The organism is Dorea sp. OM07-5 (assembly GCF_003481355.1).
Classification (GTDB): domain Bacteria; phylum Bacillota; class Clostridia; order Lachnospirales; family Lachnospiraceae; genus Dorea_D; species Dorea_D hominis.
This window is the reverse complement of sequence record NZ_QUKZ01000003.1, coordinates 1-57,671: the sequence shown is the minus strand read 5'-3', so window position 1 is coordinate 57,671 and position 57,671 is coordinate 1. Positions and strand designations below refer to the sequence as shown.

The 57,671-nt window shown below is 40.8% G+C and carries 63 protein-coding genes and 2 pseudogenes (1 of these 65 running past the window's edge); 3 read left to right on the top strand and 62 right to left on the bottom strand.

What is annotated here, in order from left to right:
* Positions 1-18, top strand: the end of a protein-coding gene (locus DXC04_RS03635) for an undecaprenyldiphospho-muramoylpentapeptide beta-N-acetylglucosaminyltransferase (RefSeq protein ID WP_021860440.1). Its footprint begins 1,056 nt before the window's first position; the window shows 18 of its 1,074 coding nt (coding positions 1,057-1,074); its start codon lies beyond the left edge, outside the window; its stop codon occupies positions 16-18.
* 86 nt (positions 19-104) lie between these two features.
* Here the strand turns inward: DXC04_RS03635 and DXC04_RS03630 are convergent, their stop codons facing one another.
* Positions 105-650: an RNA polymerase sigma factor gene (locus DXC04_RS03630; protein WP_118519827.1), complete on the bottom strand. Its 546-nt coding sequence runs from the start codon at positions 648-650 to the stop codon at positions 105-107.
* A 109-nt stretch (positions 651-759) separates the two neighbouring features.
* A complete protein-coding gene (locus DXC04_RS03625) occupies positions 760-1,167 on the bottom strand; it encodes an HIT family protein (protein ID WP_021860442.1) in 408 nt (135 codons plus the stop codon).
* Positions 1,168-1,253: 86 nt separating this feature from the next.
* Between DXC04_RS03625 and DXC04_RS03620 the strand changes: the two genes are divergently transcribed.
* Entirely contained in the window at positions 1,254-2,006 is a 753-nt protein-coding gene (locus DXC04_RS03620; protein WP_118659979.1) for a sensor histidine kinase, read from the top strand.
* On the opposite strand, the gene DXC04_RS03615 is transcribed toward DXC04_RS03620, so the two are convergent.
* The 20 genes and pseudogenes from DXC04_RS03615 to DXC04_RS03520 all read right to left on the bottom strand — a co-directional run bounded on the left by DXC04_RS03615 (position 1,956) and on the right by DXC04_RS03520 (position 23,756).
* A complete protein-coding gene (locus DXC04_RS03615; protein WP_117537454.1) occupies positions 1,956-2,570 on the bottom strand; it encodes a rhomboid family intramembrane serine protease in 615 nt (204 codons plus the stop codon). The two genes, DXC04_RS03620 and DXC04_RS03615, sit on opposite strands and share 51 nt — an antisense overlap.
* Positions 2,571-2,674: 104 nt before the next feature.
* On the bottom strand, positions 2,675-3,442 hold the full coding sequence (locus DXC04_RS03610) for a DUF6382 domain-containing protein (RefSeq protein WP_117537452.1): 768 nt from the start codon (positions 3,440-3,442) through the stop codon (positions 2,675-2,677).
* Positions 3,420-3,845, bottom strand: coding sequence for a TadE family protein (locus DXC04_RS03605; protein WP_226976880.1), 426 nt, complete (start codon positions 3,843-3,845; stop codon positions 3,420-3,422). The genes DXC04_RS03610 and DXC04_RS03605 overlap by 23 nt, the downstream gene beginning before the upstream one ends.
* Before the next feature lie 36 nt (positions 3,846-3,881).
* Positions 3,882-4,355 carry a prepilin peptidase gene (locus DXC04_RS03600; protein WP_243112091.1) on the bottom strand — a complete coding sequence of 158 codons (474 nt, stop codon included), beginning with the start codon at positions 4,353-4,355 and terminating at the stop codon, positions 3,882-3,884.
* The gene (locus DXC04_RS03595; RefSeq protein ID WP_118659977.1) at positions 4,343-5,152 is read right to left on the bottom strand and encodes a TadE/TadG family type IV pilus assembly protein; all 810 of its coding nucleotides are present in this window, start codon (positions 5,150-5,152) and stop codon (positions 4,343-4,345) included. Before DXC04_RS03595 ends, DXC04_RS03600 begins: the two co-directional genes overlap by 13 nt.
* Positions 5,153-5,228: 76 nt before the next feature.
* Positions 5,229-6,611, bottom strand: coding sequence for a DUF5702 domain-containing protein (locus DXC04_RS03590; protein ID WP_243112090.1), 1,383 nt, complete (start codon positions 6,609-6,611; stop codon positions 5,229-5,231).
* Between the two features lie 9 nt (positions 6,612-6,620).
* Positions 6,621-6,722 (bottom strand): annotated as a pseudogene (locus DXC04_RS03585) (Flp1 family type IVb pilin); the annotation flags it as partial.
* A gap of 239 nt (positions 6,723-6,961) precedes the next feature.
* Complete coding sequence (locus DXC04_RS03580) at positions 6,962-7,336, bottom strand: DUF6262 family protein (protein WP_029730553.1); 375 nt, start codon at positions 7,334-7,336, stop codon at positions 6,962-6,964.
* A 39-nt stretch (positions 7,337-7,375) separates the two neighbouring features.
* Complete coding sequence (locus DXC04_RS03575) at positions 7,376-7,801, bottom strand: DUF6262 family protein (RefSeq protein WP_226969289.1); 426 nt, start codon at positions 7,799-7,801, stop codon at positions 7,376-7,378.
* Entirely contained in the window at positions 7,791-9,284 is a 1,494-nt protein-coding gene (locus tag DXC04_RS03570; protein ID WP_118659973.1) for a tyrosine-type recombinase/integrase, read from the bottom strand. Before DXC04_RS03570 ends, DXC04_RS03575 begins: the two co-directional genes overlap by 11 nt.
* The gene (locus DXC04_RS03565; RefSeq protein WP_117739179.1) at positions 9,281-11,257 is read right to left on the bottom strand and encodes a tyrosine-type recombinase/integrase; all 1,977 of its coding nucleotides are present in this window, start codon (positions 11,255-11,257) and stop codon (positions 9,281-9,283) included. The genes DXC04_RS03570 and DXC04_RS03565 overlap by 4 nt, the downstream gene beginning before the upstream one ends.
* A gap of 18 nt (positions 11,258-11,275) precedes the next feature.
* Positions 11,276-12,394: a tyrosine-type recombinase/integrase gene (locus DXC04_RS03560; protein WP_117559407.1), complete on the bottom strand. Its 1,119-nt coding sequence runs from the start codon at positions 12,392-12,394 to the stop codon at positions 11,276-11,278.
* 161 nt (positions 12,395-12,555) lie between these two features.
* Positions 12,556-14,523 (bottom strand): ATP-dependent DNA helicase, encoded by a 1,968-nt coding sequence (locus DXC04_RS03555; RefSeq protein ID WP_118659972.1) that lies wholly within the window; start codon positions 14,521-14,523, stop codon positions 12,556-12,558.
* 536 nt (positions 14,524-15,059) lie between these two features.
* Positions 15,060-15,494 carry a helix-turn-helix transcriptional regulator gene (locus DXC04_RS03550; protein WP_118659970.1) on the bottom strand — a complete coding sequence of 145 codons (435 nt, stop codon included), beginning with the start codon at positions 15,492-15,494 and terminating at the stop codon, positions 15,060-15,062.
* A gap of 502 nt (positions 15,495-15,996) precedes the next feature.
* A complete protein-coding gene (locus DXC04_RS15485) occupies positions 15,997-16,137 on the bottom strand; it encodes a hypothetical protein (protein ID WP_158580426.1) in 141 nt (46 codons plus the stop codon).
* A 53-nt stretch (positions 16,138-16,190) separates the two neighbouring features.
* Positions 16,191-16,883, bottom strand: coding sequence for a winged helix-turn-helix domain-containing protein (locus DXC04_RS03545; protein WP_118659968.1), 693 nt, complete (start codon positions 16,881-16,883; stop codon positions 16,191-16,193).
* A 147-nt stretch (positions 16,884-17,030) separates the two neighbouring features.
* Entirely contained in the window at positions 17,031-17,843 is an 813-nt protein-coding gene (locus DXC04_RS03540; RefSeq protein WP_118659966.1) for an HAD-IIA family hydrolase, read from the bottom strand.
* Positions 17,844-17,999: 156 nt separating this feature from the next.
* Positions 18,000-18,800, bottom strand: coding sequence for an AraC family transcriptional regulator (locus DXC04_RS03535; protein WP_118659964.1), 801 nt, complete (start codon positions 18,798-18,800; stop codon positions 18,000-18,002).
* Positions 18,801-19,152: 352 nt separating this feature from the next.
* Positions 19,153-20,550, bottom strand: coding sequence for an MFS transporter (locus DXC04_RS03525; RefSeq protein ID WP_118659960.1), 1,398 nt, complete (start codon positions 20,548-20,550; stop codon positions 19,153-19,155).
* A gap of 167 nt (positions 20,551-20,717) precedes the next feature.
* Positions 20,718-23,756, bottom strand: a complete 3,039-nt coding sequence (locus DXC04_RS03520; protein WP_118659958.1) for a glycoside hydrolase family 2 TIM barrel-domain containing protein — start codon at positions 23,754-23,756, stop codon at positions 20,718-20,720.
* A 202-nt stretch (positions 23,757-23,958) separates the two neighbouring features.
* On the opposite strand from DXC04_RS03520, the gene DXC04_RS03515 reads away from it, so the two are divergent.
* Positions 23,959-24,822, top strand: a complete 864-nt coding sequence (locus tag DXC04_RS03515) for a helix-turn-helix domain-containing protein (protein ID WP_118659957.1) — start codon at positions 23,959-23,961, stop codon at positions 24,820-24,822.
* A 72-nt stretch (positions 24,823-24,894) separates the two neighbouring features.
* Here the strand turns inward: DXC04_RS03515 and DXC04_RS03510 are convergent, their stop codons facing one another.
* The 40 genes and pseudogenes from DXC04_RS03510 to DXC04_RS03320 all read right to left on the bottom strand — a co-directional run.
* Positions 24,895-25,791 carry a helix-turn-helix domain-containing protein gene (locus DXC04_RS03510; RefSeq protein ID WP_118659955.1) on the bottom strand — a complete coding sequence of 299 codons (897 nt, stop codon included), beginning with the start codon at positions 25,789-25,791 and terminating at the stop codon, positions 24,895-24,897.
* 158 nt (positions 25,792-25,949) lie between these two features.
* Positions 25,950-26,165 (bottom strand): hypothetical protein, encoded by a 216-nt coding sequence (locus DXC04_RS15835; RefSeq protein ID WP_330426426.1) that lies wholly within the window; start codon positions 26,163-26,165, stop codon positions 25,950-25,952.
* Between the two features lie 11 nt (positions 26,166-26,176).
* Positions 26,177-26,674 (bottom strand): Rrf2 family transcriptional regulator, encoded by a 498-nt coding sequence (locus DXC04_RS15830; protein ID WP_243112089.1) that lies wholly within the window; start codon positions 26,672-26,674, stop codon positions 26,177-26,179.
* Between the two features lie 257 nt (positions 26,675-26,931).
* Positions 26,932-29,397 carry an ABC transporter permease gene (locus tag DXC04_RS03500; RefSeq protein ID WP_118659953.1) on the bottom strand — a complete coding sequence of 822 codons (2,466 nt, stop codon included), beginning with the start codon at positions 29,395-29,397 and terminating at the stop codon, positions 26,932-26,934.
* On the bottom strand, positions 29,394-30,065 hold the full coding sequence (locus tag DXC04_RS03495) for an ABC transporter ATP-binding protein (protein ID WP_005341592.1): 672 nt from the start codon (positions 30,063-30,065) through the stop codon (positions 29,394-29,396). The genes DXC04_RS03500 and DXC04_RS03495 overlap by 4 nt, the downstream gene beginning before the upstream one ends.
* Positions 30,066-30,172: 107 nt before the next feature.
* Positions 30,173-31,309, bottom strand: coding sequence for a sensor histidine kinase (locus DXC04_RS03490; protein ID WP_118659951.1), 1,137 nt, complete (start codon positions 31,307-31,309; stop codon positions 30,173-30,175).
* Positions 31,282-31,971 carry a response regulator transcription factor gene (locus tag DXC04_RS03485; RefSeq protein WP_028088187.1) on the bottom strand — a complete coding sequence of 230 codons (690 nt, stop codon included), beginning with the start codon at positions 31,969-31,971 and terminating at the stop codon, positions 31,282-31,284. Before DXC04_RS03485 ends, DXC04_RS03490 begins: the two co-directional genes overlap by 28 nt.
* Positions 31,972-32,235: 264 nt before the next feature.
* Entirely contained in the window at positions 32,236-33,600 is a 1,365-nt protein-coding gene (locus DXC04_RS03480; protein WP_118659949.1) for a sensor histidine kinase, read from the bottom strand.
* The gene (locus tag DXC04_RS03475; RefSeq protein ID WP_117739185.1) at positions 33,591-34,250 is read right to left on the bottom strand and encodes a response regulator transcription factor; all 660 of its coding nucleotides are present in this window, start codon (positions 34,248-34,250) and stop codon (positions 33,591-33,593) included. Before DXC04_RS03475 ends, DXC04_RS03480 begins: the two co-directional genes overlap by 10 nt.
* Positions 34,251-34,311: 61 nt before the next feature.
* Positions 34,312-35,127 carry a NisI/SpaI family lantibiotic immunity lipoprotein gene (locus DXC04_RS03470; RefSeq protein ID WP_118659947.1) on the bottom strand — a complete coding sequence of 272 codons (816 nt, stop codon included), beginning with the start codon at positions 35,125-35,127 and terminating at the stop codon, positions 34,312-34,314.
* Positions 35,120-35,851, bottom strand: a complete 732-nt coding sequence (locus DXC04_RS03465) for a lantibiotic immunity ABC transporter MutG family permease subunit (protein WP_118659945.1) — start codon at positions 35,849-35,851, stop codon at positions 35,120-35,122. Before DXC04_RS03465 ends, DXC04_RS03470 begins: the two co-directional genes overlap by 8 nt.
* Before the next feature lie 6 nt (positions 35,852-35,857).
* On the bottom strand, positions 35,858-36,583 hold the full coding sequence (locus DXC04_RS03460; RefSeq protein WP_118659943.1) for a lantibiotic immunity ABC transporter MutE/EpiE family permease subunit: 726 nt from the start codon (positions 36,581-36,583) through the stop codon (positions 35,858-35,860).
* Between the two features lie 3 nt (positions 36,584-36,586).
* Complete coding sequence (locus DXC04_RS03455; RefSeq protein ID WP_118659941.1) at positions 36,587-37,288, bottom strand: lantibiotic protection ABC transporter ATP-binding protein; 702 nt, start codon at positions 37,286-37,288, stop codon at positions 36,587-36,589.
* A gap of 330 nt (positions 37,289-37,618) precedes the next feature.
* Positions 37,619-37,993: an ATP-binding protein gene (locus DXC04_RS03450; RefSeq protein WP_005347147.1), complete on the bottom strand. Its 375-nt coding sequence runs from the start codon at positions 37,991-37,993 to the stop codon at positions 37,619-37,621.
* A 9-nt stretch (positions 37,994-38,002) separates the two neighbouring features.
* Complete coding sequence (locus tag DXC04_RS03445) at positions 38,003-38,635, bottom strand: SdpI family protein (protein ID WP_118659939.1); 633 nt, start codon at positions 38,633-38,635, stop codon at positions 38,003-38,005.
* The gene (locus tag DXC04_RS03440; protein ID WP_023923479.1) at positions 38,619-38,903 is read right to left on the bottom strand and encodes an autorepressor SdpR family transcription factor; all 285 of its coding nucleotides are present in this window, start codon (positions 38,901-38,903) and stop codon (positions 38,619-38,621) included. Before DXC04_RS03440 ends, DXC04_RS03445 begins: the two co-directional genes overlap by 17 nt.
* A gap of 184 nt (positions 38,904-39,087) precedes the next feature.
* A complete protein-coding gene (locus tag DXC04_RS03435) occupies positions 39,088-40,002 on the bottom strand; it encodes a C39 family peptidase (protein WP_118659937.1) in 915 nt (304 codons plus the stop codon).
* 127 nt (positions 40,003-40,129) lie between these two features.
* Positions 40,130-41,056 carry a hypothetical protein gene (locus tag DXC04_RS03430; protein WP_118659935.1) on the bottom strand — a complete coding sequence of 309 codons (927 nt, stop codon included), beginning with the start codon at positions 41,054-41,056 and terminating at the stop codon, positions 40,130-40,132.
* On the bottom strand, positions 41,037-42,458 hold the full coding sequence (locus tag DXC04_RS03425; RefSeq protein ID WP_118659933.1) for a sensor histidine kinase: 1,422 nt from the start codon (positions 42,456-42,458) through the stop codon (positions 41,037-41,039). The genes DXC04_RS03430 and DXC04_RS03425 overlap by 20 nt, the downstream gene beginning before the upstream one ends.
* Positions 42,455-43,114, bottom strand: a complete 660-nt coding sequence (locus DXC04_RS03420) for a response regulator transcription factor (protein WP_118659931.1) — start codon at positions 43,112-43,114, stop codon at positions 42,455-42,457. Before DXC04_RS03420 ends, DXC04_RS03425 begins: the two co-directional genes overlap by 4 nt.
* 122 nt (positions 43,115-43,236) lie before the next feature.
* Positions 43,237-44,037 carry a CPBP family intramembrane glutamic endopeptidase gene (locus DXC04_RS03415; protein ID WP_118659929.1) on the bottom strand — a complete coding sequence of 267 codons (801 nt, stop codon included), beginning with the start codon at positions 44,035-44,037 and terminating at the stop codon, positions 43,237-43,239.
* Between the two features lie 62 nt (positions 44,038-44,099).
* Positions 44,100-44,282: a hypothetical protein gene (locus tag DXC04_RS03410; RefSeq protein ID WP_118659927.1), complete on the bottom strand. Its 183-nt coding sequence runs from the start codon at positions 44,280-44,282 to the stop codon at positions 44,100-44,102.
* An 84-nt stretch (positions 44,283-44,366) separates the two neighbouring features.
* Entirely contained in the window at positions 44,367-44,762 is a 396-nt protein-coding gene (locus DXC04_RS03405) for a DUF6483 family protein (protein WP_118659925.1), read from the bottom strand.
* 76 nt (positions 44,763-44,838) lie between these two features.
* A complete protein-coding gene (locus DXC04_RS03400) occupies positions 44,839-45,036 on the bottom strand; it encodes a DUF6440 family protein (protein WP_118659923.1) in 198 nt (65 codons plus the stop codon).
* 55 nt (positions 45,037-45,091) lie between these two features.
* Positions 45,092-45,508 (bottom strand): YjdF family protein, encoded by a 417-nt coding sequence (locus DXC04_RS03395; protein ID WP_118659921.1) that lies wholly within the window; start codon positions 45,506-45,508, stop codon positions 45,092-45,094.
* 216 nt (positions 45,509-45,724) lie between these two features.
* On the bottom strand, positions 45,725-46,105 hold the full coding sequence (locus tag DXC04_RS03390) for a hypothetical protein (RefSeq protein ID WP_004614497.1): 381 nt from the start codon (positions 46,103-46,105) through the stop codon (positions 45,725-45,727).
* 75 nt (positions 46,106-46,180) lie between these two features.
* Positions 46,181-46,522, bottom strand: coding sequence for an MmcQ/YjbR family DNA-binding protein (locus tag DXC04_RS03385; RefSeq protein WP_004614498.1), 342 nt, complete (start codon positions 46,520-46,522; stop codon positions 46,181-46,183).
* 92 nt (positions 46,523-46,614) lie between these two features.
* Positions 46,615-48,306, bottom strand: a complete 1,692-nt coding sequence (locus DXC04_RS03380; RefSeq protein ID WP_118659919.1) for a lysozyme family protein — start codon at positions 48,304-48,306, stop codon at positions 46,615-46,617.
* A gap of 29 nt (positions 48,307-48,335) precedes the next feature.
* A complete protein-coding gene (locus DXC04_RS03375) occupies positions 48,336-48,683 on the bottom strand; it encodes a hypothetical protein (protein WP_117542460.1) in 348 nt (115 codons plus the stop codon).
* Entirely contained in the window at positions 48,683-51,013 is a 2,331-nt protein-coding gene (locus tag DXC04_RS03370) for a VirB4-like conjugal transfer ATPase, CD1110 family (RefSeq protein WP_330426413.1), read from the bottom strand. Before DXC04_RS03370 ends, DXC04_RS03375 begins: the two co-directional genes overlap by 1 nt.
* The gene (locus DXC04_RS03365) at positions 51,006-51,446 is read right to left on the bottom strand and encodes a PrgI family protein (RefSeq protein ID WP_117542462.1); all 441 of its coding nucleotides are present in this window, start codon (positions 51,444-51,446) and stop codon (positions 51,006-51,008) included. The genes DXC04_RS03370 and DXC04_RS03365 overlap by 8 nt, the downstream gene beginning before the upstream one ends.
* Before the next feature lie 3 nt (positions 51,447-51,449).
* Complete coding sequence (locus DXC04_RS03360; protein ID WP_118659915.1) at positions 51,450-51,881, bottom strand: DUF4313 domain-containing protein; 432 nt, start codon at positions 51,879-51,881, stop codon at positions 51,450-51,452.
* Positions 51,882-51,885: 4 nt separating this feature from the next.
* Positions 51,886-52,728 carry a hypothetical protein gene (locus DXC04_RS03355; protein ID WP_195480004.1) on the bottom strand — a complete coding sequence of 281 codons (843 nt, stop codon included), beginning with the start codon at positions 52,726-52,728 and terminating at the stop codon, positions 51,886-51,888.
* An 86-nt stretch (positions 52,729-52,814) separates the two neighbouring features.
* Positions 52,815-53,132 carry a glutamyl-tRNA amidotransferase gene (locus DXC04_RS03350; RefSeq protein ID WP_118660171.1) on the bottom strand — a complete coding sequence of 106 codons (318 nt, stop codon included), beginning with the start codon at positions 53,130-53,132 and terminating at the stop codon, positions 52,815-52,817.
* Positions 53,133-53,220: 88 nt separating this feature from the next.
* The gene (locus DXC04_RS03345) at positions 53,221-54,945 is read right to left on the bottom strand and encodes a VirD4-like conjugal transfer protein, CD1115 family (protein ID WP_442873195.1); all 1,725 of its coding nucleotides are present in this window, start codon (positions 54,943-54,945) and stop codon (positions 53,221-53,223) included.
* 23 nt (positions 54,946-54,968) lie between these two features.
* On the bottom strand, positions 54,969-55,247 hold the full coding sequence (locus tag DXC04_RS03340) for a DUF4314 domain-containing protein (RefSeq protein WP_118659911.1): 279 nt from the start codon (positions 55,245-55,247) through the stop codon (positions 54,969-54,971).
* Positions 55,248-55,263: 16 nt separating this feature from the next.
* A complete protein-coding gene (locus tag DXC04_RS03335; protein ID WP_117559088.1) occupies positions 55,264-55,575 on the bottom strand; it encodes a hypothetical protein in 312 nt (103 codons plus the stop codon).
* An 83-nt stretch (positions 55,576-55,658) separates the two neighbouring features.
* Entirely contained in the window at positions 55,659-56,633 is a 975-nt protein-coding gene (locus tag DXC04_RS03330; RefSeq protein WP_199692519.1) for an ArdC family protein, read from the bottom strand.
* A 5-nt stretch (positions 56,634-56,638) separates the two neighbouring features.
* Positions 56,639-57,445, bottom strand: coding sequence for a PcfB family protein (locus DXC04_RS03325; protein WP_117604168.1), 807 nt, complete (start codon positions 57,443-57,445; stop codon positions 56,639-56,641).
* A 2-nt stretch (positions 57,446-57,447) separates the two neighbouring features.
* Positions 57,448-57,671 (bottom strand): annotated as a pseudogene (locus DXC04_RS03320) (relaxase/mobilization nuclease domain-containing protein); the annotation flags it as partial.

Sequence of the window (57,671 nt, the reverse complement as noted above, 5' to 3'; positions counted from 1 at the left end):
AGCCGCAAGCGTAAATAATAAGTATATAAAAAGCAGGTCATACAGGCAAATTCCTGTTGCGACCTGCTTTTCTTATACCTTTTGTCCTATAGCTCTACCTTTTCTTAGGCCTCGTCTAAATAGCGATATCTCTTCTCGTAATTTTTACGAATCCATTTCTTCGCACGATATAGCATGCTGTGTAACACTTCCAGCGAAATGCCCATCTCACGTGCCACTTCTTTCTGTGGCTTTTCAAGCAAATAGACCGCCATTATGGCATCATACCAGCGTTTATTTTCCTCAAATAATCTCAGATAGATTTCATCCGCCAGTTCTTTTCGCTTTGTCCTGTCAAACTCAGTCATATAACATGTTTCCAGACTGTCTCCGACTTCATTATCATACAGAAGTTCATCTATCAGCGTTTCCCGTGCATAATCTCTTTTGTAATTTAATGCCATGTGCTTTGTTGTTATTAAAAGCCACGAATTCACGGACTGCATATTTACGTTATCTATATTATCGTACAACTTGATAAATACACACTGCGTAATCTCTTCAGCCTGATAATGATTTTGGGTGTAATAACACGCTGTACGATACACATATTCAAGATTAGATTCATAAATTGCATCAAACGCTTGTTTCCCAATTGATCGTACGTTCATACACCTCACCCATCTTTCCTTTATAACTATAACTTATCCTTTGTTGCCTGCTTTTTATGATACCTGCAGATTATTCTGTGATGTACACACATTCTCTGCCTCTTGTATCTTATTTTACCTTAGACAAGATGTCTTCCTTGTCCTCATCTGTAAGCTCGCCCATCTTCCAGCCAAGACCTACCTCATCGCCTTTGCTTCTCGGAATCAAATGCATATGGAAATGAAATACTGTCTGTCCGGCAGCTTCTCCGTTATTCTGTACAATGTTGTACCCGTCACATCCAAGAATGTCTGTCATCTTAGTGATCATCTTTTTCGCCAGTACGAGTACTTTTGATGCAACAGAATCATCCAGCTCATACAGATTCGCATAGTGCTGCTTTGGAAGGATCAGTGCATGTCCCTTTGCAGCCGGACTAGCGTCCAGAATCACACGAAAATCTTCGTCCTCATATAAAGTTGCTGTCGGGATCTCCCCATTTGCCAGTTTACAAAAAATACAATTATCGTCTCTCATAATGTCTTCTTCCTTTCTATAAATGTAATTGATTATTTTAACCGCCAATGCTAAACTGAGTAATCAGAAAGGAGGCGGTAAGTATTATGTTTACGCAGACAGACTACGACAAATTACAACAGATCATGGCAGAAAGCCCTGAGAAAAAGGAACTTCTCACCCGACTTCTCTCCCATCACCGTATGGAGATCAGTACCATCAGTCATGAAATCCGCAACCCGCTTACGCTGGTATACAGTAACCTGCAGTTTCTGGAAAATGAATTTCCTGAACTTCTCCCCTCGAAGCACTGGAAGAACATGCACCAGGATGTTGAATATATGAAACAACTTCTGGAGGAACTCTCCGATTTTAATAACGGAGACCGCCTGTCTCTTCAGTCACTCGACACGAATACCTTTCTCCGGAGTGTTGCTCTTTCTTTTGCTACATCCATCCTGGATACCGATATTCAAATGACTTCTAAAATTCCGCCTGCGCTTCCGGTTATTCAGGCTGATCCGGTAAAACTGCGTCAACTGTTACTGAATCTCTTAACAAATGCAAAAGCTGCTGTACTCAGTCCGGCTTTGAAAAACCCGGAACAGCTTCCTTCCATCTTTCTGGAAGCCCGTCTTGCAGAACAGTCTCTTGTAATCGAGATCCGGGACAATGGCTGCGGTATCACATCGGAACAACGTGATAAGATCTTTGAGCCATTCGTCACTTATAAAAAAGATGGAACCGGTCTTGGCCTTGCGCTGGCACGGAGAATTGCCACGTCCCATGGCGGAACACTTACTGTCTCCTCAGTCCCAGGCACTTTCACGGTATTTACGCTTTCTCTTCCAGTACAATAACACTGCAAGAACGAGACCGGATACCAGACCACCAATGTGTGCGAAATTATCCACACCGCCACTGGTAAATCCATAGTATAGACTCAATATGATCATAAATAGAATGCCGCGACCGGTAATCGTTCCAATCCGGCCGCGGTTACGAATTGCTACATATAAAATTGCTCCCACAATCCCGAAGATTGCGCCGGATGCGCCTGCGGATACCGCATAATCACCCGTTTGCATATCCCAGAGTGCTGATAAGATATTCCCACTCAGCCCACTTAAGAAATATATGATCAAAAACTTAATCTTTCCAATCTCACCTTCCAGATTCCATCCTATAACAAGCAACATTACCATATTATTCGCAAGATGATCGAATCCAAAATGCATAAACATGCTCGTAAACAATCGATAGTATTCTCCACGATTTATAATATAAGGAACATACATGGCTCCATGTCCAAGCATAAATTCCGCATCCTCGGTCATTCCTTTTGCTGTCAGTACAAAGAATACAATAATATTTGCCAGAATCAATAAAACTGTACAGGGCGCTTTTTCCTGTTTATATCTCATTTAGTCAGACCACACTTTCAAATTATCTGATATCTTTTCTTGAGTATAGCATATATTACATATAAAAATCAAAATTTCTTTTACAATTCCATCCATAATTGTATCTATAATTCTTCCTCTTCAATATGAAGATCATCCCATTCACCCCAGCGTGGCTTCTTGTGTTTTCTAAGGAAACGCCTTACCGGTGTCCACAGATTCTCCGTCTCTTCCATGATCAGGCTTCCCATCTCCTGCTCTGCGATCCAGTCATGTTCTCTCGTATCATACCGCACTTCCTCTTTTTCCCACAAATTCCTCCTGTTTTGCACCTCCTTTTTCTGTATCTCTCTGTCCTCATTCTCTCTGGTTTCTTTTCGCTCATCCTCCTGATAGAGAATCTTTGTCATAATCTTATCCAGGCTGTAATTTTCTTCCATCGTCTCTCTATGCAGAAAAAAGATCGTCTGTACACTTTCCTCATCCTGATAATCTGCATGTTTGACAAAATACTCCGTCAATTCATGCAGGTCTTTCCATAATTCCGATGTCTTCGGTGGATAATAGCAGAAATAAAACTGCTCCTCCTCATAAAAAATATATTCCGGGTTTAATAATATACAATGAATGTCCAACAGATATTTTTGCACTTCCTCAAGCGCCATACTTAAACATTCCAGAAATATTTTTATGTCTTTCGCACTGATTTCATTTCGCTCATACATTGCCCGCATAGAAATCTTGCCGCTCACATTATAATCATAGCAGCTTCGCCCGTTAAATCCTCTACCTCTCACCGGCAATATTCCTATAATTTCATTACTCATCAGCATACGCATCTGATAATCTTCTTTGTATTCTGTCTCTTCCTCAATTGTTATTTTTCGCTCCATTTGCCAATTCCTCCAGTTTCTTTTTCTCCCGAATCTTCCTTTCCGGTTCTGTAACGGCAGCACATTTTCGGACCGCTACTTTGAATTTTCCTTTTTTCGCAGTTACCGTCACTTCTATTTCTTCTTTTCCGACGGTTACATTTGCTCGACCCGTTGGAAATAAAACGCATTTTTTTCTTATCCGCTCTCTGTATAATGCCTGTAATTTTCCTGTTTCTACGCCATCTTTTTCCCTTGCTTTTGTACTTCCGACCACTGCTGTCTCATATGCTGCCGCACCGAGAATATTTTTATCATGATAGTAAAAAACCGCCAAAATACACCCCATGATCAGAAATAATATCATCGGCATTAAGAAAGACATCTCTACAGTCATGCTTCCTGATAATTTTCTTCTTTTCACACTTCTGCCTCCTCTCAGCTTTGTCTTCTCCCAGCTCTATTTCCAACTGACCAGATACAATATATATCCACATGTCAGAAATGGATAAAAGGGAAGTGCATATTTACGGGATATTCTCTTCATCCCCACAGTTCCTTGCGCCATACCCTTTCCCCGGATACTGTAATAACTAAGTAACACGACCGCAGCCAGTGCGAGAAGAAAAAATGCACCAGAGAGTACAATCAGCAATTTCCAGATTCCCAGATAAATTCCAAGCAACAGAATCATGATGCTGTCTCCATATCCTATTCCTTCACCTGTCAGTCTGCTGATCACAAGGAAGCATAATCCGACTGCAATTCCACCGCCAAGAATCCAGACATTACATTTTCCATAGCATATCTGAAAAATGACTGCTCCAATTCCCACTGCCGCAAGAAGCTCTCCAGACACTTTCCGATATAATAAATCCGTAACAGACATACCTGCCAGAATCCCAAGGCAGACCATCTGACTTATTTTCCACATTTTGAACACACTCCTTTTCCTGCTGCCTCCGACACCGGAATGGCATATACTGTACGCTTTAGTCCACTGCACAAGACAGAACTGTGATACCGGTTTCCATAATTGGTAATAAATACCGATCCTGCATTTGCCGGATGACAGTGCTCGCAAGGATGATACTTTCCACCACTGCTGTTGCGCAGAGTATCCAGTTGTTCATTTGACACACTCTTAATCGTCAGATCCAGATAAGCACAGTGATAATCCCTGTGGTAAACCATTCCTGTTTCTGTGATATATACCGTTTCTTTCTGCTGATTTCCAAATCCTTCTTTTTCATAACCAGTCCACACCTTGATCTTTAATTCCACACCACATGTAATCGTAGGGATGGAAAACATCGGAATTGGAACACGAATCCTGTATTCCGCCTGTAGATTCGCAATTCCTGTCCGTATTGACATCTGCGAATGACTGCAGTCGATTCCTGCACTGCCACCTTCCACAATACTTCTCTCTAACCGCTCAGCACCGATTCCTTCAACCACTTCCTTTTCCAATTGCTTCGTCTGCATAAAAGATTTTATGGCATATTCCTGCGCTGCCCTTTTTCCTGCGTACTGCAGTCCACTTCGCACTGCCGTCTGCACTGCCATCATCTCCATCAAATACAAAAGACAGACTACTGCAAGGAAAAATATCGGCACTGCTATAGCCGCCTCAACTGTGATACTTCCTTTTCGAGAGGTGAAGACAGATACTCTTTCAGACGATGTCCGTTCGATAGGTCTTAAGGGGAGTTTATAATTTTTTATCATGGCACGAATCCTTCTCCTTTCTTCGTTCTATGAAAAGTTTTTCTTTATTTGTCCGAAAGAGCATCTGTCTTCACCCCTAGCGATATCCATAGTAAGTTGGAAACTGATAAGTAATCCCACGCCGCAGTTTACAGGTACTTTTCATTTCTATCTTGCTGATGCACTGGTCTGCACGGAAGAAAACAAGTCCGAACCGCCCCCGCAATGTACCTTCGATCATATCCAGTGCACGAAGTCCTAATTTCTCCTTACTCGTGAGAAATAACAACATGCGCACATAGTCCCGGTATCCCAGTCCTTCTTTGCAGTCTTTTCCATCATTCAAATCTCCGTCTTCACCTAATTTCAACAATCCCGCCAGAGATAACTGCCAGTTTTCATCTGATTTGACAAGCGGTATCTTCCCTCCTCCCAGCAGGCTTCGTATATCTACAAGCGACTCTCCATACGCCCATGCAAGAAGAATTACCTGCGCTGCCGCCTCTGTTACCGCCGGAACTGCAAGAACCGCACAAAGCGATAATGCCATCGCCTTCGCTTCTGCTTTTTTTGCAGCATTTCCCTGCAAATATATATAATTAGGAACAAAACGTAACATCAGCAGTTTCTTTACAACAGCTTCCAGATTCTCCCGGTCGCTTCCTTTTCCTTCCAGAAAATACTCCAACTGGTAATCCAGCAGGTCTCCTTTCTGTCCTGCTTTTGTTGCATCAGGGAAATGTTCCATCAGATATTCTCCCAAAAGCAGATGATCTAATTTTCCAATTCCTTCCGATACATCCGAGAAGTCACCATAACCTTCTCTTTTTCCTCTGTATTCCAGTGTGTCCGCCAGGTTCATCTGCTTGTCAGATACTTCTTTTCCTTTCGGCATCACCAATTCCGGAAGAGACGACTTTTTAAGACCTGCTACATGGGTAATCGGATTATCTTTCTCTGGAAGTTCTCCTTCATTTTCTTCTAATAACTGATCCAGTTCTCCCTGCTGTTTCTTCTCATTTTCTTCGTATTTTCCCGCTTCTTCTTCCTGTGTTTTCCAGTCTGCGCTTTTTCCTGTCAGGTCTTTCACTTTATCCATTCCATACTTCTCTTCCATATAAACCGCCACCTGTTCAAGAAAAGGCTGTCCGCCATGATCCGTCAAAAGGCTGAGCCGTTTCACAGACTGTTCCATTCCTTCAGCCCCATAAAATTCCAGCCGTTTCTTTATATTTCTTTCGCCATACGTCCCTGTTTCATAAGTTGCTTCCAATGCAAAAATCTCATATTCATCCAGAAGTTCTTTTTGATACTCTGCAAATACGGACTCCATTGCCCGGTTCATATCCGCACGCCTGTAATTTTTTGCCATCTGTACGGAGGCACTTTCCATAATGCCCCCGACAAATGATATAAACAGAATAAATATCAGGCTAAGATAGGCTGTCACTTCTCCTTTTTTTGCACCTGACACCATCATTCTATCCTCCTATATTCCCGAACTTTCGCTGGTGATCTTCTCGAAAATCGTCTCTACCAGACTGGTCAGCTGTGATTTGAAAATTAAAACCAGACCGATCAGCACAACGATAAATTTAGCCCCTGTCTTTTTCATGCCTCAAAAGCCTTATAAACACTGGATTTAACCATATAGACCAAAACGTATCATTCGTCTATTTTCTTTGTTTTTTGCACTTTTTGTATGTTGTGTGCATTTTGTAGCCAGTATTTTTATTTATTCATATCTATACAAAACAAGACAGAATGTACTTGCTTTTTACTGTACATTCTGCCTTGAATCATTCAAATTCAAATATTTAATTTTTCCTTTTATACTTTAGATATTTTTCTTACCCTTGCCAATTCTTCTCGCAACTCTGCATTTTCTTTTTCCAATTTTTTTATTTTTAGTTTCAATTCCTGTATAGTCGTTTTTGCATTAACTAAAGTTCTTTCCATAGCCATATCAATAATAATCTGTTTCGGATTATACGTTACGCTCTGTTGATGCATAGCTTCATTTACCACCCTGCGCATTTCTTCATTTCGATAAAAAAATCCTTTAGAAAAGCCTGTTTTTTGAATCAATGCAGCAACTGTTATTTTTTCTTTTGATTCCAACATTTCTTGAATTTCCCGTTTTGCGGTTTCTACCTTCTGTTTGCTACGTTCCAAACTACATTCGACCATTTTATCGTATTTCATAGATTATCGTCCTCTCAAAAAACTTGTACCACACCATTCTCACAATTTTTTTAGAACAGAAATTTCTTTCCTACTGACCCGTTTATTCAATTTCTCTAGTTCTTGCTGCAACAGTTCATTTTTTCTTTTCAATTCCTGATTTTGTTCTGCTAATTTCTCGTTCTCTGCTTTGGCTTTTAACAATTCAATTTTCAACTCAATTACTGAATTTTCAAGTTTTCTGTCCATTGCAACCGGATGTCTATTCTTAAAAATTGCTTCCTGTCTATGTATTGCGTCATCCATTTCTCTTCTGATAAGCTCATTTTTATAAAAAAATCCTCTAGAAAGCCCAGTTCTTTTTACCAGCTCTGCTACGGTAATTCTTTCCATATTTTTAAGCATATCAGATATTGTATTTTTTGCAATATTCATCTTCCTCTGACTCTCAGCCTGCGTAATCGCTACCATCTTATCATATTTCATAATCATCCCATCCTTCTATGATATCTAATAGGATCATGTCCATTTTTTCTCTTGCAGCTCTCGTTTCATCTGCCATCAGTTTATTGCCAATTTTTCGATAATGATGTACCGAATATATGGAGGTATGCCCCAGTAGCTTAGCTATCATCCAGTCATCCACATGCATTTCTGTCAATTTCTTTCCATAACAATGTCGGAAAATATGGGTTCCAAACTTCAGAAACTCTCCATTATCATCCCGGATATCTTCCTGGCGGATCATTGTCATAATCTGATTTTGAATCATGCTATATTGATAAGGCCTAGTTGGATCATCTTTTTTTGCAAAAATGTAAGTTGTTTCTCCATACCGTTCCTTTGTATAATCAATTGCTTTCATAATCAGTTGTGCCACTTCTTCACTGATGGCTTTTTCATAGGTGACTGACTTCACCTGATCAATCCTTATAAAATATCGATTATTCCGCATGCTTAGGCTGTCTGTCTTTAAGGTCAGCGTATCTGAAATCCTCGTTCCCAGTAATTGATGGATAATCAGTGCCCTACATATCTGCTCATCCATTTTGAAAATGTGTTCGTTTAATCTTTTGATTTCCGCATCTGAGTAAAATTTGAATACATGCCTTGGTGTACTTGGGAAATCATTACTCAGAAATAATTCGCTCATGTACTGTCGTTCATATAAATTCCCAACATCTTCTATTACCCTTCGTAGTGCATATAGGTCAGATCTATAATTTTTCCGGTCATGTGCTTCCGTCTGAAGATATATCAGATACTCTTCTATATGCATCCGTTCCAGATCCTGCAGCGATTGAATGTCCAAATATTTTCTTTTAAGAAATTTTGAGAACCGCTTTACTGCAGCTATTTCACTATGAATCGTTCCTAAAGGGGAATATTTTAAATGCATAAAAATTACTTTTTTTACTTCTTCCCGAATATCTGGCTGTACAATTTTAGTAAAGTTAATCGTTTCCGTATTCTTGATTGGATTTCTATAAATAGGAAAATCGAAGTTTTTAAGAGTCCAGATATCTTTTTCCTGCTCATCCCTGCCATCCTCTTCTTCCAGAAACTTCAAGATTTTTTTCATATGCCTTACAATGCTAGGACTTTCAATTCCTATTTTGTCATATGCAGGCCGATATTTTTTGCTTGATAAAGCATATCCTCGTTCCAGCATCCATCCTTTTAACATACGGATGATTTTTTCTTCTTCTCTGGCATCAAGGCTTTGTATTTTCCGATCAATCAGAAATTCCCGAATATTATTATAATAGGTCACTTCACTTGCCATGCTGGACGGTGCGAGCATTTTTCCTCTTTCCCATATAAATTCTTCCAACTTTTCGGCAAGTTCTTCTGATGGCAATCCTTCCAGATTAAAATACCGTTCCGGGCTGATACGCATTCTCTGAATCTGCTCTTCGGATGCTACCTTGTAGCAGTCCAGCTCATATATGTAAATTCTTTTTTTCATTTTCTTTCACCACGCTTCTTAGCTTTAATGGTAGAAGCCAAGTCATTTTCCGGTTTCTTAAAGTAAGTATCACTTGCTTTTTCAATTCTCTTTGGCATGAAGTCTACATACTGTTTTGTCATCTCTTCGGAAAAATGTCCTAAATAATCTCGGATTGTCTGTATAGAAACATCCTCATCATAAAATTGGGTGGCCAGCGTATGCCTATAGTCATGGGTTTTGAAGATATAACTGCCATCTGCAATTCCATTCTTATCACAGTATTGCTGAAACTCTTGTCGGAATGTTGTTCCCCGGTACGCTCCACCATCCTTCCCTTTAAAGATATAATCTTTCGGACGAATGTGTTCACGCTCAATATACTTACGCATGATTCTATACATCACAAGCGGTATTGGTATCATTTTATCTGCCTTCATCTTGATCTGATAGACTTTCAACCATGCATCTTCTCCATCCCAGTAATATGCATCCCCTTTTAACGTACACACTTCGCTGATTCTCAATCCAGTACACCACAAGTGTAAAAATATCAATCTTGGAACTAGCGGAAATGCATACAGCTTATGCAGGATTTCCATATAAACTTTTTCTTCCACCGTTCTGTCATGATGCTCTGGATATGTCTTTTTCAGGTAATACTCCGGTTTAAAGGGTATCTCCTTCATATATCCTCGGACATTTAAAAACTGATAAAATTTTATATAATGCACAATTCTTTTATTGAATGTATCATCTTTGGTATCCTTTTCTTCCAGTTTCCTAAAATAGTCATCCAATTGATTTTCATCTACCTGACAAATGGATTCTTCTTCCTTAAAATATTCCAGAAGTCTTTTTACCTCATATAGTTGTCCTCGGATATTTGCTATCGTCAGTCCACCAATTCCAACATGATATTTGGCATATTCCTGTAACAATTCTCGATTCTTTTTGTTAGTCACTTCTATAAAACTCAATCGCTGTACTGGATTGCTTGGGTTAAGCCGATCTTCTGACAGGTGAAAGCGTTCCATATACCACACATTGGCATGCCAATGAATTTCTGGTGCTGTTAAAAATAAGATTTTCCGACTATTGTCAATAATCTGCATAGAGTTTTTCACATTGACCACTTTCTGTTCCACGATTTTCTCAAATCGTTGGATCTGTTCTAATTCCAATCCTTCCAGATCATCAATCTCTTCCTCCACACAAAAATCATATAACCAGTGTAATGGCAATAAATAGCGAACTCTTCTCTCTTTGGGATCGTCTCGATACAAATTATCTAGAATATAATTCAATAGTAGAAAAACCTGCTTTTTTAATTTTTCAGATGCTCTTCTAAAAAAATCCCACACCAGTTCCTGTTTATCTCGGACATATTCAAAATCCTTAACCAACTCCAAATCTGGTAAGTATGGCAGGAATACAACCTGTGCTTGATATTTCCTCCGGTGTTCGATTCTTCCCGGCAGACTTTCTATTTCTTTTTGGATACTATACTGCTTGATATGATCGAAAACCTTTAAATATCTCATCACACTCGCTTCATCCCACATTTTTTTCAGTTCTGCTTCATAACGGCTTCGTACCGTATAATCAATCTCTTTGATATGATGTATTCCCTGCCGGATTAGAAACCGTTTGATGTTTCCCTTCAATGCCTCATCTGACACTTGGCTTTCTCGGATTTCTAAGAGTAGCTCTCCATATTCTGTTTCTATCCAATACTTCTGTATCTTCCGTAATGCGGATGACTGCTCTTTCACCTGCTTTTTCGTATAATTCCCACTATCCAACAAAGTTTGTTTGTATTCCCGCAAATCTTGTTCTTCTGCTAAAATCACATCATAGATTTCTCTTTGGATAAGGAATTTCTCTGCTTCTTCCCATAATTCTCTCTGCAATATTCCGCCTGACATAAACTGCCTGTGAAGATGCTGTATCTCTTCCTTGCGTTCTGCTTGCAGCAATCGAATTGCAGACACTTGATCGCCTCCTCTTTTTTATAACAAATTCTGAACACCATACATTGCTTGATGCCTGTTATAAAAAGCATCACTGACTTCTATTAGTTCATCCTCTGTTATATTCAGATATTTCATAGTCGTTTCGATATTCCGATGCCCGAGTGCTTGACTAATCATTTCTAATTTCCATCCATCTTTTCGTCTTGCATTTGCAAAATAATGCCGGAGCATATGTGGAGATGCTTTAATTCCCGTCTTTCTCTCCAATCTGCGTAACATGGCATATACTCCACTTCCCTTAAAAGGCTTTCCAACGTAATCACCTGAGACATTAATAAATAAATATTCCTGTCCTATAATCAGTTCCTTATAGTCTTCAATATAAAACATTAAAATATCAAATGTTGCGTCGCTGATTTTGGCTCTTCGAAGTTCTGCGTTTTTAGCTCTTGCCCCATTCTCATTATCATCTCGAAAGTTGACATATATTATATGTTTCTCATAGTCTATATCCTCTGCGTATCGTACACCTAAGAGTTCCCCTATTCTAAAGCCTGTTTCTGCTAATAATAAAAGCAGAACCTGATCGCGGCTGTTTGCACATTCTTGCAACAACACTACAATCTTGTCCTGCTCAATGGTTTTTCCTTGATGTCCTTTTTCTTTTAAATATCCTCGAAAACTCTTCCTATTCAATACTTTTCTGATACCGATGGAATTTCGCACAATCATTTGCGTATCTGATAATACCTTCAAGCTTTCCGAATGCTTGTTTTCCTGCTCCATAAAGGTATAAAATCTAAATACTTCTTTTAAATATGCATTGCATGTCTCATTATTAGGAAGTTTTAAATAATCTTCCCTGCTATGCATACCAGCTTTTAACCAAATCAGGAAATCTGTAAAATGTTCATGCTGTTCAATATATTTCATTTGATAAATATCATCCAAACAAAGTTGCTTTTCATCCAGAAAATTCAAATAATAAGATAATGCAAAGGCACTTCTTTGTATGGTATTCGGTGATATCTTTGACCTTTTCTTATGCATTAGATATTTAGAAGGTAAATATACAATATCTCCGCTTTCGTTTTCTCGAATAAAATAAAATTTTTCTTGTTTATCCATCTGCATTTCTACGATATATTTTGCCATATTAGTACCTTCCTTCTAAATCTCTAACGCTATACACAGTATACCCACTTCATGTTCAAATAGCTATTCAGCAATACCACCAATTCCACCGAAAACACCCCAGAAATACCACCAAACATTTCGTCGTAAACTCGCTGTTATTGTAGCAAAACCACGGGCATTTACAGGTAATATTCCACACCCTTCCGGTTTCTGATAAAACGCTGAACATCCTTGATGTCTTCTGCCATCTTACACTTCGGAAGTGCACACATCACTTCCTCATGATATCTTCCGTCTTCTCCTGCACGCTCATCTAAGATGGTCACAACACAGGTGTCTGTCTCTGTGCGGAGCGCACGTCCGAACCCCTGCCTTAGTTTTTTCTGCATATCTGGAACGACCACTGCCTGAATGTAATCTTTCAGACAATCATATTCTTTCTTCTGAGCCTCACTGATGGGATCTGGAACAGCGAACGGCAACTTTACAATAATTAACGAAGATACCATATCTCCGGGAAAGTCTACTCCTTCCCAGCAGGATCCAGCTGCGAAAAGAACCGCATTGTCTGTCTGTTTAAATCTCGTGATTTCTTCCGGGGAATGTCTCCACACCTCGATCATCGGGAAAGGGATCTCATCCCGCAACATCTGATATACATTTCCCATCAAGTGATAGGATGTGAACAGCACCAGTGTATGTCCGTAAGTCGAACAGATTAACGAATGGATATGGTCCGCTATCATCTCTGCTTCTTCCTGACTTCCCCTTCTGCACTTTTTCAGATCTTTTGGCAGATATAACAGACAGTTCCTCTGATATTCAAATGGAGAGTCTGCCACATATTCACGTACCCTCTGCACTTTCTGTAATCCTATCATCTTCCGGATATGGGCAAATCCCTGTCCGGTTTTTAATGTTCCGCTTGTCAGGATTGCTCCCATTCCTCTGCTCCACAACATCTGGTCAAGATACTGTGGAATCCGTCTGCTGGAGGCACACAATATGATCCGATGTTCCCGATCCTGTTTCAAATGTAGCACATACTTCTTATCCTGATGGAAAAAGCATTCCAGCACACTTCTGGTTTCTTCCAGCTTGTTTCTGATCCACTTCGGAATCTTCTTTTCTAATTTTTCTATGATCTTATTCATGGTCTGTATCCCTTCATATAAATACATGTCACACTCTTCTGTCATGTAAAATTCTTCTTTTACCCCGTATCTGGTTCTGTGGTTTTCTCCTATCACATCCAGCACCATCCGGATCGTCCCGGACAGTTTTCTTATCTCCAGTCCCTGATATTCTTTCCCAAGATAAAAACAGATCTCCCGGATATCATCATAACACAGGCTCTTCCCGAACATCTGCTTTGCCGCATCCGGCAGTTTGTGTGCTTCGTCTACGATCAATGCCCGGTAGTCTTTTAGTAACGGGCGGTAATCCTGCAGTCTGTGGTAGCCATCTGCCAGCAGATAATTATGATTGCAGATCTGAATGAACATTTCATCATCTCTGGAATGTTCCAGATACTGCTGATACCTGCAGGAACCTTTTTTCGGGCATTCCCTTGAACAGAACTTTGGTACGCTTACCATCCTTCTGTCAAATCCACTTAATCCGGACACTTCATCCATATCGTAGTGTTCTTTCAGAGACAGCAGTGCTTCTTTCTGCAATGCATTTTTATTTTTCTCTTTGATTGCAACGATTCGTTGCTCTAATCTCTCATCACAGACAAAATGCTCTTTCCCTTTGCGGATGACTGCTTTGATCGGCGCCTGAATTGTCCCGTTCTCCTGAAGAATCCGAGAGAGAAAAGGGATATATTCCGTAAGAATTGCTTTCTGGAGTGCAATGCTGGAAGTAGATATCACAACCGGACGCTGTTCGTATGGGGAATATCCGTCTGCAAGAAGAGAATACTTTCTCATCAGAACACAGGCCACCAGATAGGCATACGTTTTCCCGATACCGACACCTGCGTCACACAGTGCTATATTTCTTCCCAGCAGGTTATCCAGCATTTCATGGCATAACAGAATCTGTTCTTCCCTTACTGCCATCCCATGTTCCGGGAACAGCACCCGGAAGATCGTATCAATTTCCCGATGTGCTCTTTTCAAATACTCTTTTCTGTAATACATAGTTTGTTACCTGATATGTCTGCTGATACCACATCAATACGGCTGTAAAGGAATACTCCCTACAGCCGCATGTATCTGATATCAACGACACATTCTTCCTTGATTTCTTATACTTTTGATTTTTGGCATTGTATTTGTCCTCGACTCCCCCCTTTGCCTTACGGGAACATTACAGGCGGATGCTTGGCATCGCACCGCTCACGGATTTTCTAAAAGTCTTGCTGATTACAACCCAAAGTCCATCCTCTGCTCACTGGCAGTTCCTATGTATCATTATCCCCTCGTAAGTGATCCTCGCAAAAGACCGCCACGGTCTTTGTTTCAGTTAAAGATGATTCGCTCGAAACAAAAACGCCACAAAAGAACTCCATCTCTCACTTTCTGGTCTGATTTCTTCCATGCCCTTTTCATCTGTCCTCGCGTCTTCCTGCCACGCTTCTACTTACGGGAACGTACCTGTAATGCTGGTATGAGATTGTCAAAGTACACTGGCAAAATTTACCTGCCTATTAAATAGCCGACGAAAAGCGCCATAATTATTCAATTTTTGATAAATTTTTTAATTTTTTTCTCAAACGGTTTCTTTTGGTATAAATCGTCTGTTCTGCCATTCCCATAATCTTAGCAACTTCTCTTCCCGAATATCCCCACGTACTGAGTAAGAGGATTTCCAATGTCTGATGCTCCGTTTCCTTCAATAGTTCATAGATTCGCTTATCACCTATGTGATCCAGAAGCTCCTTTACATCCCTTGCAAACAGCTCGCTGTCCTTTTCTTTTATGGAATCCATATCCTGCATCGTTTCACCCAGATGTTCCCGGTATCTGCGCTCTTCCAGAAAATCTTCCCGGTCCATCTGACGCAGCTTTTGGATCTTCTCTTCTTCCATTCCCAGTTCACGCAGTTTCTTTTCTTCCTGTTCTTTCCAATAATTCCACTTTCGTTCTTCACTTGTCTTGTTATAAGTCATTTATCTTTCCTCCGATCTGATTTTTCGTATAGAAATCAAATCGGAGCATGGCGGTGACCGAATATGTGGTGTCCCACAATTCTCGAAAAATGTCGAATAAAAAAGTGCTGCAACCAGTTCGATCACAACACTTTGCTTTTTATTCCCATTTTGTTGTCTTAAGCACTTTCTTTGATGCAAATATAATTCTTCTCCTTGTTATACCTCTTCTTAAAACACCACAAAGAAAAGTATATAAAAAAAGGCTGTCAAAACCGTGTTATATACCAGTCACTTAACAGTCATTTTTCGCATTATCCGACATCTTTCGACATTTCTTCTGAGTCCGTTAATATCCAAATACTTTCTCACCTTCTTTCGTCCCTTCGGAATTATCTCACATTCTCTAAATCATCTTCAGAGCCTTCATACAGAGAACCTGCCACTGGCGGCTTTTCTTGCATACTTTGATATAAAAACTGCCAGGATTTTACCCCCGGCAGTCCACTTCTTCGATATTCAGTTATTCTGTTGGAAACATTGCTGTCTCCAGCTTGCTTCTTTCGGTTTCAGACAGCTCATACGTCCCAGAATGATTCTTTTCCACTTTTACAGTTACCATCACCAAATCTCCATAGCTTTTCTTGTCAATGCTCTTCTGCACACTTTCTGCTAAAACAGATCCGATAATCTACCTTTAGCATATTCCATTTAATATTAGCCTATATCCAAATAGTAACCTACCTTCCGTATACTCTGAATCATCTTTACAGCTTCCGGATCGGACTTTTCCAGCTTTTTTCTCAGTCTGCGTACAAAGCACCAAATCATATTGGCAGAATCTGCTCTATAAGCTTCCCTCCACAATCGTTCAAAAATAATTTCATGTTTCACTACTTGTTTTGGTGCATCTGCAAGTAAGTAAAGGAAGGCAATCTCCCGTCCATTCAAATCTTTCAGCTGATGATCTTCCCAAAAAGCAGCGTGGTAACGCCAATCGATTAAAAGCTTCCCTCTTCGGATAATATCTTTTCGTTCCTTTTCTTTTCCAATATTCCATGTAATATCAGAACGCCTGAGTAAAGAATACAAATAAATATTAATCAGACTGACAGATGGATGCGGAAATACAAGATCCGCACCCCATTCAATATATTTCTTTATTGTATGGATTCCCGGCACTACTACAATAATTGGAGCTCTGCTGTACTGTCTGACTTCCCATATCAACTTTCCTAACAATCCATTATCTTTTCTCAGAAGCATTAATACTGCGTCATAAACAGCTATTGCATGAAATTTTTCAAATACCTCAAAATCAACCATCGTACATACCCATTTGTGTTTCAACCCTTCATAAAGATGTTTCCACTTTTCCACCTCATCCGCAGCAATTAATACTTTTTCCATTTGCAGTCCTTCTCTTATGTTTCTTCACTTTTAAATCAGAAAAAGACAGTGAAATCAATCCACCGCCTTTTTCCCGCTTTCATCTAATTGATTATTTTAGTTTGACTTCTCTCACATATAGTCTAATACAATTCTAATAATTCAATATTACTCTGCTTTTGCCTTTGCCATCGCAGCAATATCCCCCACACCGTTCAAAACCATAGTTGGACGATACGCATAAGTTTTAAGTGTATCCTTCGTTGAACATCCTGAGAGAACCAGTACTGTAGACATACCACTTTCCATACCTGAAATCACATCTGTATCCATGCGATCCCCAACCATTACTGCTTCTGCTGAGTGACATCCAAGCATATTTAATCCCGTTCGCATCATTAGTGGATTCGGTTTTCCGCAGAAATATGCCTGTGTACCTGTTGCCATTTCTATAGGTGCAACCAATGCACGACAAGCAGGAGCAATGCCGTTCTCAATCGGTCCGGAAACATCTGAGTTTGCTCCGATCAGCTTTGCACCTTTCAGAACTAAATTCGTTGCTTTTGTTAATGTATCCAACGAATATGATCGTCCTTCTCCCACAACAACATAATCCGGATTTACATCATTCATTGTGATACCTACATCATAAAGTGCATTTAACAGACCGGCTTCTCCTATCACAAATGCCGAACAGCCTGCCGCCTGTTCTTTTAAAAATGCAGCTGTTGCCAATGCACTGGTATAAAAATGTTCTTCTGGCACATCAAGTCCCATCCTTGCTAGTTTCTGATTTAATTCCCGTGGTGTATATCCACTATTATTTGTCAAAAATAAATATTCTTTCTTTTCATCATGCAACCACTGGATGAATTCTGGAACACCTGGCAATATCTGATTGCCATGATAAATCACACCATCCATATCACAGATAAATCCTTTTTTCTCATTAAAATCAATTACTGATTTTCCCATATTCATATATGTCCTGCCTTTCTTTCTCTTTAGAGTATGCCTTGTTCTTTCACTTCAGAAAACTCTGTTTTCTACGACCATTTTAACATTGTATCATCCATGCACAAAATCAAATGCATAACGGCGTGAAATCAAAGTAAATTTTTCTATCTGCAGAACATTTTATGACAGCATATCCTTCACACATGTACTCCGATAGTCACTCGGCGATATTTTGTATCTTTCCTTAAATACCCGATTAAACGTTCTCTGGCTTTCAAATCCACTATCCAGACAAATATTTGTAATAGAATCGCTCGTATTTTCCAAGCGATGACATGCATAGTTCAACCTTGCATCGTTAAGATATTGATTAAAGTTTCTATGGAATGTTTTGGAAAAGAGTCTGGATAAAACATATTTGCTCACGCCCAGGTCTTTTGCCATCTCTTCCAGCGAAAACTTCTTCTTGAAATTTGCTGATATATAGGAAACTGTCTGGTAAATAAGATCGTTGCTCCCCACATTACTCTTTTCTACCAAATTTAATTTTCCTATGCAGCGTGCCAACACAATTTGAAGATATGCCTGTGCAATAGTAATATCCGACTGCTCTGTCTCTAAAATCGCATTGATAACCCTATATACCTCTGGTTCAACCTTTTCCGCTTTGATGACTGGATATTCAGGAGCCATGGATTGCATGATATCTGCAAATTTACCAATCGTAAATGGCGATGCGATCAGATAAGTCGCTTTATTTACACCAGGTGTCAGTACCTGGTAGTGATGAATAACATCTGGAAATACAAAGCCTATATCTCTTTTTTCCATATGGTATAGTTCCTGTCCGACACCAAGTTCTAATGCTCCATTTGTTACACAAACGATCTCCAGTGCATTATGAAGATGTGGTTCAATATGTTTTGATTTCCTATTTATTGCTATGATCTCCTCTTTTGTGTCAACATATTTTAACTGCATGAAATACTCCCCTTTGCAACATTTGTCTATATCTTCTTTCGATTTGGCAAGCAATCCTTTTACACCTATCTTATAATAAACTTGTAAATAAGGAAAGGAGGAATTACAAATGAGCAATCTTAAAAAATATCTGAATGACCTTTTAGTATTCTACGCTGAATATTTTGAACATCCATACCATGTATAAATACTAAAAGGACTATTTTGTGAAAACAGAACATTTTTTCTAAGACCATTTCACAAAAATGAAGTGGTCCTTTTTTATTTTCAAAAGACAGTTCTATCACTTTATATAAAGAAAAAAGCACTGTCTCATCGAACACCAACCAGACAACGCTTTTTCCTGTTGATTCTAATTCATGTCTGATGCATCTGTTACTTCATCTGCAGTAATTTCTTTTTCTGCTTTCAGTTTTTTATTTGCATCTTCTACATTCATTCTTGAAAGTACAAACATAATCAATACATCAAAGATTAACGGAAGCCACAGATACATAAACTGCATCATATCAAGTGCGGACTGTGGCTGAGTTGCATTTGTTCCAACATATCCGCTGAACTCAAGCATCCATCCAACAACAGCTGTTCCAATACCTCCACCGATCTTTACACCAAGAGATGTACAAGAATACATCGTACCGTCAATTCTCTTTCCCTGTGTAAGATAAGTGTATTCCGAGCAGGATGCAATAACTGCATTCATATCTCCCTGCCATGGTCCCTGTCCTAAGGCTGCAAGAGCTGTAAATGCCATCATCAGCGGAACACTGCCCATATATCCGGCAACAACAACAAGTGCTCTACCGATGACTGCTAAGACGTAACCTCTTAAGTTCAGTTTGTACATACCTTTCCACTTACCAACTAATGTCGGTGTGAAAATCAGGGCAATAATCAGTGGAATATTTACTGCCCATGCAAATTGTCCAAACAAATTCTTATTTTTCAGTACCCATGTCATGTAATAAATGCCAGCTCCAATCATGGCACCATATAACTGTTGTAAAATATATGTTCCACAAATCATCATGTAATATTTGTTTTTAACAAGAAGCTTGAATGCCTGTACCATTCCATACTTTTCATTATCATTCTTTACTTCTCCTTCATTAAGTTCTTCCTCCGGAAGTTCCTTAACAGAAAGTGCTGAAATCGTATTTACGACCAGACCAATGATTGCATAGATAATAGCAACCGTTCTCCATGCCGCAGCATCTCCACCACATTTATCTACAAATCCAACTGTAATCGCCTGAATCAGAAGACTTGTTGAAAATGCAAAAATAAAACGGTAAGATCCCATCTGTACACGCTCTTTGCTGTTCTTTGTAATCAGTGACGTGAGTGCTGAATAAGCAATATTGTTTGCTGTATAAAACACACCATTTAACAGTGTATAAGAAATAAAGAACCATGCATATTTAGCCGTTGTTCCCAAGCTGACCGGTACTGCAAAGCAGCCGACCAGCGTAATGGCACAACCAATATATCCGTATAGCATCCAGGGTTTCGCTTTTCCCATTTTACTGTGTGTTTTGTCAATCATTGATCCAAAAAATATATCCGTAAAACCATCAAATAGTTTTGATGCGGCAATCAGGGTACCCACGACACCTGCAGCAAGTCCTACTGAGTCCGTCAGATAGACCATCATAAAAGATGTCAGGAACGCATAGACTACATTACCTGCAATATCACCTGATCCGTATCCAATTTTGTTATACCATTTCAAATACTTTTTTTCTTCCATCGAATTTCTTTGCTCCTCATCTTCATCGCACTTAGAATCTCAATATGGCTAACCGTATGATATCTAATTCTGTTTTTTTCTCTGATTTTGTCTGATTGCTCTGTATATCCGGACTTTACATTACAATCAGACTCTCTTTCCTTGTTTACTGGTTACATGAAACTTTATTATCCCTTTACATACGGTATCAGTGTAAACTGGAACTGGAATAATACATCATCAAATCGGTACTGCTCCAATACAACTGGACCACAACTATTAGAACCAATGCCATTTAATGCGTAGTCAACACAGAATACTACACTATCTGATTCTATTAATTCATAATTGTGCGTTTTCTTCTCAAGTTCTTCCTGTGTATAATAAGAAGCATTGAATGAAAATGCCTTTTCTGCGGATGCCACAATTCCATATCGGCTGTTGTTAAGCTCTACATATTCACAATCATAATGGCTTCCATTTTCCTGTGGACGGATATAGTCCTCATGTAAATCCCCTACATTTGCCCGGTACAGACCGTGACTCGCTGCCTGATGCTTGTCACGATAGCTCTCCTGCGGTCCCATTCCAAAGAATCTGACATCTGCAAGTTTCTTATCCAGGAACATCCTCACCCCAAATCTCGGAAGATCCGGGAATTCATCGTCTTTTGTTACTGCAACATCTGCATCAATCTTTCCAGTAGCTTCTATTTTCCATGTAATCGTCACATCAAGAATCTTCTGTACTGTCTCTGCCACAACGGATGCATGGCTTGTAATTTTCACACCATGTTTTCCCTGCACAACCTCTGTCGTATAGGCTCTTGTGTAAGCCTTATCATAGTGAGCTTTCTTCCATTCAGACTTGATGTACATATCATTATCTGTTGGAGCTCTCCAAATATTTAATTCCATCGGATGGTTCAAGTATTCCCGCCCTGCGAATTTCATCTCTGTAAAGAGTGCAGTACGTTTGTCTACGGTATAAGCAAATTCACGCCCCTTGATATGAATCTGTGTATCATTTTCATTTACCTGTAATTCAGAGTCCACTACTGTTTTTGGTATCCATTTCTCTGCAAGTTTACATTTTGCATCCTCTTTACTTACCTCAATTTCATCAAATCCAAGAATATGGTCTTCATCCAACAGTGGCAATTCTTTTTTCAGATGGTAAATAAGTTTCAAATAACATTTCCCATTCTCTGGAACATTGATCTTCAGGTTTGTTTTTCCTTCCCCGTGTGGTGCCACAGAAAACTCCGGAAGTATGCCTTTGCTGATCACAAGACCATCCTGTGTCAGTTCATAACTAATCTTCACATAATCTTTCAAGTCATCAAAATCCATGTAGTTATGAAGCACCAGTTCTCCGCTTTCTTTATCATAGGAAATAACCCTTGCCGGGCGATAAACATTCTTGTATTCCAAAAGTCCTGTATGTACCGTTCTGTCCGGATATACTAATCCATCCATACAGAAATTGCCATCATGGATTTCTTCGCCATGGTCTCCTCCGTAAGCATAGATTGTCTTTCCATTCTCAGCAGTGCCATGAGCAATCGCATGGTCACACCACTCCCAGACAAATCCACCACACATTTTATCGTTATCCTGAATCATCTGGAAATAATCTTCAAAATCTCCAGGTCCGTTTCCCATGCTGTGACAGTACTCTACCAAAAGGAAAGGTTTGCTTCCATCTTTATCCAGATATTCCTGAATTTCGGAAAGCGCTGGGTACATCCGGCTGTACACATCCAGATTGCTGTAATCATATGTTTCATCATAATTACGGTATCTTGCACTCTCATATTGTGTGATGCGGTCTGGATCAAATTTCTTTGTCCAAGCAAGTGCTTTTTCAAAGTTGCAGCCATAAGCACTTTCATTTCCCATAGACCACATGACGATACAAAAACGGTTTTTGTCACGTTCCACCATGAGTTTTACACGATCAACGATTGCCTCTTCCCATACCGGATCATCTGCAATCTTCTCATTCCATCGTTTGAACCGATTGTAATCGGTGTCTTCTTTTCTGTAGATCATAAATGGACCATGAGCTTCAATATCTGCTTCATCTATTACCATGAATCCATACTTGTCACACATTTCATAGAAAAATGGTGCGTTCGGATAGTGGCTGGAACGGATCGCATTAAAATTATGCTGCTTCATTAACGTAAGATCAGTTGTAATCTGTTCCGGACTGATTGTAAATCCAGTAGCCGGATCGGAATCATGTCGATTGACACCACGGAATTTAATCTTCTGTCCATTTAAATAAATAACCTGGTCTTTGATCTCTATTTTTCTGAGTGCGATATGATCTACAATTACTTCATTTTCTGTTTCAAGGATCAGTTTGTACAGGTATGGATTTTCTGTATTCCAAAGCTCTGGACTTGCAATCTCTAACACCGCTGTTCCTTCTTCGGCAATACTTCCTACTGCGACAACTGCTCCATTTTTATCTTCAATCGAAATTTTTACATTTGCTGAGGAGTAGAATTTCACATCAAGTTCTACCTTTGCAAGCATATCCTCAATCTTTGTTTTTATATGATAATCGCTGATTGCCTGCTCTGGACGTTTCAAAATGTACACATCCCGGAAAATACCACTCATACGGAATTTGTCCTGATCTTCCAAATAAGAACCATCACACCACTTCATTACCAACACTGCCACCGTATTTGTTCCATCCTGAAGTACATCTGTAACATCAAACTCACTGGTCATATGGGAAACCTGGCTGTATCCTACATAAGAACCATTGATCCATACATAAAAGCAACTGTCTACTCCTTCAAAGTTCAAAAAAGCTTTTGATGCTTTCTCATCTCTACTGTACTCAAAATTATGTACATAGGCTCCACATGGAATATCCTGTGGCACATATGGTGGATCAAACGGAAACGGATACCGGATGTTTGTATACTGATGTGTGTCATAGCCTGCCATCTGCCATACACTTGGAACCTGAATCTCATCAAAGTTTTCTGTATCATAATTCTTCTCAAAGAAAGAATCCTGAATGTCATAGATGCTGTTAAAATACTGGAATTTCCAAGTTCCATTCAATAACTGCATACGGTCTGACTCTTCCCTGTGCTCCACCAGATTGTCCATTCTTTTGGATGCCGGAATATAATAGGCTCTGGCTGGCATTGTGTTTTCATGCAGTACGCTTAAATTCTCATAATAACGTGGTACAATCATAAATAACTCTCCTTCAATACATATACATTTTTTTATACTTTGTTCCCCTGCAGCAAATCTCACTTTTTACTTTTATGTTTACGTTTCTTTGTTTTGCTATATATACCTTATCCTAATCTGCAAAATATGTCTATGGATTGGATTAGACAAAATATGCACTAAATGATACAATAATAAAAAATAGGAAAAGAGGTGCTGCTCTATGTATATGAATACCGGTTATTTAAACCACTCCCATATGGATTTCAAAGACAAAAGTCGCCCACTGGTTGTAGGAAGCTGCGGCACTTACCGCCTTTCCAACCATCCAAAGTTACCAACCTATCGTCCAAAGGGACGCCTAGATTATCAGATTATCTATATCACTGCCGGTTGTGGGCATTTTCATTTTGACAATGTAGATAACGAAACGATTGTTCCCGCCGGTAATATCGTACTGTACAGACCGAAGGAACTTCAGAAATATGAATACTATGGGGAAGATAAGACAGAAGTATACTGGATTCATTTTACAGGCAGCAATGTAAAAAATATCTTGCGTCAGTATGGATTTCCGGATAAAGAACGTGTATTTCAGGTTGGTACATCTATGGAATATGAACAAATTTTCAAACGTATTATCATTGAACTCCAACGCTGTCAGGATGATTTTGAGGAAATGCTTGTCCTTTTACTACGCCATCTTCTGATTATTTTCCACCGGGAACTGAGCAGGGAACATATATTGAAAAATGAATATCTTGACCATGAGATGGAGAACGCTGTTACTTTTTTCAGTGAAAACTACAATCAGAATATCAATATCGACGATTATGCTGCCTCACGAGGAATGAGTGTCAGCTGGTTTATCCGTAATTTTAAAAAATATACTGGTTCCACACCAATGCAATTCATCGTTGGAATCCGGATCAACAATGCCCAGATGTTACTGGAAACAACAACTTATTCCATCAATGAGATTTCTAAGATTGTCGGATATGATAACCAGCTTTATTTCAGCCGGCTTTTCCACAAGCTGAAAGGATATTCACCGAGAGAATACCGAAAGCTGAGAAACAAACTCTGAAATCCACAAAGAGGATACCACCGAATTATCAAAACAATGATTTGTGATATCCTCTTCTCACTTTTGCTATTCTTATTTTACAAACTCAGCCGAATAATAATACATATACTCATTATCTGTATCTATGTATTCTCCTGTAATGTCCTGTATCGGCAACGAACTCACTCCTTGTTCGCCATAGATCAGTGCTGCCAATCCTTGCTCTGTTCCGTACTCTATCGTGCTTTTGTTCTCTATAGAGGTCGCAGATCTTCCATAATATTCTCTGTTTGCAACACCTTCCAAGATTGGCGTTTCTGTCATATATTTTGAATATTCATCTGCTGCAATAAGCTTTGCAGTAAAATTATCAAAATCCGGAGTGATGACAATCAATCCATTTTTTGCAGATTTCACGTCCTCATAGGAAAGTTCCAAAACTCGTTTATGTGAAACTCGTTTTCCAGAATGATATTCTGACAAGTAAACGTATAATGCTTGAAATGTATCTTTTGAATTGTATCGAAACATCATGGTTCCATCAATTCCGGACAACAATTCAGCCGTTTTCATTTCTACACTATCTGGATCTACTGCTTCTATATAATTTTGTGGTTGCCGCAATTTATTACATGCCATGATTCCAAGAGTAATAGCAAATGCTCCCACAGCAATAAGAAGTACAGCAATAATCTTCTTTAAATAACGCTGTTTATGACTACTATCTTTTGATATCTGTATCAGTGTATCTTCCGATTTTTTTTCTACATTAGTTACCTCAATATCTTCACCTGCCAAAAATTCATTTAGACTAATGCCTAATATTTCACATAATTCTAAATACACAGACACATCTGGTAAACAAATCCCACGTTCCCATTTGGAAACTGACTTATCACTCTTACCCAGTTTCTCAGCAAGCTGTTTTTGAGTCATACCAAGTTTTTTTCTTTTTTCTGCAATATAGCTTCCGATTTTCACAAGGTCCATAAATACTTCCCCCTTTCAGAATTATAGTATCTATTTTGTCCCAAAAAGTACACCCCTTAATGGTAGAATCGTATTATATAGGCAGAATCTCATCCAATTTCATAAAAAAATGATAAGATACTATTTCTCTGTTTTCCCATTACCCAGGTTGCATCCTATTACGCTTCCGTATCCGTTTCTACTTTCTGCACCCACTCTTTTTGCATAGCAGCAGCCAGAAAGCATTGAAGCAGTTTCATAGAAAACGCTCCACATTCACCATTTATAATCATCCTTACCGCTTCTCCATGTCTCAATTTGCGTTTATATGGTCGTTCACTGACCAACGCATCATAATCATCTACCAGACCGACCACCTGAGCACAGATTGGAATCTGATCTCCCTTTAATCCATCCGGATATCCAGATCTGTCAAATCTCTCATATCTTCTTCCATGCAGCCGTCTACCAAGTGTTCCGTAAGCTTTTCACTTGCCAAGAATTCCTGTAACTTCTGGCGATCCTGTTCATGTACATATTGTTCTGTATACTTTTTTACAAACTCACCGTAGCTAGCTGAAGCACTTACTTTATCATAGACTTCATGTACATGGGAATAAATACACTCATATGTTTGATCCTTCAAATTCAGTTTTATAACTACATAAAAACGTCCAAAATATTCATCTTTACCCGGCTGAATAATATCTGATATTTTCACATTTTCCAGACTGTTATTATAAGTGTTCTGCAGATCCAGTAACACTTTATGTACTTTACAGCAATCCGAGTAATTTCTGGAACAGTATCCGTCCTTCTCCAGGCATCTGCTGATTGCCATTGTTGACTCTGTACAGTTAATAACATCCATAAGAGAAATTTCTCCCGGTCGTTTTTCCAGCATATAGCCGCCGCATTTTTACAGTGTTCGGGTCGTCGTAGACTTGCCGATAGGCAAAAAGAAAGCGGCGGCTCTGAAAATCAAAGCCGCCGTAATTTAGAAATGACGCGTGAAGATATGATATGCTCCCTTCTAAGTAGACAAGAGAAATAATAAAATCTTGTTTATTTAGAAGGGAGCTTTCTTTATCCTTTTAATCATATTGGGCAATTCTGTTTTTTTATAGCGTTTCCCTTTGTATATATGATGTTTTTAATATATTACTCTGCATATCGTATCCGATCAATCAAACTCAATTTTCGGAAATTTGCAGATACTCCATATGTGAGCAGTACCTGTAAAAAGGCAACCACACAAATCAAAAGCACTGCTGGGACCACTGGAAAATGATACTCACTGATCTGAAACATGTGTTTGGTTTTTGCATAAAGAAATGCACCATATCCTACAAGACTTCCAATGCCCACAGAAACTGCCAATGTTCCCAAAGTATAGATGATTCCTTCCAGTTGCAGCATACGGATCAACTGTTTTTCAGACATTCCTATCGCCTGTATCATTCCAAGCTCCCGCCTTCTTGTGTAAATACTGTTCATCATAGTGTTCACAAGATTCATGATTCCAATTCCACCCAGAATAATCAGAAATGCATAACACAAAACGCTCGTCAACCGCATATTCTTTTCCCACTCCTGAAGTTGCTCTTCATAACTTCCTGTCACCAGGTATTCACTGTTGTCGGCAAGTGCCTGAAGTTCCTGATATGCACTGTTCTTTTTCTGATCATTCACTGTGATTTCCAGTATGTAGTTCAGATTATTGGGATTCATTTTTTCCAACACTGATTGGGGCAGATAAAATGAACTTCCGCCAAGGCTTGCATAGTAATCTCCGATGGCTCCTATCTCAAAAGTCTTTTCTACCTGGTCATCTCCCATATTCAAAACCATCTTCAAGGAATCTCCCACTTTCAGTTCCGGGAACCAGTATAGCATATTAGCAGACATGAGGATTTTATCTCCTTTTTCCAATTCTTCATATGTCACATGTCCTTGTATCTCTCCTTTTTCCAGCGTTTCTGCATAAGATGCATCCAGTCCAATAATATTCGCGTCCCAAATTTCACCATCCATAGATAGTTTCGGAATTTTGCCATTCATAAATGTTTTTACCTTTACCTCTTCCACACCGTCTACATCACGAACCTGATCAATAAACGCTTTCGTCAAGGGGTTATTCTGCTGAACCTGTCTCCAGTCTCTGTCCGGATTCATTTTGTCCCCACCCCATGTTTCCAATTTAATTTTATAATCAGATTCAATATCCTTTCTTGCAATTTCTTTCGGTGCCGCGCAAGATAAAATAGTTGCCACAACCATGAACAGAATACCAGTTGCTCCTAATGTAACAATCGTAATCCCAGTCCTCTTTTTATTTCTTACCATATTTGCTTTTGTCAAACGAAAAATCGTGAGATTCTGATAGCCTTTCCGTACTTTTTTCCCACGTTTTTCTAACCCCTGATAACGCATAGCCTCAATGGGCGAAACTTTGGCAGCAATTCGCATCGGTTTTGCCAAAGAAACTGCGGAAGTAAAGAGCACCGCCATAATGGTAATCGCATAAATCCACCAGTGCAACAAAGATACCTCACCATTTTTTACAAGTTCTGCTGCTACCTGCATTAGAGGGTCTTCGCCTGCCATAAAAGTAATCATCTGTTTCATAATCCATCTGGACAGGAAACTACTGATAAGCAATCCTACAGGGAGGGCAAGCGCCGTAACCAGCATTCCTTCACGGAATACCATCTGCCGAATCTGTCTTTTGGTGGAGCCTATGGCTTTTAATTTTCCATATTCCTGTACTTTTGGTATCATAGACACATAATAAATACTATAAATAGTCAGGATTCCTGCTAAAACAACCATAACGATTACCACGATCATTCCTTTTACAAATGACGGATCTGTATAATTTGCAGCCAAATACGCTCTGTTTTCTACCACATTTCCCTCAGGTACACCAAAATCCTCTCCGATTTCTTTTCCCCTCTCTTCGATTTCATCTGTTGTCATATGCTCTGCATCTGCCAGACGGAACATCACACGATATTCTCTGTCTGCTTCCGGTATCATCTGTTTCGCATATTCCATGGAATTCATCACAAAATACATTTTCTTTTCTTTATTCAAATCAGAAGATTCCATAAAGCCACAGATGCGGAAAGTGTCTTCTTTCGCATATCCCATACCGTCTTTTTCGTAAATTTGGTATGGAATCGTGATTTCATCACCCAATTTCCCCTGAATTCCCAGTTCCTCTAAAACTCCCTTGGAAACAACAATATCTTTTTCATTTTTTGGGAAAGTTCCTTCTTCTAACTCCGCTTTGTTCAACCGAATCCCATTATTATCCATAGCGGTCATAATGATTGTGGCATCATCATCTATAATCTGTCCCAAATCCATTCTCAGACCGATTTCTTCTATATCATTATGCACCTGAAGTGCTTTGGTGTTTTTCTCGGAAACTTGGCGGAACATAATATGGTAAGATGGATAATAAGCATCCACCGATGCAAGCTGTACGCGGATCATTCCATATCCCACCGTTAAAACAACAAATATCAGAAACGTAGTCAGTGCAATGGCGCATCCACATAAAAAGTTTCTTCCTTTGTTCTGTTTTACATTGGCAAGCGCTGTTTTTGTTACTGTTTTCATGCTCTCACCACCTTACCGTCTTCAATGACAATCATACGGTCAGCCATCTGCGCAATGGTCTCATCATGCGTGATCATAACCAGTGTCTGCCCATATTCTGAAACACAGGATTTCAACATAGAAATCACTTCTAACTCCGTCTTGGAATCCAAATTTCCTGTTGGTTCATCTGCTAAAATAATCGCCGGGCGAGATGCCAACGCTCTTGCAATAGCAACTCGCTGCTGTTGCCCACCAGAAAGAGTATTCGGTAAGGATTTCAATTTATCCTCCATTCCGATTCTACAGATAATATCCATAACATACTCTGTATCCACTTTCTTTCCATCCAATCCAATGGGTAGCACAATATTTTCCCAAACATTTAAGGATGGTACTAAATTATAACTTTGGAAAATAAACCCAATCTTTCTTCTGCGGAACACTGCAAGTTTTTCATCTTTCAGTTGAAAAATATCTCTTCCTTCTATCAAAACCTTTCCGGAATCAGGACGGTCCAATCCTCCCAGCATATGAAGAAGAGTACTTTTTCCCGATCCAGAACGTCCTACAATTGCTGTAAATTCACCTGGTTCGATTATTAAATCTGTATGGTCAATAGCTTTCACCAAATTATCGCCTTTTCCATAATATTTCACAAGATCTCTTGTTTCTAATATTGCTTTCATAAACTTTGAAGCCTCCTTTTTCTTTGCTAATGTCATTCTATCAATCCAGTCTTACAGCAGGCTTACAAAAAGCATAACAATTATGTAAGAAATCTTTTTTCAGAAATCTATTTCTTTGGTAATGTCACCACAAAATTATTACCGCCTTCAGATGCTACTTTTACACAAATCGTGCCTTTCTGCTCCTCCAAAATTTTTCTGGCAAGATAAAGTCCAACCCCAGAGCCCTCCTGTTTTTTTACATACTCTTGGTTTCCTCTGTAAAAACGCTGAAATACCCGATGCGCCTCTTCTGCCGGAATACCTGTTCCCTGGTCGATAAATTCCAGCATCATGCAGGTAGCAAGCTCTGTTACCCGAATTCGGATTTCTGTATGCTCCGGCGAATACTTTACTGCGTTGTCTAAAATATTTACGAACACTTCTCCTGTCCATTTCGAGTCGTGTACAATTTGCACATCCTGAAATTCATCCAGAGAAATATCTATGGATTTTTCATACGCTTTCATATACACACTGTTTACAGCCTGTACCAATGTATTTTTCAGACTGCCCATCTCTGGCTGAATCTGAATCATCCCAGATTCCAATCTGGACACATGAATCAGTGAATCCAAAAGATTTTCCAGTCTTTGAATTTCATCCCATTCCTTTTTATAAAATTCTTCCCGTTCCTCCCAGGTTAAATCGGCAGACCCCGCCAGTTCACAACTCATCTTCAATGAAGCAATCGGTGTTTTCAATTGGTGGGAAATATCTGTAATTAAAGATTTTGTATTGTTTTCTTCTCTGGAAAGTTTTTCTCTTACTTTTTCAAAATGATTCTGCAGTTCTATATATTTTTCCCGAAGTTCTTCCTGGTTATTTTCATCTTGCTGCCGGTCTCTTTTATTTCGCAAAAACAAAACCCATGAAACTCCAAGTCCTGCCACAAAAACCATCGCCATTCCTATTCCATATGCAGCAAAAGTTTTCACGCTTCTCCCATCAAAAGGAGTATACCCGTAACGCTCCTCCAGCTCTTTCCCCGCTTCCTCTTCCTGACGATTTCTTTGCTTTCCTCTGTCAAATAACTCTATATACTCCGTCTCCTGTTCCGGATGGGACAGCACTAACGCCCCTAATTTCCCCTGCTCTTCCTTGTATAAACTATTTCCTGCCAGAAACAGCAACAATATCTCTGTCACAAACAGAAAAAGCAGCCCTGCTGCCAGAGCTACTCCTGTACGCTTTCTTCGGTCCATATATATCCCATCCCCCTTACATTTTGTATATAATCATTCCCGATTTTTCCTTTCAATCGGCTGATATTTACAGGAACTGTATTATCGTCTACAAACTGCCCGTCAACATCCCAGACATACTCTAAAATCTGTTCTTTTGATAAAATCTGCCTTGCGTTTTCCATAAAGTAAATCATTATCTGAAGTTCCTTTTTACTTAATGTCAAAGGAGTCACTCCATCAGCATTTCGTTTTAACGCTCTCATTTCTCCATAATTTACTTCGATATTTCCCGATAAGATTCTGTTGTGTCCGCAGACTCCTTCCATTCTTCTCATAAATGCCTGAACTTTTGAAACCAGTACCATCAGGCTGAATGGCTTTGTAATATAATCATCCGCCCCTGCATCATAGCCGTTTACCATATCAATTTCCGAATCCATTGCCGTGAGAAACAGTACAAAGACTTTGCTCTTATTTCGAATCTTCCTGCAAAACTCCAGTCCGTTTCCGTCCGGCAGAGTAATATCACTGATTACCAGATCTATTCTATTTTCATCAAATAATTTTTCTGCCTCTGAAATCTGAAAAGCGGAAAAAACCTGATACCCTTCTTTCTGCAGTTTTAGCGCGATTCCACGGTTCAGATTCTCATCATCTTCCAATAACAAAATTGTCCTCATTTCATCTACCTTCCTAATCTCCTAACATAATAAACAATCACATTTTACCACACTCCTCCAAAACTGCATAGTATCCACCTGCTCTCCAGAAAAGAAAAAGGACCGCTGCACCTCTATGGTGGCTCTACGACGGCTTTTTTTCTTTTGCCGTCGTCCGGCAGATTATAGTTCTATTCTTTACCTATATGCTATATGGAAAATTTGTAGAATTTATAAAGATTAGAAAAAATAATGAGCGATACCGCAGTATCGCCCTCTAATTTCTTAATATGGAATTTTGATAGTAACCTGTGCGCCGCCAGTCTTTTTAGAATTGCTTAGAACAAGCTGCCCGCCATGTTGCTTGATAATGCTGCTTGTGATATAAAGTCCCATACCAAAGTGCATATTAGAAGTACGGCTTTTGTCGCCCATGAAAAACTGTTCCTGTGCATGATGTAGGGCCTCCGGCGTGAAGCCGCCTCCCTCGTCCGTTATAGATATATGCAAAAAGCAGTCAGTTTTTTGCACCGTTACATAAATTGTCCCCTGTGGTGGAGAATAGTCTAACGCATTGCTTATCACGTTCATAATTGCCCGTTCCAACAGCAGCTTATCCGCCTTGAGTGTACCCAGGTTACCCCCCGTTTCCAGTTGCAGACAAATTCCTTTGGTAAGGCATAAAGAGCTTGCCTGCGCTTCAATCTGGCCCATGTAATCAGCTATATCAAATCTCTCCAAATGAAGCTGATACCCGGCGACTGTCTGGGAAATGTCAATTAACGCTTTAATATAAATGCCTATCCGCTCGGAGCTTTCAGTGATGTAACCCGCATATAGACGTTGTTCGTCGTCAAGCTCCGTTTCATTTATCAAATCAATATTTCCTTGAATGACGGTCAGAGGTGTTTTCAAATCGTGAGCGAGTGCTGCAATCTGTTCTCTCTGTAACTGTTCCGCGTTCCATTGCTTCTCTAAAGATATTTTCAGATTATCTTTCATATTTGCAAAAGAGCAAAGTACATCCTCAAATTCTTTGATTTTTGAATGTCCCACTTCAAAACCAAGATTTTGTTCTGCTACCTGCCTTGTCGCTTCAAAAAGTGGGGAGAGCTGCGTCCTCATATTTTTTGCAAACTTCGCTGCCAATATCACGCATACTGCAATACAGTTGATTGCTATAAAAATATAAAGTAGAATTTCCGGTGAGGGAAAATGCTCATAAAGCCATTCATTTGTAAACTGTGAACCTATGTAATATTGCAGCACCACATATTCATTTTCGCGGGTCACAAGCAAATACTGTTTGTTGAGGTTTGTATTTATCTTCCCGGATATTGCGTATTCCATAGCCCGGTCCAAATCGTCACCCTCTAAGGTCGTTTCCGTCACTTGATAATTTTTATCCAGCACCAAATATTTACAGCCCATAGGAAGCTGCACATCTGCCAAATCCGGCGTTGCGGCAATAACAGGAGCAAGGTTTTTTGTGATGCGTTCTGAATAATTCGCATAGGTAATAAGCCCTGTACTGGTTCCGGCTAAAATAAGACTGAATGGTATTGCCACCGCACCTATTAGTCCAATCAGCAGCATACATAAGAATTTCCAAAAAGACGCTTTCAGTGATGTTGTTTTTTTCATTCCCATTTATACCCAATCCCCCAGACTGTCGCTATCGGCTGAATATCCAGTTTGTTCAATTTTGACCGGATATTCTTGATATGAGTAGAAATTGTAGAATTATCACTGTCGCCCTCTAAGCTGAAAACAGCTTCGTAAATTTGTTCTTTTGAAAATACCTGTCCTTTATTCCTTGCAAGATATTCACAAATCAGATATTCGCTTTTCGTTAAGGCAACAGGCGTGTTATCCACCCGTAATTCTTTTGCAGATAAATCAATTTTTATGCGGTCAAAGGTAAGTGCGGTATGTCGTTCCCTACGTTCACGCCGTAAGTGGGCGTTTACTCTCGCCCGCAATTCTGCAATGCGAAATGGTTTTGTCAGATAGTCGTCTGCTCCCAGACCAAGCCCAAATGTGATGTCATGTTCCATTGTCTTTGCAGTCAGAAAAAGAATAGGGTAGTCCACAAGGGAACGGATTTTATCACAATAAGAAAAACCATCTATATCCGGCATCATAATATCCAGTATAATCAAATCGTACCTATTCAGTTTATCAAGCGGCACCTGTGCAGCAGAGGTATAGGCAGTTACAAAATGCCCGTCCTTTTGCAGTCCATTTTTCACAAGCTCTAAAATAGCCTGTTCATCATCAATCATAAGGATCGCTGCCATATTGTTGCCTCCTTTCGTTGTCCTTTTTAGTATAGCACAAGCTCCAAGGGCAGGAAAGCTGTCATTGTCGCTTTGCAATATAGTAGTTATTATTTACCTCGACCGCAACCGCTTCCGCTTTATCGGTTCCGTAAATCTCATAGACATCTGTGTAAAACCAACACTCTCGCCCCTGTCCGGCATTTTCCCCGTACCAGTCAATCTTGCTTAAATCTTCTTTTGACAAAGGGATTTTCGTTTCTGTATCGAATGTAACACTTTCGGCAAGAATATCAATGTAGCTGCCTAATTCATCATCTGATACCATATCAGACGTTACTTGATAAACCGCCCCGCCCCAAAGAAGCTGTGTCGCATTTTCTGGATTGACTTCAAAGCTGTCATTTATAGATTCTTCTGTTTTCTTAAAATCAAAAACAGTATCGCTATCTTTGACATTTTCGCTGATAACAGCTTTATGATACCCTCCGTTTACATCTACAATAAGATAATCGTCTGCGTTAGGAGCCGCATATACATTGAGAAAAGGAATAATGTAAGCGGCTTCTGGTGCTTTCTCCGCCAAATCCGCTAAGGATTGAAAAGTTGCCGGTTCAACATTTTCTTGCAGCAATATTTTTCCGTTCTCGTCTATGGCGGCAAGCTGCCGGATATATCCAATCCATTCTCCAAGCCCGCCATTTGATACGGTATCTGCCAAAATGGTGTAATCGTTACCTTTATAGGAAAAACGTGTTACATTTTCCGTATTCAAATAGCATTGTTCCTTGCCACTGGAATATTCTTCGATTCTGTCCTGTAAAGTACAGCCTGCAAGAGAAAAGCATAAAACAAAAGCAAACAAAAAGACGATAACCATTTTTCTATTTTTATTCATAATTTTTCCGTCCTTCCCAATGAGAAAACCATAATAAGGTCAGCAACAAGCCACCTGTCGTTAATGCTGCAATCCATATTTTTTCCGTTCCATAGTTGAAAATTTGTCGGCTCAAAATATCCTGTACCCAATTCATAGACCATGCAAAGGGGATATACCGGGCTACACCTTTCAGTTCAATATTGCTATATAAGATACATTGCAGACTTTCAAACACGCCCCAAGACAGGGATAACCCTAATCCAAATTTGAAGCTAAGGAACAGGTGCAAGATGTATATTATAAAATTACAAAAGGCCATCCCGGCGGCGGCTCCAATGAGCATTCCGAGCTGCACTGTATCAGCCATTCCCAAAAGATGTATGCCAATCACAAATAACAGGAACAGAAAGAACAATGCAAATACCCCCGAACCATAAAGATAAGTTAATTTTGCAAGCATATTTTTGTGTCTGTTTGGTACAGCAAGCAGCGTTTGGAAGTGTGAAGCCTTTTCTTCCAGTGTAACGTTCAGACCAACAATAACGCTTATCAACAACGGAAAAAACGTTGTCGTAATTTCCAATATCATTTTGAGCTTTTTACTGTCTGCGGTGCTGGCATACAGGGAATAGTAAGCAAGAAATAACAATGCCCCCATAACGGGTACACAAAAATGAATAGCCCAAAACGATGTATGCTTCGTTTTTTCCTGTTCAGAACGAAGCGCATAAATAAAACCCATTTCTGTCTACCTCCCTTTGGAAAAATCCTTTGCGTCGGCATAGGATAAAATAAGAAACAAGAGTATTGACAACAAAATGGAAATCATAATGGCTATAGAAAATCCACAATTCCCCGCATAAGTTCCGTTCATTTCAATTCCCATAAGTGGCTCTGCCAGTTTTGCTGCCCAACAATACGGTACAAACCACCATGCTATTGTATTTCCTAATGCGGTAGCAGTAGATAGGACAATCCCAAGTATTGTATTTAACACAATCGGCACAAACATTCCCGTTTTGCGTGCTAAGTACAGACACAAAGGGATTTGCCAGACAGACGCAAGGATAATTCCGATACTTCCTGTAATGCTGTGCAAAAGAGAATATACTGCCGTTGCCGGAGCAATGATATTACTGATAGAAATAAGCAATGCTAAAAATATCGCTGAAACAAGCAGTTTTCCGACTAAGATAATGCCCTTAGCAAATTCAAATCTCGAAAGGTTTACAGGCATAGAAAATACCGAATAGTATTTCCCTGCGTTTTCTTCTTTTCTGTGTGACAAAGAACACAAAATTGCGATTGCTCCCGGAAGCAGGAACGCATACCACCAGTAAAGTGTCATGTACTGATACCCGATATATCCACCCATAATCCATGCAAAAATAGCCGTAATTAGCGGAACAATGAAAATCAGTTTGTTCGATATTGTCCTCTTGAATTTCAAATGTTCTGATTTTAGATAGTCCATGCCTTAATCCTCCCTGTGATTGCTTTTTACAACGTCCATAAAAAGCTGTTCCAAATTTTCGTTTGCATTAAGTTTCCCCTCATAGCCTAAGACACCGCCCGCAATAATGCCGATGTGGTCAGCGGTCTGTTGTACCTCGGAGAGAATATGACTTGATAAAATAACGGTAATACCCTTTGCAGGAAAGGAACGGATAAGCTCTCTAAGTTCTTCAATTCCAATCGGGTCAAGCCCGTTGGTTGGTTCATCAAGTATGAGCAGCTTCGGGTTGTTTAGTAATGCAACTGCAATTCCAAGACGCTGTTTCATACCAAGAGAAAACTGTCCGGCTCTTTTCTTGCCTGTTTCCGTCAGCCGGACGATTTGCAGCACTTCGTCAATCCGCTTATCTGTCAGCCCTAAAATAGTAGTCCTTACTTTCAGATTTTCATAGGCGGTCAAATTTTCATAAAGCGGCGGCATTTCAATTAACGCTCCGATATGGTTTAAGTCGCTGCGTTTCCATGCGTGGCCGTCAAACTCAATACTCCCAGATGTGGGCCTCAAAATACCTGTTATCATTTTGAGTGTTGTAGATTTTCCGGCTCCGTTTGGTCCTAACAATCCATAGACGGAATTTCTTTCAATGTTCAGCGATATGTTATTTACGGCTGTCTGCCCGTTGAACGATTTGCAGAGATTTTTTGTTTTTAAAATCATATTCATATTTATAATCATCCTTTCTTTTTTTTCATAATATCAATCAATTTTGAAGATTTCATAAAGATATTCCATCTATGCAGCAAATGTACTTGATATAGGAGAATACTCTTCTATGAATTTTTTGTTTCATCACTTGAATAAACTTGTATTCTATTAAATAAAGAATACAAGACAAGACGCAAATTCTAATACTGAAAGCGTAAATTCTAATAGCCACCATCTTCTTGAACTGTCGTTCAAGAAGCATCGCTCGCTTAGCTCGCTCAATTCTAATATAACTACGCAAAAAAGCCTGCTGTCCGTGATAGACAACAGGCTCATAAGCCATATTCTTTATGGAATTAGTATTAAAATTTTCAATGTAAATTTCCCGTTTTCGCATTTGGTCATCAACTGACCATCATATTTCTCAACGGCTTTTCGCATATTAGAAATACCGAAACCGTGAAGAAAATCATCATTCTTTGTGGTACGGCTCTTTGTGTTTCCGCTATCCTGCAAGCAGTTATTTTCAATCAGTACAGAAAAGAAGTTTTGCATTTTCCCCGCTTTCACAAGTATCGCCCTCTGTTCTTCAGGAAGTTTTTCACTTGCTTCTATGGCGTTATCAAGTCCATTCCCGAAAATGGTACTAACATCCAAAGGCTCAATAAAATCTACACCATTACTATAATATGCCCTTATTGCAGCTACAAAGGCATGTTCCAAAAGTGTACATCATATTCCTTTTTTAAATAAGAAAAAAGAATATGCATATGGGATAACGATCAACACTGCCATGATGAAAAATAACAGTATCTTAGAGTCCAGAAATCCATTGGCGATCATAGCCAGGCCACAAAAGATAAACAGTCTGGAGCTGAAACGGTGTGTGCGATTCCAGTTTTCTTCACTGGACAGTGTCCATGGAATCCGAATGCCAGCACTATAGTTCTGTTTTGTTTTTGCCAGATAATTGCCAATTACCAAAAGCATGAGTCCAATGATCAGATAAGTGAGCAGAGTAATATTCACATTTATTCCAAGAGCAATAGCATAGCTAGAGCACACAACAATCGGGGAAAGTGCAGCCATGAACCACACAAGTGCCCGGATCAGCTTCGGACTGATGTTCTGGCGTTTTGGATCAACATGGGTGAAAAGAAAGCAAAACCACATCATTGCAAACATAAAAAGCGGAAGTCCGAAAACGGTAATTGCCTTGCTGCTCCAGCCATCTGGAGTATTTCCAGTGGAAAAATGGGTAGGAATCTTTGTCGGAAGCTGATTCCACAAAAGCAATCCGATCAAGATCGGGCTTAAAGAAAGAAGGCTGCCAAGTAACAAAGACCATTTATATTTTTTCATCATGAGATTCGTCTCCTTTCAAGTCTTTTAACCATAGAAGTAATTCTTCTACAACGGAAGTATTCAAATCATAGTAAATAAAATTCTTTTCTTTTGTTTCCCATATCAGATCAGCCTTTTTCAAAATCTTTAGATGATAGGAAACAGTAGCACCGGTCATATGAAAATGACTACCAATTTCTCCGGCGGACATTCGGCCATTCTTTAATAACTGTAAGATTTCTCGGCGTGCAGGATCGGACAAGGCCTTAAAAGTATCTGCAAAAGCCATAGCATCACTTCTTTCAAAAGTATTTAGAAATATTTCTAAATATAATATATTCTGACGAAACAGAATTGTCAACAACTATTTAGAAAAATATCTAAATTCTAAAATCCTTGTGTTTCAATCGCTGCTATATGAAAAATATGGTAGTATCACTGTTCAAAAGCTGTTCAACATCTGGCTTTTCCCTTCAGTTATACATGGCCCATAGATTCCGCATCTGTCTGCTCAACTGCTCATATGACCATCTTTTTTTACTGTTTGTGCGACTGTTGCTGTCATTGATGATAAAACCGTCCCTGTCATATCCGATTATCGTTATAAAATGGCCGGAATCTGTAAAATCTCCGGGTCCTACATTGATGGTGATCAGACATCCCTCATCCAGTTTTGCCTTTATTCTGTCCTCATCCATCGGCACTTCCTCAGCATGAATCCCATAATGTTCACAACCTTCACTAATCAGTGTCCAGCTGCTACCTGATCCCGGCACACTGTATCCGGCACTCTCTGCGTATTCTGCTACAGATGCCGGTGTAACCGTTTTATCTCCGGTCAGATACAAAACGACCATTGCCAGATTCGTCGGTCCGCAGCCGGTGTAGCCGAGGAGACCTCCACTGTACGGCATATACCCCCAGCGTTCATCCCACTGCAATAGAAGCGGTACTGTATCGGTTTTGGCTTCTTGTGACAGATCAATCGTTTGCTTTTTGTCCTTCATTTCCGGATAATCATAGACAAAATCAATTGTCTCACTATTTTTTTCTGCCAATTCCTTAAGCTGGTCAGGATACTCATCACTTTCTTCTATACTATGCAGCTTGTCTTCCTGTGTCAGCACATCTGCTTTTCCGAATACTCCCCATGTTTTTTCCGTATTTGTCCGTGTCTTTCCTCCCTGTCCACTGTATGACTGTTCTGCATCCTCCATCCTGTCACTGTCATCCACCCGAAGCAGATCTGCTGTTTTCTGCACAGCAAACAGAACCAGAAAACACAGTACTGCCATGCGAAGAGCGACTCTTATACATTGTTTTCTTCTTTTTCGTTTTTTTATCCTGTAAAGTTGTTTTCTCCTTACATCTGTCATCGGTTCTTTCATAAAAAATGCCTCCTGCTATACCGTATATCCACAGTATAGCAGGAGGTTATCTCCATCCTGTCGCAAAGTTGTGTCTGAGTTGTCAAATCGCAGTGGAGCCGTACCAGACTCCATAAAATGTACAGCTTTATTCCCCGTAAAAGCATATATATATTTCACCATATACATCTCGGGAGGTTTTACTTTCCGCATACCCGGTATCTTCGCTATAGTACTGATACTCCATATGCAGCGCATTGTCCTGCGTTACACAGGAAAAACCATACGCATATTCAAAGTCCATCTTTCCTGCCTGACGCATCATGTCTCCGGCATAAGGCTCATACAACATCTCGGGTGCGCCAAACTTCAAATCTATTCCATATACTTTTTCAAGCACTGCTGCTGTGGCTTCACACCAGGTCTCATCAGGCTCTATACCTGCTATGCCAAACTGTACGGTAACCGGCAGCCCAGTCACAGCATCAATGGTGATCTCCACAAACTGATCATAGATATAACCCGAGTCCACCCATACAGACAATTGCTGATTCTCCGGCGACACCATAAAATCCGGTGGCTCCATCTGAATATAGGTACAGTCTCTCTCCAACTGTGCGTCCCCACTTTCTGTCAGCCTGTCCTGATACTGCAGATTCCCATCATTTCCTGAACCGAACACCGGCGCGTCCGTATCATTACGCTCCACCGTACTCAAAAGTCCGTATTCTTCCAGCATATCCGCATATGCTATCAGAAATTTCTTTATCGTCCTCTGAGCCTGTTCGCAGGAAAGCTCCGTGTCAAGAGGCTCACGTACGTTTATATACATATCTGCACCACTTATAAATATCTGCTCTACCAGCTTTTCTACTCTGGCAATCCGGGTCTTTGTATCCATCGTATAGGTATATGGCGATACATCTCCATTATCCATTCTCCCTGTGGCAGTTGCCAGTTTCTTTGCCTTTGTATTCAGAAGAAGCTTGGGGACGAACATTCCCGTCAGTGCAATCAAAAACGCCAGTGTCACAGTAAGAAGAATATACAGTACTTTAAGCTTCCTCTTCTTCATCATCCGCCTCCTTTGCTAACATAAACGATACACAGGTTCCCTGTCCGGCCACACTCTCATAAACAAGCTCTGTATGATGCAGCTTTGCGATTTTTACTGCCAGTGCAAGGCCAAGACCTGCGCCGTGTTCCTTCCGCGAGCGTGATTTGTCCACCATATAAAAAGCCTCAGTGATCTTTTGCAGATCTTCTTTCGGGATTCCCCGTCCGTAATCACGAATGGAAATCATATACTGTTCTTTTTCACAGCTTCCCTGTATATTTATCCGGTCCGTACCCGATTTTAAGGCATTATCCATCAGATTCAATAAAAGTGTCTTAAAGAGATCATATTCCAGACGTACCCAGGCTGATTCTGTCTGAAGCTGCACCCGAACATTTCTTTTTTCTGCTGTCGGTTGGATCGTTTCCACAGCATCTGCAATAACCTCATCAATCCTGGCTTCTTCTAGCTGAAAATTAGATTGCGACAGCGTAACAAGCTCCATTAGCTTAAAGGAAAGCGCCTCCAGACGCATGCCTTCATTCATAATGATTCCGGCCAGTTGATGTACTTCCTCCGGCGACAGAGTCTTCTGATACAACGTATCGGCATATCCTATGATTGACGTCATCGGTGTTTTCAGCTCATGGGCAAAGTTTGCTGTAAACTCCTCCTGTCTTCTGACCGCATCCTTCAGCTCTTCCATCTTGCTTTCTATCGTCTTTGCCATATAATTAAATGTTTTTGACAGATCCCCTATTTCGTCCCGGCTACTGATCTCTGCTCGTACATCATACTCTCCTTTAGCAAACCTCCGGGTTGTGCCTTGCAGTCTGTGCAATGGCTTTGTTAAGGTAAAGGTAATCACAAGCACCAAAAATGAACCGGTAGCAAGAATGCACCAGTAAAAGAATTCACAGCGCCTGCGCAGTGTATCCGCATCCTGAAACAGTTCTTCTACATTTTTCTCTGTAACCAGCACAAAGCTGTTGGTATCGAGTGTAAAACTGCTTCTAACCTGCAGATATCTGTCTTTTTCTGTTTCCCGTATCTCGTATTCCAGTATTCCCGTCGCCGGTATTCTGTCCGAAGGATTGATCTTACAGGAATTATAATACACTGTCTCATCTCTCCCTGACTGGCTGTTCTGACTGGCAAAAAACAAACCACTTTGAGCACCAAGAGGCGTTTCTGCCGATTTTGCGATATTTTCCATATTGGACGTTGTGTAATCGTCCGTAATGCCAAGTAGCACTGTCTGGATCGAATATTTGGCCATCTGATGTTGGGAGAGTGCGGTATTTTCTTCCCGCTGCAATGCATGCTCCAGACTGTACGATACCGTCAGGTACTCTATGGTTGCCAAAGATACCGTCAGCACCAGCAGCATGCTTAAAAATATCTTATAGAAAAATTTCACTGATGAACCTCCAGCCGGTATCCGATGCGAAATACTGTCACAATCCGGTCATTCCAATCCAGTTTTTTACGCAGACGCTGGATATGAGAATCCAGCGTTCTGGTCTCACCACTGTATTCTTCCTCCCAGACTGCTTCGTACAGTCTGGCACGGCTCAAAGCCACATTTTTGTTCCCAACCAACTCCATCAGAAGATCAAATTCTTTCACAGTCAGATTGATCTGATGCCCATCTTTAAATACCTGGCGGGATACCGGATCAAGCGTCACATCATCTATCGTAATCTTATCCTGTATCCGCTTTGTACGGCGAAGTACCGTCTCTACACGTGCCAAAAGCTCTCCAATCTGAAACGGCTTACTTAAATAATCATCCGCACCCATACGAAGTCCCCGGATGCGGTCTTTGACCTGTCCCATAGCAGAAATAATGATGACCGGTGTTCCGACAGTTACGATATATTCCAGCAGTTCGTAGCCGCTAATTTGGGGCAGCATCAAATCCAGAAGAATCAAATCATATACTTTTTCCTCAATACAGTCAGCTCCGATCTGCCCATCAAGTGCACATTCACAGTGATAGCCTTCTGCAGTCAGCGTTGACTCGATCAGACGGCTAATCTGGGGATCATCTTCTATAACCAATACAGAGATCATTTATTTTCTTTCTCCTTATCGTTTTCTTATCTTTTACATATGGTAATAATTTTATCACAAAGTTGTGTCAGACTTGTTTCCTGCTTACAACTTCCTTTATTCATTCTCTTCTCCAAAGTAAATTAGGATTTATATATTTTACCCTTTTTCTTATTTGCCATTATAAATCCAACCATAAAAATCAAATTCATAAGAAGTACAATTATGCTACCTTCAATTTTACAACTACCACCAGACAGAATTGAATTACCACTAATTACCATGTTAAATAAATGTGGATAATCTTCTGCCAAAGATACTCCTCCCAAAATAATTGCACCAACACCATTCCATAAAAAATGAATTACAATCGGAGCAATTAAGGAATCTGTATATTCCAAAGCTGCCGTCACAAAAAGACTCATTGTTATGACATTAAGCACTGGAAGAATTCCCGCCTCAAAAGCACCACCATGTGCAAATGTAAATAAGCCAGTAGATACAATAACAGCAATACCTATATTGTAGTTGCTTTTTAACATCTGATATAAATAACCACGAACCAACATTTCTTGCATAACAGTATTGAGAAAAGCCGATATCATCCACAACCATAGCATAGAGATTTGATTTCTACCATCTATATGTACAACTCCTATTATAGCTAATATTCCAACAGATACGCCTAACCAAACTGCTCCTGTTACACATCCTAATATGATATTATTAACCAGTTTTTCAGTCAAATGTAAGCGTGTCTTTCTTTTATCTATTAGCCAAAAGATAAGCGTTAGCGCAATAATAGATACAAGCGGTATTAATTCTGCCCAAAATCTCCAGATTACCGCACTATCTGTATTCGGTATAGGTATAACCGATACACATATTGCCCAACCAACAAAAAAGATAATCGTTTTTATTGATACTGATACTAATTTCTTCATGTAATACACTCCCTGTAAAATTCCGATGTCTCAGTTTCAAAAACTAGAATTTTGATAATTGCTTAGTTTTTCTTATGCCATTCATGTAAGTAAATTGCTAAGAATATACCGGCAAAGCAGCTAATTATCACTCCGGCAATGAGTGCTTGATAATAACTGGTAATCAATCCTGTATCCGCCGTTATAATAAAGAATATTCCAATAATAAAAGTAATAATATAAATAATCGGTAATAATATTTTCATATAATCACACTCCTTTTTCTTTATTCCATTTTCCAAGTACTACAACTTTCGAGTTGTTAAAGTTCACAAGTCGAAAATTCTGCATTACTCATCATCCTTAATCATATATAACAAATTATTATATTCTGACTGCACAAGTAATTGCTTAAAACCAGAAAGCACTTCTTCTTTTGTATAATTGTTGTTAATCAAAAACTCACTATCTTTCTCACTAAGGTATTGATAGAAAAGAGCTGCCGCCATCACATCATCATTATTTGTATAATCAATGTTATCTAAAAGTATATTCTCCGCTTCGTTAATTTGCCCTGAATCAATCATATCAAGAAAACTTTTCAAATTTTTCCCTGACACTTCATATTTGTTTTCTTTTTCAAACTCAACAGAAACATACTTTTTCCCACATATTAAAGAAAATAATATTTTCACCATTTCTTTTATCATTCGCATAATGTAATCTTTCTCATCTGAAAAATACATTTTCCACCTCCATAAATTCCAGTTGAACTAAATCGCTGCGCGATGGCCTGCGAAGGCTGTGGCGCAGCGATTTAGTTCAATTGGAATTTGACTTTGTAACTATGACTTTTCCTTCAGAATCCAGAAGAGGTGTAATACCAGCCCCGTATCCAGATTTCCAACAAAGATAATTAACACCAGTCTCCTTATCTACAAGAATTTGGCGAACCCCATCATCCTTAAGCGAACTTCCATCTCTAAATATAACTTCAAATCTTTCTTCTTTCTTTGACATGTTTATTTCTCCTCGTTAAGTGTTAATTTTCGATTTGAACGAGTCCAGCAAGGGGCTAATGCCCCTTATGCTTTTCTCTTTTCTTTTGCTGTTTCATTTCAAACATTCGCAGTTCTTCCGCTTCTTTTTTCTCTCTGCTTCTGATCTTACATTCCTGTTTATTCTGTTCCTGTTGTAATTTCAATGCTTGCTGCGATTTTGTTCCAATACCAGTTTCCTGCATTTGCCTTCTCGCTTCACGCTGCATCCTTTTTGGATTTCTCTTTATATCCTTTACAACAGCATCAACAGCCGGACTGAATTTCAAACTGGCATAATGTTTTTGGATATATTCCTGCACCTCATAATCTTTTGGTTCTGCACCAAAAGTTACCTTTGATACAGACAACTTACCATCCTCGATACGCTCAAATACACCTACCCAAAATGGTTCTTCAAAATACACCGTCAGTTTTCCACTTACTTTGTCCATAAGAATCCCTCCTAAAATAATTGTTGAACAAAGAATGGACAACCCGGAGGGGCAGGTTACTTACCCTATTTGCATAGGACGGCTGGGCTACCTACCAGCTCTAGTACATTGCTGAATGTACATTGCGTTTTTATCTTTGTATTTATAATCAAGCCATATGGCGCGATTAACTTAGAATGTCAAACAACGATTTATCCAATTAAGACAACTGAAATTTTATTCTTTGTCGTTCAAAAGATTATTTACTCTTTCAACTGGAAATCTGTCTTCAATGTCAATTATTTCAAACAAATTTAGGGGTAATTCTTTCTCTCCAATCAGAGTAAGATATTCATTAACAGCTCTGCGGTCAATCATAATTTTCCCATGACCGGCCCAATGACGATTGCTCTCTCTCTTTTTCAAGCCAGAAATCCAATATTCATCGCCGTTTTCAATATCTACATAGTTAGAATAACCACCATTATATTTTTGAAAAGCATGGTCATTAAAGTAAATGGTTTTCTTGGTTTTTGAAGTTTTCACATATCCAATCCATGCTGGACCATCATCAGAATATCCTGTTTTTAGTTCAATATACATTAAATCTTTAATCATTTATATCACTCCTAAATCACGATTTATCATCCCACTTTATTTCTTCTATTCGACTGTCCATTTCTTGTTTCTCTGTCATTTTTCCTGTTCATCAACGATATCGTAGCCCATATCAAGCATATCTAAAACTTTCGAATCTCTGACAGTTCCATCCATTGGAACTGCCAGCCAGTGTTTCTGATTCATGTACTTTGCCGGAGCAAGGTGATACATTTCGATATAATTGCTTATCATATCTGACTCTGCCTGAACTTCCATGATTGACATTACAGATTCGTCTGATTGATAAAAAATAGCATAGGGAATGTTATTTCTCTGGTTTTTAAAGATTGTGATCTGCTTTCCATTTTGTGTGATTCTCTCCGGGGTGGCTGGATATTGCTTTTTGATGTATTCAAATATTTCTTGTTGATTCATGAGAGGATTCCTTCTTTTTCACTAGTTCTTCTCTTTATTTTGTCGCAATTTTCCCCAGATTACAAGTATAATTTTTTATCTCTCCAATTCCATCAATTTATCACCCCATATCCCATGATGGAGGCATAATCCATCGCATAGTTTCTCTGCCGTACCTGATCACTGGAGTTTCCTTCCACTGTGTAGACTCTTCCACCTTCGCATTTTTCCACGATTCCTACATGGTCTGAGTTTCCATCATGATCCCAGTCAAAAAAAATGATCATTCCGGCTGTCGGGGTTGTTCCACCACTCTGCCACTTATTCTTTCCCTGAAACCAGGACACTCCATCACGGCACAATGAGAACTTTGGAACATTCCCACTTGCTATCAGACCGCTTTGATCTGCACACCAGCTCACAAAACAGGCACACCATTCTACCCGGCTGTCAAATCCATACCAGCTCCAGAACTTCTGACCGCCACTGTTTCCAAGCTGCCCCATCGCAACCGATACGATCTGCTGATTTCCAAACAAACCAGCAAACAGGCTGCCACCGGAATAATACCGCATCACATGGGGAACGTATTGGGGATCTCCGTAACTGCTCCATCCATGCGAAGCTGCCTGTTGCTGTGAAAACTGCAGGGCATTGGCTTCTGTATAACCGCCTCTTTGCAATGCCCATCCTATGTAGCCATTTCCATAGTTATATCCCTGCCATGCAAGTTTCAGCTTGTCCAGATTCTGTGGGGTGCTGCATCCTGCCTGACTGATGCAGTCTGCGAATGTCTTGACTCCCACTTCGATGGAATAATCCGGCTCTGTAATGGAGCCGGGACTGTGTGGAAATCTAGTATTGTATGGACTCTCCGAACACTGCATCGGGTCTGTCCCCCTTCCCCCGGATTCCTGCATCATGATAGCCTGAAGCGCAGATACATATTCCGGGATACCGTACTGGGAGGCATAGCGCTGGATGACGGAAGTATACGCAAGCACTTCCTCACTTAAGGATTCGGAACTTTCCGAACCACTGCTAAACGCTGCCCCGGCAATGATTCCGGCAATCAGGATAAACACTACAAGAAATGCCATCCCTCCTGCGGCAAACCATTTTCCCATTTCTCCTAGGGCGGCTGTTGCTTTTTGTATGGCTGCTGTAATCCCCTGCATAGAAAGCTTTGCCCCTTTTCCGGTCGTCTGAAGGACTGCTTCTCCCCTTTCTGCTGATGCTACTGCGGATTTTCTTGCCATCTGGACTGCTCTTGCTTTCTGCATCGCCTGTGCACCTTTTTCTACCTGCCATTTCTGCATGGATGCCTGTGTTTTTATTTTCTCCTGAGACAGCCCGGATACTTTTACCACTCTCGGTGCTGCTTTTACCTGTCGTTTACTGTTCTCCTTGGCAAGTGCTGTCTGTTCCGGTTTCACCTTAATTAATGTCTTTCCGCTTTCTGCCCCCTGCTCCATTGCTTCTTCGGCAGCTTTCACTTCTTCCTGTCTGCTTTTTCTTTCCTTTATCTTTCGATAAGTCACTCCGGCAAGTTTTTTTCCACCTTGATATGTTCTTTTCCCTACCGTTTTTCCTGCCACACTCGCCGCCCTGTACTGTACAGATTCTATTTTTTCAGCACCATACTGTGTCAGGGATTCTGATTGGCTGCCAGTTTTTCCCTGTAGTTCCCTCGGTTTTTCTTTTGCCTCCAGTACCGTCTGGCGAACCAGCTCTTTCGGAAGCCGGGCAGCCGGATTACGAATCTTCGGATTCTTATCCCTTACCCGTTCCTTGATATCTCTCATCCGGTCACCCTCTTTCCGTATCTTTTATCTCATCGGGCTGTGTCCCGGTGTTTCTTCTTTTCCTGCTGTTTCTGTAACTGTTCTACTTTTCGGATGGCTTCATTTACCAGTGGATGCTCATTGTAGTATGGCACAAGCTCCAACAATTCCCTGTCTTTCGCAGATAGTGGCAACGGATATTCCAGATCCGAGTAAAAAGAGTCTGGATCATGGATGGAAAATTCAATTGCCGGACACATATTGCCAGATGTTTTACAATACTTCCTGTACTTTTTATATGCCTCTTCCAGTGAGTTACATTTTGTATATTCGCCCATCTCATGGAATTCGCCGCATTCTGCAGCGTAAAAGGTAATGGTGATCTCTTCTTTTTTCATTACGATTCTCCCGGTTTTGTTGTCATAAGTTTATAGAGTTCTGTATTCTTTGGAAACGTATTCTCAAACGGAACGATATTCCCGGAACATCGGATCAGGCCACTGCCGACTGCCACGTTTGTGATATAAGACAGCTGGTTCTCCGAGATGTTCAGAAGGGCAGCCAGTTCTTCCCGGTCTGTACTTGCCTGATTCAACAGGATCAGGAATTCACTGTTGGCGAGCATAAGTCTTGCCGTATCGGATTTCAAAAGTTCCTCCACATTTTGCGTAAGCCCTGTCACGAATCCATTGTATTTACGGATTCTCTTATAAAGCCGGTAGAAGAAGTTCGCACTGTATTCATAGCGGAATAACAGATAGAACTCATCCGCAAAGATCCATGTGGTTTTCCCTTCTTTCCAGTTCTGGATCACCCGGTTGAAAATGCTGTCTAAGGTAACCAGCATTCCCAGTGGCATAAGCTGTTCCCCCAGTTCCCGGATATCATAATCCATGATCCGGTTCTTCTTATTCACATTAGTTGGCTGTGCAAAGGTGTTCAGACTTCCATTGATAAAAAGTTCGGAGGAAAGTGCGAGCCCTCTTGCCTCTTCTTCCGGCTGCAACATCAACTGCCGATACATATCTTTCAATGTTGGGACTTCCCCGGTATAACCACTTCGGATATAATCCCGGTACACATCTGCAGCACATCGGTCCAGGATGGACTTTTCTTTTGCCGATAGATTTCCTGCCCCGACTAACTGTTCAAATACAGACAGGATGAACTCCGACTTTTCAATCAGTGGATTCTTTTCATTTCCATAGGCTGCGTCCATATCCATTGCATTCAAATGGTTATCGGATGTTGCAGATACTTTTACGACCTGACCGCCCAGAGCCTCTACCAGTTTTGTAAATTCGGACTCCGGATCGAGGATCAGGATATCATCATCCGTAGCCAGTGCCAGATGCACAATCTCTTCTTTTGCCGAGAAACTCTTTCCCGAACCACTGACACCCAATCGGAAACTGTTTCCATTCATTAGTTTCTTCCGGTCGGCTACCAACAGATTCTTACTGACTGCATTCTGCCCGTAATAGATGCCGCCCGGCTGCAGGATTTCCTGCGTATGGAACGGGATCAAAACAGCCGTGGATTCGGTTGTCAGTGTCCGCAGGGCATTGATCTTTCGAAGTCCATACGGAAGCACCGTATTCAGTCCGTCCACTTGCTGCCACTTCAGTGTTGACATCTGGCACAGATGCTTTCTTGCCACCGACAGGAGCAGTTCTGTATCGGAATCCAGCTGTTTTTTACTGTCTGCCAGATGTACCATCGTCAGAATTCCAAACATCATCCTTTGGTCTCTGGTTGTCAGATCATCCAGCATTTCTTTCGTCTCTTTCCTCTGCAGCTCCATATCGTATGGGACGATAGCTGAAAAGTTATTGTTTGCGTTCTGTCTTCTCTGCCAGTTGGTCACATTTGTTTCTACCCCAAGCAGACGGTTCTGGATTTCCCTTACCGCCTCATCTGTAGGGACTGGCAGGATGTCGATGGACAACATCAGATTCCGGCTGAAGTCACACAGCTCCGAGATCATGTCATCTTTCACATAACTGGCATAGTCCTGCATATACAGAACCCTTCCGTACCTGTCCCCGATCCGGAAATGGTCCCGTTCAAACTCCATTGAATCCGGACACATCCAGTCTTTGAAGCTTGTCCCCTTCTTGGCAAATTGTTTCAGGTCAAAAGGAAACGCCTGTGGGACATCTCCTTTGAAAAAGTCCCGGAAGATCTGAAGCCGGCTTTCTGCATCCAGTCCTTCTGCTGTGGATGACAGCTTTGCCAGATGTGTCACGATGTCTGTTCCGATTCGTGCAAAGTAGGTTCTCGCTTCGTCAATGGATTTTTTATGCACACTGACAGTCAGATACCGTTCCTGATAGATACTGTTATTCGTTCCTGTAATCTTAGACAGGAGCATTTCGTTGTATTCTTCCCGATAGTGATCCAGTCCATCTTCCTTCATTGGAAGCAGAATAGACTTTTCGAATTCTTCTTTATTGATTCTCCTGTTATTAATGGTAATTTTGGCAGAAATGCCGGAATCCAGTGAGTTTAAGAGTTCCGAATAATCCAGAAACATCTCGGTCTTATTGTCTTTACTCGCAATGTAATAATTGATATCGGTAAAACGAAATGTTTTCGAAAACTTCGTTCCCTGTTGAAAGATTCCATCCGGCCAGATCCGCTGGATAGGAATCGCCTGTTGAACGGATCTTGGAACTTTGAACCGTTCCTTGTCCATCCGCAGTGCCTGACTTAAGGTTTTAATCAAGGGCATCACTCCTTCCCTTTTGTTTCTTTCCCTGTTTTACTTCTGCTTTCCGTTCCCGTTCTTTTAAGATTTCTGCTCCATCCTTTTGATTCTTTTCTCCCAGCGAGATGGTCTCCTGCATACAGGAATGGTAGAGATCTTCCGACTGAAACACCAGTTTTTTCGGATACAGAAGTTCTGATTTGATTACTGCCCACAAAAACTGCTCGGCCGTCATCCCATGATATTTGAAGAACCCACAGGCAGCAAACGGAGCCGCCCCGATCACACACAGCCATCCGGTGACTTCCTGCCCGGTAATGTCACGCATCCCAAAGTAGATCCCGATTGCTGTAAGGATGGCAAGAACCGAACACACGCATTGCCGCAGGTCCAGTCCCATAAACATGGATTCCTGATAGTCCCGGATTTCTTTATTCATCTTGACTTCCATAACTTATCGCTCCTTTCCTCTGTTTTGCTTTTTCACTTTCTTTGGTTTCTCTTTTGGCAGTTCGATTCCCATCATTTTGCAATGTTCTGCAACGCCCTCCGGATCAAATTCTGCAAGCCTTGCAAGGTCAAATGCCACTTTCTGATAGGTTCCATATCCAGACTTTGCTGTTTCATCTAATACTTTGCCAAGCTTATGCGCCTTAATAAAACGAATCATATCTTTGGTAAAGTCTCCGGTTATATATGCTTCATTTGGCTCTAAAAAAGAAAATGGCAGATTGATCGTTACATCTCCAAAATCTTCCCATTCTCCCTCTTCCCTGTGGCAAAGTCCTACATATAAGTTCTCATTATTCCTGTAAGAGCTTACTCGAATCGCTACTTCCTCATGTCCATATTCCCAGTCGTATCCTAACGTCTTATTTGTATCCATCTTCTTAACCTCCAAGTCCCATCATTTCTCTTACGATTCGGTCAGATGCCTTGATTGCTCCGACCAGAACCAGTAAATTAAATACCAGTTCCCCTACATAGTTCCACACGATTGTAACTGCACTCAGCCCTGTATCCCCCACTGCCGGAGGGCTTGCGGCATAGGCAGAATAGATGATACATGCCAGTGCAATGATCGCCCCTTCCAGACACACACCCACATAAGAACGTAGAAAGTTCTTTCCGATGGATTGTGTAGGTTCTCCTGCAAAAGAGGAGATCGGGATCGGGGCGATTGCGGTATACATATAGATTTTGAACATCCTGCCATACACCGTCAGAATCATGACAAACGACAGTACTGTGATCAGCAGACTTCCAAGCAGTGTCACGATCCATAATGGGATAGATTCCAGCATTCCCACACTTTCGATCTTATCTATAATCTCTGTTGGCAGTTCGGTCACGCTTCCTGCCATGCCTGAACCACTCATTACCGTGGTCACAATTCCCTGCACAATGGAAAACAGTGCCTGCATCAGCTCCATCCCATAGGTGATTGCCCCCTGCGCCAGTGCAAACCGGATAAATGCTTTTAATACGTGTTCCGGTTTCTTAAGGTCCGTAAAACTCCCACAGGTTTTGATAATCCCGGCTGCGAAAAACAGCACCAGCAGTCCATATGCGATGGCTGTCAGTGCATCATTGATATTGGTCATAATGCGCCAGATGCCGCCGCCTTTAAAAGTTGCCGGATTTTCGGTAAGCAGAGTCCACAGTTCTGCCATCTTTTCACTCCATGTGGATAGTGCCGAGTTCAGATTCTGTACAATCCAGTTATCACTCAAAAATTCTCACCTCCTTAGAAAATGGTTTTGAATACAGGAGCACCTTCCGGTACTCCTGCGGTTTCCTTCTATCTTTTTTCAGAGACTTACGCCATGATCAGGTCCAGGATCTCTTTGGCGAACGTAATGATCACGCCTCCGGCCAGTGTCAGAAATCCATTTGCCCTCTGGCTTGGATCATGGCTTTTTAAGGACAGTCCTACCTGCACCACTCCAAACCCAAGCAGGATCAAGCCGATGGCACGGATCAGTGAGAAGATGAATGTAGACAAGTTATTGATCACCGACAGCGGATCTCCGGCTGCAAACACCGTGGTTGTCCCTACGGTTGCAATAAGAACCAGTGTCATATAAAGCCCCATCCATTTCTTCTGCTTTCTCCCCATCGGCATCGGGGTTGTCATTTTTTCCGTTGTATTCTTTTTTGTTCTATTTTTTTCTCCTGCGAGAAGTTTCTTCAATACACATCACTCCAATCCATAAGAAAAACTGCTATTCACCAAGGATGTCCTCGGTAGAGAGCAGTTCATAATCGTCTAATCTGTTAATGTCAATGTTTAAATCGTCGTGAGCCAGTGGTGTTTTCGCATAGTCATAAGGCGATGCACCACCGTCCTCTGTGTATCTGAAATTCACATGCTTTTTTAAATCATATTTATCGTCCATGATCGGACGCTCCCCACGAATAAACAAAATCGCTTTGCGGTTATCTAAAAGCCGTATTTCATCCGGTGTTAAAAGTTCCCTTCCAGTCTGCTGATAATTCACCGAATAGCTGCCGCTACGCCCTTTTGTCTGTCCGTAGGTATTGGTATCCAATGTCTCTTTTCCCAATAATTCCGAGACATACTTATGTCCTTCTTTTTCATTTCCACCCAGATATAAAAATTCATCGCAGTTGCCGATCAGACTCTCATACGAGTCTTTAAACAAGGCTTTCATCTGTGCAATGTTCTGGATGATGATACTGCAGGAAATCCCTCTGGAACGCATGGTTGCCAGAATCTTGTCAAAGTCATCCGGCAATGCTACGTTTGGCCATTCGTCCATAATGCAGTGTACCGGAATCGGAAGCCTTCCTCCGTACTTCCGGTCTGCCACATAATACAGTGTCTGAAACAGATTGCTGTAAATCATGCCGACCAGATAATTCATACTGGTGTCCGCATCTGGAATACAGCAAAACAGTGCCACTTTTTTCTCCCCGATACTGTATAAGTCCAGTTCGTCTGTACAGGTCAGATTGGCAATCTGTTTCAGATTGAACGCTGCCAGACGGACACCAACAGAAATCAAAATCGACTTCGCAGTCTTGCCCGCCGCCTGCTTATAAATGGCATACTGCTTGACCGCAATACTCTCCGGATCACGCATTTCCAATCTCTCAAACAAAATATCCAGTGGGGACTGGTAATCCTCATCATCTTCTTTTACCTGCGCACTGCCAAGCATTTCCATGATCATCGGGAAGTTCTGTTCTTCCGGTGGAGCTTCATGCAGTAAATACAGCATAAGTGCCTGTAAAAGTGCAGTCTCGGACTTTTCCCAGAACGGGTCCGAGCTTTGTGCACCTTTCGGTGTCGTGTTGCGGATCAGGTTGTTAATTAGTTTCAGCACATCCTTGTCATCCCGGACATACGCAAACGGATTATAGCACCAAGAAGTTTCCGGATTGATCAGGTCGAACACCCGGACTTCATATCCATTCCGTTCCAGGACACCTCCTGTTTTGCGCAGAAGTTCCGCTTTCGGATCTGTGATCACCATCGAGCAGTTGCACTGCATGATGTTCGGAATCGCATAGGTCCGGCTCTTTCCTGCCCCGGAACCTCCGACTACTAGCACATTTAAATTTCGTTTATGCTTATAGCCATCCAGTCCCATGCGGAAATGCTGTGTCAAAAGCAGATTCTGGGTGTACTGTTTTTCGCAGTAACGTCTGCAGATTTCGGACACATTGCCCCATTTTGCGGAGCCATGTTCCACACCTCTTCTGTAATTTCTTTTTTGGGATTCATAAATACCAATGCCTAAGAAATAGGCTGCTGTGAATATCAGAATACATTGGAACGTATACGGTGTATACGTGATAAAAAACGGCTGTTCGAGTTTTTCGCTCAGCGTTTCTAAGATTTGAATAAAATTTTGATCCGGTGTAATAGCACAGGCAGTGATCGCTGCCGCCCACCAGACAAATGGCAGAAAGACAAGATACAGAACCCAGTCCTGCTTTTTTGTACTTATCTCTGCAAGTCAGATTCTCTTTTCTTGCGTGGCTTTTCTTCTGGATGTCCCTGTCCCTCTTTCTTATGAAAGGAATCCACTCCCGGTATCAGTGAGAGACTTCTGCCGTTGTCCCAACTGATGCCGATCTGGCCTGAATCATCCACATACTGCACAGTTCCTTCCAGTCCCTGCGGCATACCCGCTTCTCCGTCCATCGAATTCAGACAGATTCTTGTTCCTGCCGGATACTGTTCTCTAAGTCTTGCCACTTTTTCTCTTGAATAAATGACCATTCCATCACTCCTCTCTCTACCAGAACATATGTCTGGTGGTATTCGGTCTTGCCACCTGAAGGATGACTTTGTCAATCCCGTCACTGTATCTTCCGGCCGCAAGATATTTACTTCTGAGTCTGTTGAGTGCTTTACGGATCTGCCTTTGTTCCCCTGCCGTGATCTGCAGACGTTTCTCGGCAAGGTCGTATTCCCTTACTTTTTTCAGGAGTGTTTCCGTTTCTTCCGCATGTCCGTCCTGCTCACGCTGTGCCTTAAGTTCTTCGTTCAGTGCCACCACGAACATATTTTTCATAATGTTATCCATCTTCAAATAATAGTTTGCCATTTGACTGCCCTCCTTCTTTTGTTACACCAACCATATCACAAGACTTCCGTAATAGCTACTCCAGCCATCCAGATTTTTCACCTTTATCGTTCCGGCTGAGTCTTTGTTTTTTTCTCTTTCCCGGACGGCTTTTCCGCTTTGGATTCCGGTGTTTTGATCGGATCTGCAATGGCAAATTCATCGGTCGTAAACTCCTGTTCCTTCGCCCCGAAGTTACGCTCCACATGGTTTCGGATGGTGTAAGAAGCCTGACGGATATCATTTAAGAAGTTTCGAAGTTCCTGCGGATCTTTCTTTCCATATTCCTGCATCTGTGCAATACGCTCCAGTTTGAATCCGGATACATCGATCCCATAACGTCTGGCTATCACATAGGCTGTACAATACGCCTGTGCATTCACTTTTTGTCTGCTGTAAGTTCCGGTATGCTGGTCCATCGCTGCACATGCCAGTTCCCGGTTCAGTGCATGGAAGGTCGTCACTTCACTCATCCCATTTCGGATAAAGACAGTCCGGTATCTGGAATTGTACTGTGCCTGAATTCCTTCCGGCAGGGTATCTTCAATCTGCACACGTACCGGCTGATCTTTTAAGACCGCCTCAATCAGTTCCGGCAGAGTTCGCTGTGGTCGTTCTTCCAATGGTTTCCCGGTCATCTGGCTGATATCAAATCCTTTTCCAATCGTATATCCCCTTCTGGTTTCCCCATCCTTTTCATATTCGGTGGAGATCATATAAGTCATGCCATGCTCCCCGGCTCTGACCGAACGGTGTTCTTCCCTCCAGCGTTCATAAGACCTTACCACTTTGGAATCCGGCCTCTGTCCATAGATCAAAAGTAGATTCGGGGTACGCTGGGTATTGCACTCTGCCATAAAATCGAGAAATCCCTTTAGTTTTTCTCCCTTCTGGAACACGTCCTGTGCCTGTGCATCTACCTCGGCCCATACTTCTTCCCTTTCCTGCTGTTTCTTAGCTGCATATTCTTCCTTGGTCAACTTCTGTTCTGGAACCTGCTGTTCTTCCGTTCCACCTGAAATCATATTTGTTAAATCCATATACATTACCTGCCTTTCGTTTTCATATTCTTACGTTTCTTCCGTCTCTCTCTGGCATTTTTCCGTCTGTCTGGTCTCCTGCGTTTCTCTTCCTGTTCCTTACGGATATCTCCGAGTTCTTTCCGTACGGATGGTTTTCCATTCTTTTCTTCCCAGCTAGTTTCCTGACCGGAAGAAGTATTTCTGTTGCGCGAGAAAGGTTCGGATCGATTCTTTTCGTTCCCCTCCTGCGCCTGTGTAAAATTTCCTTCCGGGAAAGCCTCGTCTCCAATCTGGAACATATCCTCTGCATCGTCCAGTTCAAACTCGATCTTACCTTCCGGCAGGACAACAGTTTCTGTCCGTACATTCTCCCCGGATGCTTGTTCCATCTGGTTCTCTGCCTGTTCCGGTGCAGTCTCTTTTTCTACTGTTTCCGTAACCATAGAGCCTGATTCTGCTTTTACAAAGTCCAGATTCATACGGTCTAATACCCGGTTCATCTTTGCTGCGTCATCGGCAAATACCATCACTTCTGTCTGGTCCGGATTCACCTTATCCTTGATGACAACATATAAGATACCTCTCGCTTTGGCTTCTTTTGCAAACTCTTTCAGTCTGTCACCCGGTACTGTAAAAAATTTCATCGGACGCTGTTCTTTCAGCATTCTGGTAAGCCTTGTTTTTCCTCTTGTCTTTTTCTGGTCCTTCAAGGCGGCAGCAATAAAGACTGCCACATGCTTTGCTACATTCCCGGTGATCTTCAGCGAATACTCCATCCCTTCCAGACTGTACCGTACCACCTGATCTGCCGGTTCTGCTCCGTAATTCATACTTATCTCACCTCCTGACTCTCTTTTTCTTTGTGTTCCACACGTTTCTCATTCTGGTTTTGTTCCTCTGCCTTTCGAAGTCTTTCTTCGATTTCCAGCGAATGCTTTTCAATCCGGACGGTCATACGGACTTCTTTTCGGAGTTTTTTTAATTCCTCATTGATTTCGGATAACCGTACTTTTCCGCTGTCTTCGCTGCCATTCCGATAGAGCTTTCTGCGTTCCT

What these genes read in the sequence shown, in the direction of transcription:
- DXC04_RS03630 (WP_118519827.1), bottom strand. Translation starts at nt 650, where the DNA reads ATGAACGTACGATCAATTGGGAAACAAGCGTTTGATGCAATTTATGAA.
- DXC04_RS03625 (WP_021860442.1), bottom strand. Translation starts at nt 1,167, where the DNA reads ATGAGAGACGATAATTGTATTTTTTGTAAACTGGCAAATGGGGAGATC.
- DXC04_RS03620 (WP_118659979.1), top strand. Translation starts at nt 1,254, where the DNA reads ATGTTTACGCAGACAGACTACGACAAATTACAACAGATCATGGCAGAA.
- DXC04_RS03615 (WP_117537454.1), bottom strand. Translation starts at nt 2,570, where the DNA reads ATGAGATATAAACAGGAAAAAGCGCCCTGTACAGTTTTATTGATTCTG.
- DXC04_RS03610 (WP_117537452.1), bottom strand. Translation starts at nt 3,442, where the DNA reads ATGGAGCGAAAAATAACAATTGAGGAAGAGACAGAATACAAAGAAGAT.
- DXC04_RS03600 (WP_243112091.1), bottom strand. Translation starts at nt 4,355, where the DNA reads ATGTGGAAAATAAGTCAGATGGTCTGCCTTGGGATTCTGGCAGGTATG.
- DXC04_RS03595 (WP_118659977.1), bottom strand. Translation starts at nt 5,152, where the DNA reads ATGATAAAAAATTATAAACTCCCCTTAAGACCTATCGAACGGACATCG.
- DXC04_RS03590 (WP_243112090.1), bottom strand. Translation starts at nt 6,611, where the DNA reads ATGATGGTGTCAGGTGCAAAAAAAGGAGAAGTGACAGCCTATCTTAGC.
- DXC04_RS03580 (WP_029730553.1), bottom strand. Translation starts at nt 7,336, where the DNA reads ATGAAATACGATAAAATGGTCGAATGTAGTTTGGAACGTAGCAAACAG.
- DXC04_RS03575 (WP_226969289.1), bottom strand. Translation starts at nt 7,801, where the DNA reads ATGAAATATGATAAGATGGTAGCGATTACGCAGGCTGAGAGTCAGAGG.
- DXC04_RS03570 (WP_118659973.1), bottom strand. Translation starts at nt 9,284, where the DNA reads ATGAAAAAAAGAATTTACATATATGAGCTGGACTGCTACAAGGTAGCA.
- DXC04_RS03560 (WP_117559407.1), bottom strand. Translation starts at nt 12,394, where the DNA reads ATGGCAAAATATATCGTAGAAATGCAGATGGATAAACAAGAAAAATTT.
- DXC04_RS03555 (WP_118659972.1), bottom strand. Translation starts at nt 14,523, where the DNA reads ATGTATTACAGAAAAGAGTATTTGAAAAGAGCACATCGGGAAATTGAT.
- DXC04_RS03550 (WP_118659970.1), bottom strand. Translation starts at nt 15,494, where the DNA reads ATGACTTATAACAAGACAAGTGAAGAACGAAAGTGGAATTATTGGAAA.
- DXC04_RS03545 (WP_118659968.1), bottom strand. Translation starts at nt 16,883, where the DNA reads ATGGAAAAAGTATTAATTGCTGCGGATGAGGTGGAAAAGTGGAAACAT.
- DXC04_RS03540 (WP_118659966.1), bottom strand. Translation starts at nt 17,843, where the DNA reads ATGAATATGGGAAAATCAGTAATTGATTTTAATGAGAAAAAAGGATTT.
- DXC04_RS03535 (WP_118659964.1), bottom strand. Translation starts at nt 18,800, where the DNA reads ATGCAGTTAAAATATGTTGACACAAAAGAGGAGATCATAGCAATAAAT.
- DXC04_RS03525 (WP_118659960.1), bottom strand. Translation starts at nt 20,550, where the DNA reads ATGGAAGAAAAAAAGTATTTGAAATGGTATAACAAAATTGGATACGGA.
- DXC04_RS03520 (WP_118659958.1), bottom strand. Translation starts at nt 23,756, where the DNA reads ATGATTGTACCACGTTATTATGAGAATTTAAGCGTACTGCATGAAAAC.
- DXC04_RS03515 (WP_118659957.1), top strand. Translation starts at nt 23,959, where the DNA reads ATGTATATGAATACCGGTTATTTAAACCACTCCCATATGGATTTCAAA.
- DXC04_RS03510 (WP_118659955.1), bottom strand. Translation starts at nt 25,791, where the DNA reads ATGGACCTTGTGAAAATCGGAAGCTATATTGCAGAAAAAAGAAAAAAA.
- DXC04_RS15830 (WP_243112089.1), bottom strand. Translation starts at nt 26,674, where the DNA reads ATGCTGGAAAAACGACCGGGAGAAATTTCTCTTATGGATGTTATTAAC.
- DXC04_RS03500 (WP_118659953.1), bottom strand. Translation starts at nt 29,397, where the DNA reads ATGAAAACAGTAACAAAAACAGCGCTTGCCAATGTAAAACAGAACAAA.
- DXC04_RS03495 (WP_005341592.1), bottom strand. Translation starts at nt 30,065, where the DNA reads ATGAAAGCAATATTAGAAACAAGAGATCTTGTGAAATATTATGGAAAA.
- DXC04_RS03490 (WP_118659951.1), bottom strand. Translation starts at nt 31,309, where the DNA reads ATGGACCGAAGAAAGCGTACAGGAGTAGCTCTGGCAGCAGGGCTGCTT.
- DXC04_RS03485 (WP_028088187.1), bottom strand. Translation starts at nt 31,971, where the DNA reads ATGAGGACAATTTTGTTATTGGAAGATGATGAGAATCTGAACCGTGGA.
- DXC04_RS03480 (WP_118659949.1), bottom strand. Translation starts at nt 33,600, where the DNA reads ATGGGAATGAAAAAAACAACATCACTGAAAGCGTCTTTTTGGAAATTC.
- DXC04_RS03475 (WP_117739185.1), bottom strand. Translation starts at nt 34,250, where the DNA reads ATGGCAGCGATCCTTATGATTGATGATGAACAGGCTATTTTAGAGCTT.
- DXC04_RS03470 (WP_118659947.1), bottom strand. Translation starts at nt 35,127, where the DNA reads ATGAATAAAAATAGAAAAATGGTTATCGTCTTTTTGTTTGCTTTTGTT.
- DXC04_RS03465 (WP_118659945.1), bottom strand. Translation starts at nt 35,851, where the DNA reads ATGGGTTTTATTTATGCGCTTCGTTCTGAACAGGAAAAAACGAAGCAT.
- DXC04_RS03460 (WP_118659943.1), bottom strand. Translation starts at nt 36,583, where the DNA reads ATGGACTATCTAAAATCAGAACATTTGAAATTCAAGAGGACAATATCG.
- DXC04_RS03455 (WP_118659941.1), bottom strand. Translation starts at nt 37,288, where the DNA reads ATGAATATGATTTTAAAAACAAAAAATCTCTGCAAATCGTTCAACGGG.
- DXC04_RS03445 (WP_118659939.1), bottom strand. Translation starts at nt 38,635, where the DNA reads ATGATGAAAAAATATAAATGGTCTTTGTTACTTGGCAGCCTTCTTTCT.
- DXC04_RS03440 (WP_023923479.1), bottom strand. Translation starts at nt 38,903, where the DNA reads ATGGCTTTTGCAGATACTTTTAAGGCCTTGTCCGATCCTGCACGCCGA.
- DXC04_RS03435 (WP_118659937.1), bottom strand. Translation starts at nt 40,002, where the DNA reads ATGAAAGAACCGATGACAGATGTAAGGAGAAAACAACTTTACAGGATA.
- DXC04_RS03430 (WP_118659935.1), bottom strand. Translation starts at nt 41,056, where the DNA reads ATGAAGAAGAGGAAGCTTAAAGTACTGTATATTCTTCTTACTGTGACA.
- DXC04_RS03420 (WP_118659931.1), bottom strand. Translation starts at nt 43,114, where the DNA reads ATGATCTCTGTATTGGTTATAGAAGATGATCCCCAGATTAGCCGTCTG.
- DXC04_RS03415 (WP_118659929.1), bottom strand. Translation starts at nt 44,037, where the DNA reads ATGAAGAAATTAGTATCAGTATCAATAAAAACGATTATCTTTTTTGTT.
- DXC04_RS03410 (WP_118659927.1), bottom strand. Translation starts at nt 44,282, where the DNA reads ATGAAAATATTATTACCGATTATTTATATTATTACTTTTATTATTGGA.
- DXC04_RS03405 (WP_118659925.1), bottom strand. Translation starts at nt 44,762, where the DNA reads ATGTATTTTTCAGATGAGAAAGATTACATTATGCGAATGATAAAAGAA.
- DXC04_RS03400 (WP_118659923.1), bottom strand. Translation starts at nt 45,036, where the DNA reads ATGTCAAAGAAAGAAGAAAGATTTGAAGTTATATTTAGAGATGGAAGT.
- DXC04_RS03395 (WP_118659921.1), bottom strand. Translation starts at nt 45,508, where the DNA reads ATGGACAAAGTAAGTGGAAAACTGACGGTGTATTTTGAAGAACCATTT.
- DXC04_RS03390 (WP_004614497.1), bottom strand. Translation starts at nt 46,105, where the DNA reads ATGATTAAAGATTTAATGTATATTGAACTAAAAACAGGATATTCTGAT.
- DXC04_RS03385 (WP_004614498.1), bottom strand. Translation starts at nt 46,522, where the DNA reads ATGAATCAACAAGAAATATTTGAATACATCAAAAAGCAATATCCAGCC.
- DXC04_RS03380 (WP_118659919.1), bottom strand. Translation starts at nt 48,306, where the DNA reads ATGAGAGATATCAAGGAACGGGTAAGGGATAAGAATCCGAAGATTCGT.
- DXC04_RS03375 (WP_117542460.1), bottom strand. Translation starts at nt 48,683, where the DNA reads ATGAAAAAAGAAGAGATCACCATTACCTTTTACGCTGCAGAATGCGGC.
- DXC04_RS03365 (WP_117542462.1), bottom strand. Translation starts at nt 51,446, where the DNA reads ATGGAAGTCAAGATGAATAAAGAAATCCGGGACTATCAGGAATCCATG.
- DXC04_RS03360 (WP_118659915.1), bottom strand. Translation starts at nt 51,881, where the DNA reads ATGGATACAAATAAGACGTTAGGATACGACTGGGAATATGGACATGAG.
- DXC04_RS03350 (WP_118660171.1), bottom strand. Translation starts at nt 53,132, where the DNA reads ATGACAACCCCGATGCCGATGGGGAGAAAGCAGAAGAAATGGATGGGG.
- DXC04_RS03340 (WP_118659911.1), bottom strand. Translation starts at nt 55,247, where the DNA reads ATGGTCATTTATTCAAGAGAAAAAGTGGCAAGACTTAGAGAACAGTAT.
- DXC04_RS03335 (WP_117559088.1), bottom strand. Translation starts at nt 55,575, where the DNA reads ATGGCAAACTATTATTTGAAGATGGATAACATTATGAAAAATATGTTC.
- DXC04_RS03330 (WP_199692519.1), bottom strand. Translation starts at nt 56,633, where the DNA reads ATGGATTTAACAAATATGATTTCAGGTGGAACGGAAGAACAGCAGGTT.
- DXC04_RS03325 (WP_117604168.1), bottom strand. Translation starts at nt 57,445, where the DNA reads ATGAATTACGGAGCAGAACCGGCAGATCAGGTGGTACGGTACAGTCTG.